The sequence below is a fragment of the Arthrobacter citreus genome, from assembly GCF_038405225.1.
Classification (GTDB): Bacteria; Actinomycetota; Actinomycetes; order Actinomycetales; family Micrococcaceae; genus Arthrobacter_B; species Arthrobacter_B citreus_A.
The window spans coordinates 3,420,877-3,478,547 of record NZ_CP151657.1; the positions used below are offsets into that span (position 1 = coordinate 3,420,877).

Consider the following 57,671-nt stretch of genomic DNA (forward strand, 5'->3'; position numbering starts at 1 on the left):
CCGCGGCGTAGGTCCAGCGGGATTTCAGCGCCGAGCCCAGGATCCGGTCGGATTCTTCCGAGAGGGAATCCGAAGTATTCTTGCCGTACACCTCGGAGGTGGAGGCGAGCAGCAGGACGGCGCCGGCGGCAAGCGTGGCGTCCAGGACCACTTCGGTGCCGTGAATATTGGTCCGCAGGCTGGTGAGCGGGTCTTCAACGATGAGCTTTACGCCAACCGCGGCTGCCAGGTGAAAAACCCGGTCCGCGCCGGCGATCACGCTGTCGACGGCGCTGCGGTCCAGGATGGTGCCCTCGACAAAGCGGAAACGGGGGTGGTCCATCACTCCGCAAAGGTTTTCGAGAGAACCGGTGGAGAGGTCGTCCAGGACGGCCACTTCGTCGCCCGCGGCGAGAAGATACTCGGTGAGATGGCTGCCAATGAATCCGGCGCCGCCGGTTATAGCTGTTTTCATGTGTGGTTTTCCCCTATGAAGAAACGGTTTGGTGGAGGTTAGAGCGGCTGTGTGTTGGCCGCGGCCGGAAGTTTGTAGGTGGTGTCGAGCACGACCGGAACAGAGGCAAGCCAGCCCAGGTCGAAGCCGGTGTGGCCGGTGTGCATAATGACGAGATCGGGTGCGAAGGCCGCGGGGTCGGAGACTGATTCCAGCACGGTGTTTCCGCTGTGGATCCGACGGATCAGGGGATCGGTGTAGGCCACCGTTGCGCCCTCGTGCCTGAGTTCGGCCAGGATTTCCAGCGCCGGGGATTCACGCACGTCCTCCACGTCGGGCTTGTATGCGACGCCGGCAACCAGGACCCGGGCTCCCGAGAGTCCCTGCTGGCGGTCCGAAAGAATCTTCCGGGTCCGGTCCACCACATGCCGGGGCCGTGCCGCAATGTCCTGCATGGCCTGTTCGATGACAGGTGCATGCAGCCGGTTGCTGCGCAGCTGCCAGAGCAGGTAATGCGGATCGCAGGGAATGCAGTGGCCGCCCACACCGGGGCCAGGAGTGAAGCGCATGAAGCCAAACGGTTTCGTGTCCGCGGCATCGATGACGTCCATGACGGAAATGCCCAGGGCACCGCAGATGTCAGCAAACTCATTGGCCAGCGCGATGTTCACGGCCCGGAAGGTGTTCTCCAGCAGTTTGGTCATTTCCGCTGCCTCCGCGGTGGGAACCAAATGAACCTTGGGAACGTACTTGCCCAGCAGCAGTTCGGCGCGGTGGCCGCAGGCTGCAGTAATACCGCCCACCACCCGGGGAACCTCCTCCTGACTGAAGTCGCTGACGCCGGGGTTGATGCGCTCGGGGCTGAAGGCCACATGCACGTCGGTTCCCGTGCGCAGCCCCCGTTCCTCCAGGGGCTGTGCCAGGAGGTCCCGGGTACTGCCCACGTAGCTCGTGGACGTCAGCACCAGGAGCTGGCCCGGCACGGCATGGGCTACGACGCTGGCGCAGGCGCTGCGCAGGATGGAAAGGTCCGGCACCAGGTAGCTGTCCACTGGGGTGGGCACGGCGATGACGACGGCGGCGGCGGAGGCAAGGAGGGTGGAATCGGACGTCAGCGCGAATGCGGGGTCCTCAAGCGCACGTTCCAGCCGGTCGCGGTCGCCCTCCAGGAGGTCCGCCCGGCGGTCCCTGATGATCTGCAGCCGCTGTTCGCTGACATCGAGTCCAAGGACCCGGTACCCGGCTTCCCGGAATGCCAGGGACGTCGGAAGCCCGACGTACCCCATGCCGACAACGGCTACGTCGAAGTTGAAGCCGGGAGCAGCCGGCGGTGCGGCTTCAGCGGCGTCCAGGCCCTTCAGGCGGGAAATGGTGTTAACGGCAGTTTCCGGCAAATGGAAAGGTGCTTCTTGCAGAGTCACAGCCGGACCCCCCTTGTCTGGTCAAAGAAAAAATGGTCATCCATCGTGTGGATGACCCACACGAAGGTGCCGACCGGGGCCCTGCCGGTGGGCAGGGGCATATGCCGCTGGTTAGGGCAGTGGCAGGAAATTCAAACCTGGGCCCGGAGCACGGCAGATGATTGCTGCCCTGATGCTCCGCAGCCTCTGGCTAGACTTTGGTGTCCGAATCGACCAGTTCAGGCTAGGAAAGTGCCTGCTCAGGGGCACGCGTAACAGCTACTGGTTCTACTGCCGGTAACTCTCGGCAGGACACCTAGCGCGGTCCTTGGGTGCTGGAAAAGACAAGTAGTGCGGAGCTGCGCGCGAATGCCTAATTGGTGTTCCCGGGAACAAATACGGTGCACGTGAAACAGCGGCGGCGGCACCTCCCGTAGGAGATGCCGCCGCCGCTGTTGTTGGTTGGGGTATGGCTAGAGTCCGGCTACGCGCCGTTCCTCCGGCTCCTCCACGGGGTTGAAACGAATGACGTCGTCCAGGGCAAGAGTGCCCGTTGGCTGGTCTTCTTCCTCGAGCAGGTAGAGGCGCTGGATGCCGATGACGATCGCATCGGCCACAGTCTGCCGAAACACCGGATCAGCGAGCCGCTCCGCGTCGCCGCGGTTACTCAGGTATCCCAGGTCCAAGCCCACTGAGGGGATGCCGGGCAGCTTCAAGGTGTCCCAGGTCCGTCCGTGGACGCCCAGGCTGTCCAATCCCGTGCGCGCAGCCAGTTCCTTCATCAGGAGAATGGCGGCACGGTGGCCAATGGGGGAACGTGCCTCGCCGGTGCCCGGCAGGCCCCAGTAAAACGCTGCGATGCCGGAGGCTGCTTCCTGGTTGAGCCAGTCACAGTGGAGATCCAGGTTAAGGCTGGGGACCCGTTCGCCGTCGCGCTCCATCCCGTGGGACGTCTCTGCGTTGAACACGGAGGAACGCCTGACCACCCGGGCGCCGAATTCGTGCAGGATCCGTTCCACCCGCCGGCCGATGTCCGCTGCGACGAGGGCCTCCGTCAGCGGCTCCGACGTCAGGCGTTCGACGGCGTGGGGAGAGGCCAGTTCCGACATCCCGGTGCCGAGCGCGATCAAGCGTCCGCGCAGCGCCGCGGTGGAGCGGTCCAACCGCTCGTAATCACGCAGGGCAAAGGCCTGGCTCGGCGTGATGGCGCGGTTGACGCGGGACATGGCCCGCATGGTTGCCTCGTCACAGACTCCGGTGCCCGGGATTCCCAGATTCTGCTGCAGTTCGGCCACGGCATACCGGGTGCGCACGCTGAATTCGCCGTCGATGTGGCCATAGTAAAAACCCAGGTGGGAGAGGTGGCGCTGGAGCTCGGCAACATCATCACCGTGCGCCGGAGGTTCGCCTTCAACGAACGCCAGCGTGCGGTCCCCAAACCGGAACTGTGCGTCCGCCAGGGCGCGCTGAGTGTCCGGTCCGGCAACGCCGTCGACAATCAGTCCGCGGCTCTGTTGGAAGGAGCGCACGGCGGCGTCGACGTGGTCGTCAAAAAGGGTTGGGTTGTTAACGGAGTCCGGAGCCAGGTAAGACATGGAGATGCCGGCACGCAGCAACGCTTCGCGAAGCGATACGACGTGCCGGCCGGCATCCATCCTCCGCAGGGTTTCTCCTGCCGAGTGCATGGTGTGTGTCTCTACTTCAGGAACGCCGCGAATTCCTGCTCCAGGACCTGCTTGGGCTTGGCGCCGATGGACGTTGCGGCCACCTCACCGCCCTGGAAGACATAAACGGCGGGAATGGACGTGATGCCGTACTTGGCGGCGATGGCCGGGTTGTCATCAACGTTGACCTTCACCACGTCGACCTTGTCGGCGTACTGCGCCGCGATGTCGTCGAGGATGGGGGACAGCATGCGGCAGGGGCCGCACCATTCCGCCCAGAAATCCACGATGACCGGCTTGTCGGCGGTGAGGACATCGGCGCCAAAGGAAGCGTCGGTTACATCTTTTGCGTTGCTCATGTTGTGCTCCTAACAGGTTCTGGAATTAGAGGGCTGCGTGTTCGGAAACGGCTTCGGCCGGCGGCGTGGGAACTTCCGCGGCGGTCTCGACGGCATCGCCGAGATCGGCCAGATAGTGCTCGACGTCGATGGCCGCCACACATCCCGAACCCGAGGCGGTGATCGCCTGGCGGTAGGTGGGGTCGATAACGTCGCCGGCGGCAAAGACGCCGGGCAGCGATGTCTTGGACGTGCGGCCGGCGACGGCGATGGTGCCTTCGCTGGTCAGTTCCAGCTGGTCCTTGACGAGGTCGGTGCGCGGGTCGTTGCCGATGGCGACAAAGACGCCCGTGACCGCGAGGTCGGACTCGGCGCCGTCAACGGTGCTGCGCAGGCGCAGGCCCGTCACCTTGTCCTCGCCGTGGATCCCCACGACCTCGGAATCCCAGACAAAGCGGATCTTTTCGTGGGACAGGGCACGGTCCTGCATGATTTTGGACGCGCGCAGCGTGTTGCGGCGGTGGACCACGGTCACCGTGGAGGCGAACTTCGTCAGGAACAGGGCCTCCTCGAGGGCGGAATCGCCACCGCCGATGACGGCGATGTCTTGTCCCTTGAAGAAGAAGCCGTCGCAGGTGGCACACCAGCTGACGCCGCGGCCGGACAGACGCTTTTCGTCCTCCAGGCCCAGCTCACGGTAGGCCGAACCGGTGGAGATGATGACGGACCGGGCCAGGAAGGTTTCACCGGTGCCGATGGTCACCTTCTTGATGTCGCCTTCGAGCTCAAGGGCGGTTACATCCTCGAACAGGATTTCGGTGCCGAAGCGGGCAGCCTGCTTCTCGAACTGGGCCATGAGGTCCGGGCCCATGACGCCTTCGGGGAAGCCGGGGAAGTTCTCCACATCGGTGGTGTTCATCAGCTCACCGCCGGCCGTGACGGAGCTGGCGATCAGCAGCGGCTTGAGGTTGGCGCGGGCGGTGTACACAGCCGCGGTGTAACCGGACGGACCGGAACCGACAATGATGACGTCGCGGACGCCGTCGGCGGCTGCTGGGGTTTCGATGCTCACGGTTAGGTGTTCCTCTTCCTGTTGAAAACTCTCTCGATCCGGCGGTAATCCTGGTGAATCCCGCTCAACCGGGATTCCGTTTGGTTACTCCGGGATCAGTGGGCACAACCGTTACGGGCTCCAGCTTATTCCGCACGGTGCCGTGCCGGACACGGCAGGGCACCGCTCCGGGGAGCCGGAGACCGTAATCCTATGAGACTGCGATTTCCGCGATGCGCAGGCCCCACGGGTACTGGGCCTGAAGGCCACCGGTCAGGCGCGGCAGCTGCGTGAAGTTCACGATCACGTATTTGGCCGTTGCCGCTTCGCCGTCCACCTTGGGGACCTGGATGCTGGTGGTGGGACCGGTGAAACCGCTCTCGGCCACGGGGGTGGCCCCGTCCAGGCTTGGGGAATCGCTCAGGAGGACCGAGAAACTGCCGCCGGTTCCGTTGAGCTGGCTGATGTCGATCTTGTTGATGGCTGATTCCTCCTCCAGCTCGACCACGAGCGCCAGGTTCGGCGCAAGGCCGCCGAAAGCGTCGTTGGCGTACACGTAGCTGGACCAATAGGTAGCCGGGTTGCCGTCCAGGATCTGGGGCAGCGCCCCGTCGTTTTCCGCGTCGAGCCCGGGATTTTCCGGAACCAGGCGGCTGACCCCGATGGGCGCCGCTGCGGGCGCTGCCGGCGCGGGAGCGTCTGAAGAGGGAGCCTCCGCGGGGGCGCTGACCGTTGGCGTGGGCTCGGCGACCGGCGCAGCAGTTTCCCCGCCAAGCTTGCCCAGGGTGTTGGCGGCGACGACGACGGCGGCCACCAGGACCACGGTCAGCACCGCGCCCACCAGGACGCGGCCCATGGTGCGGCGCCCGCCGCCGGCCTCGTCGTCGTCGTCGTAATCCTCGTAGGTCTCGTAATCTTCGTCATTGCCGCTGCCGGCGTCACCGGTGGCGGCACTTGAGGCAAGGGCGGATTTGGGAAAGTTTGAGGGCCGGCGCTCGGGGGCTTCTTCCTGGGCGCTGCGGGAGGGCGGAACGGATTCCCCGGTGTTTGTGCCGGCGGGTGCGTCCGAAACATAGTCGTCTTCGGTCCAGCGTGACACTTTGGGGGTTTGGCCGGTGGCCGGCGCCTTTGCCTGGCCTGAGAGGGGCCTGGCGGTGGGGGGCGGCGGCATGTTGGCGGCCCCCGTGGCTGCTTCGGCAGGTGCGTCCGCTGCGTCTCCGAACTCCAGGTCGCGGGCTGCGGCCGCTTCCTCGGCACCGGTGAGGGTCCCGCCGGCGCCGGCGGCGGCACCTGCACGGCCGAACTTGGGCAGTTTGGGGAGCGGGCGGCCGGAGATCAGCGGTTTCCGGGGAGCGCGTTCCACGGGCTCGTCAACGTACCGGTCCTCATCCTGGGTTTCCGGCTCGCGGGAGCGGGGCATCCCGAAAATTTCGGAGCCGAGCGTATCGGTGAAAAAGGGCTCGACAAAGGGCGCATCGCGTTCAATGACCAGGTCAAGCAGGTCCGCTGCGTTGGCATTGTTGGTCACGAGGTAGGTGCGGCCGTCGCTGACGCCGAGATCCAGGATCTGCACGTTGCTGGCCCGCTCGCCGGTGGCAATCTCGCGGGCGCTGGCACTGACCTGGGCGGTGTTTTCGGGTGCTGCGAGGAGGATACTCACGGCACGGTTCAGTACCTGGTCCACTCCGTCGAGGACCAGATCATTCTCCGCTGAGGCCAAAACCTGTGCGGTCACTTTGTAGCGGCCCCCAAGGGTTGAGCCTGCGTCTACCGGCTGTGGCACGTGTTCCTCCCATGGAAACGGCAATTGGTGCGTTAAATGTGCTGCGGACTGACTTGCTGCTGGTCTGATGGCTGCTGCTAATTAAACGACGAGACTCCATAGCATGCCTTATTACCCATGCTACCTGCGCCCAATGCCAAACCCTGAGTCGGCGCCCGCGTGCCTGTTACGCAGAAACCGCAGCTTGCCCGGTTCTGGTTCCGGTGACGCGGTTAGCTGCCCTGGCGGCGGACCTTGGCGAGGATCGGAGCGAGGAACGCATCCAGTTCCCGGACTTTCAGGGCGCGCAGCATGAAGTAGTACGACACGGCCATCAGCGAGCCGCAGATCAGCAGGGTGACCAGCGAGCCGAGCAGCGACTGCCAGGCGAATCCGTCAGCGGAGTAACCGCCCAGCAGCCCCAGCGCCGCGGATCCGGCGACGGCGCAGCCCAGGGCGGCAACCGTGATGCGAACATGCACATCGAAGATTCTGCCCGCACCGTAATGACCCAGTTTCCGGGTCAGGAAGATGTGGCTGATCAACACGCCCGCCACGTTGCCCAGGGAATAGGCGACGGCCAGGCCGAAAATAATGCGGTTGGGCGGCAGGGCTGCGGCACCCAGCGCCAGGGCAACGCCGAAGACGGAGAGGATGATCTGCATGATCATGGGCGTTTTTCCGTCTTCATCCGCGTAAAAGGCGCGGTTCATCAGGAAGGTGGCGCTGAGGAAGGGAGCACTGACCGACAGCAGCACCAGGACCTGGCCCTGGACGGCGGCGGAGGCCGTGGAACCGCCGCTGAGCCACATGCTGATGGGCCCGGCCAGCACCACAAGGACCGCGGAGCAGAAAACCGTCGCCACCCCGATGGCGCGCAGGCCGGAAGAGACGGCAGCCCGTACGGCGTCCAGGTTTTTCTCCGTGAAGGCCTGGGACATCTGGTTGAACAGCACCGTGGCCAGTGACAGCGTGATGACGGAGTGCGGAATCATGTAGAACATGGACGCCGTCTCAAGGTTCAGCTGCCCCGCAATGACTTCGGGCGGATTCATTGCGGCATAAGCGGGGCGGGCGGCCGAGGCAATGGTGGCCACGTTCGTGTAGACAATGTAGGCGCCGTTGCCCACCAGCATGGTGATGATGGTCCACTTGGCCACTTTGCCGGTCTGCCGCAGGCCGATCCCGCGCATCCGCAGCGTGGGCCGCAGCCCCAGGTTGAGCTTCCGCAGGGGGATGAGCAGCACGGCGGCCTGCAGCACAATGCCCAGCGTGGTGCTTCCGGCCAACAGGACGGTGGCGGACGTGGTCCAGTTATCCGGCGAGAAGCTGTTCGTTTCCTGGCGGCCGATCAGCACGATGAACAGCACAATGCCGGCAATGGCAACAATGTTATTGACCACCGGCGCCCACATGTACGCCCCGAAGCGGCCGTTGGCGTTGAGCGTCTGGCCGATCACGGCGTACGCGCCGTAGAAGAAGATCTGCGGGAACAACCAATAGGCAAACGTTGTGGCCAGCGGGAGCTGGTCCTCCGTCAGCTGTGTCACCACCGGCAGGATCCAGGGCGCGGCAAGGGTTGCCGCCAGCGCCACGACGGCCAGCCCCAGCAGGCTCAGGGTCATGATGGCGGAGACGAACTCCCGCCCGCGGTCCGGCCGCTTGCTGGCCTTAATAATCTGCGGGACCAGCACGGCATTGAAGATGCCGCCGGCGAGGAGCAGATAGATGAAGTTCGGCAGCACGTTCGAGGAACTGAAGATGTCCGACACCAAGCCGGTGTTGCCAATGGCAACAGCCAACAGTGCGGTCCGGACAAGGCCAAGGACACGGGAAAGGAGGGTTCCGGCTGCCATGACGGCGCTTGAGCGCGCAGTGCTGGGAGCAATAGTGTTTTCGGCCATCGTGTCCCTATGCTCTCACTTCAACCGGGCAGTGATTAAACCGGCTGGCTCCGCGGGGAGGCGGAAGCTAGAGGTAACGGGGAAGGATTTCCCGGGCGAGATCGGCAATCCGCCGCTCGTTCGGAAAGGAGAGCCGTTTGCCCAGTTCCGCGAGGGGAACCCAGGCAACGTCCACAGCCTCGTGGTCCGGATCGTTCTCGATGGTGAGGTGCCCGCCGGTGGCTGCCAAGAGGAAATGGTGCACCGTCTTGTGCACGCGGTGGCCGCTGACGGTGAACCAATAGTCAATGCTTCCCAGTGCGGTCAGGATCCGGCCGTCAATGCCGGTTTCCTCGGCGATCTCCCGGATGGCTGCTTCCCGGCTGTCTTCCTCATTCTCGGGATGGCCCTTGGGCAGGCACCATTCAAGCCTGCCGCCGCGGTTGAGCCGGGCAATGATCGCCACCGGCAGGTCCGGAGAAGAGGAATCCACCACAATGCCGCCCGCGGAAACCTCTTCCACAGTGGGAAGCGAGGCATGCACCGGATGCGCGCCGGCGCCGCCCATTGACGCCGTCAATGGGGTTCGCTTGGGTGCGCTCGGTACGGGATGGGCCATAGGACCACTCTAACGATCTTTGTCCGGGGATGATGACTGTCACGGGGCGGGCCGGAGAGGACGCGGCAAAGCCCGGCGTGTCCGGACCCCGGCGGGGGTCCGCTGTGCGTGCCGGGACCTTTTATCTGGCAGGCTTAAAGCACTATGGCGCACCTTTTTGATAGTTCGGCCCTGAAGACCCCCCTGCCCCCCGTCGTCGCTGACCTCGGAGCCCTGTTCCGGGACGCCGGCTTCGAGCTCTCCCTTGTTGGCGGTCCCGTGCGCGATCTTTTCCTTGGCCGGGTGTCGCCGGACCTGGACTTCACCACGAATGCCCGCCCGGATGACATCATCAGCATCATCCGCCGCTGGTGCGACACGTACTGGGAAATCGGCCGCGCCTTCGGCACCATCGGCATGCGCAAGGACGGCTTCCAGATTGAGGTCACCACGTACCGCGCGGACGCGTACGACCCGGAGTCCCGGAAGCCCGAGGTGGCGTTCGGGGACAAGCTCGAAGATGATCTCTTCCGCCGTGACTTCACCATGAACGCGATGGCGCTGCGGCTGCCTTCCCTTGAACTGGTGGATCCCTTCGGAGGCCTGAAGGACCTTCAGGCTGGACTTGTCCGCACCCCCGGGGCGCCGTCGACATCCTTTTCCGACGATCCGCTGCGCATGATGCGCGCCGCCCGCTTCGCATCCCAGCTGGAAGTGGATGTGGCACCGGAGGTCTTCGACGCCATGAAGGACATGGCCGGGCGGATCACGATCATTTCCGCCGAGCGGGTGCGCGATGAACTCGTGAAGCTGATCAACGGCAAGGCGCCCTGGACCGGCATTGACCTGCTGGTGGAAAGCGGCATCGCGGAGCACGTCCTTCCCGAGGTGTCCGCGCTGAAACTCGAAATAGATGAGCACCACCGGCATAAGGACGTGTACCAGCACTCGCTGACGGTGCTGCGGCAGGCCTGCGGCCATGAGACCGGAGCCGACGGCGATGTCCCGGCTCCGGACTTTGTCCTGCGGTTCGCTGCGCTGATGCACGACGTCGGAAAGCCCGCCACCCGCCGTTTTGAAGCCAACGGGTCCGTGAGCTTCCTGCACCACGACGCCGTCGGGTCCAAGCTCACGGCCAAACGGATGAAGGCCCTGCGCTTTGACAATGACACGGTCAAAGCGGTGTCCCGCCTGGTGGAGCTGCACATGCGCTTCTACGGCTACGGAGACGCCGGCTGGACGGATTCCGCCGTCCGCCGCTACGTCAACGACGCCGGACCCCTGCTGCAGCGGCTGCACCGGCTGACCCGCTCCGACGTCACCACCCGGAACCGCCGCAAGGCCGAACGCCTGGCCTTCGCCTATGACGACCTCGAGGCGCGGATCACCGCACTGGCCGAGCAGGAGGAGCTGGCCGCCATCCGCCCGGACCTGGACGGAGAAGCCATCATGGCGCTGCTGGATATCCGCCCGGGCCCGGTGGTTGGCCGCGCGTACCGGTTCCTGCTGGAGGAACGCATGGAAAACGGTCCATCCACCGAAGCCGAAGCGGCGGCCCTGCTGCACAGCTGGTGGGCCGACCAGCCCGAAAGCCGGGAGAAATCCGGCAGCGCGGACATCCCCGCCAACCCTGCAGATGAAGCCATCCCTCACCGCGGTGACAAAATGGAGGCGGACGACAACCCGTCCACACCACCGGAAGGAAGTAAATGAGTGACGCTGAGGACTTCGGTCCGGCGGTTCCCGATACAACGCCGGCAGGAACCCGGCTCCCTCGTCTGTGGCTGCTGCGCCACGGCGAAACGGAATGGTCCCGCGAGGGAAACTACACCGGCCTGACGGACATTCCGCTCACCGCCGAAGGTGAAGCCCAGGCCATCGCAGCGAAGGAAAAAATTGGACAGGTCGATTTCGACCTGGTGCTGTCCTCACCGCTGATCCGTGCGCGGCGAACGGCCGAGTTGGTGGGCCACCCCAACCCGCGGATCCTTCCGCACGCCCATGAGTGGGACTACGGAGACAACGAGGGCCGCAAGAGCACCCAGGTCCGCGCGGAAAACCCCGGCTACATCATCTGGAACGACGGCGTCCCCAACGGAGAGACCCTTGACCAGGTGGCCGAGCGCGCTGACCGCATTGTCTCCCTGGTGCAGGCCGGCTGCGGAACTCCGATGGACCGCGATCCGGAGGCCGTCCCCGTGGAAAAAGTCCTCCTCGTGGCGCACGGCCACTTCCTGCGGATCCTGGCCGCCCGCTGGCTTGGGCTCCCCGCCGATCAGGGACGGCACTTTGTCCTCGGCACGGCTGCAGTCTGCACACTGGGCTGGGATAAGCACACGCCGGCGATAGTGCGCTGGAACTATTAGTAGAAAAGTATTTTAAATAGTTTCACCGAAATGCTTGGCATGGAGGTGATTCCTGTTGTATCTTTTTCCTGTGGCCGGGTTTCATCCGGGCTAGTTTCCAGTCGGCAGGGCCACACCAGCCAATGAAAAACCTCCGGGCATCACAGTCCGGACATTCTTAGCCGGACCTGCGTCCCGCACGCCGGCTTGTCCGCAAGTCCACGCACTCTGGAAAGGGAGGTGGGGTTTTGAACAACCACGTATTCCTCACTGCCGCGACGGTTGCCTGCCCGCAGGCCGGCACGTCCATCCCTTCGACTGCACGGCCGGTTCTCCGGTCCGGACTGCGGATGACGGGCATGGCCCGACGGCCGGATGCAGCAGGTTGGCGTTCCGGGATTGCCCGCGGCCTTGGCGGCCGCGGGTAGCCTCGCCCGGCGCCGCTTCGCGGCCCACATCCGGTGACTGACGCCGTTCCGCGCTGCCCCACCGTTCCCCGACACCCCTGAAGCACTCCGGAATCACACAGCGGTTCTCCGGCAGTCTTCAGTGCACCGGCTTCCTGGCCGGGCGGGAACCGGGCCACGGCGGCAGGGGCCATCCGGCATACCCTCGGCATTCCTTTTCAAGTCCGGCACGCTTCGGCAATTACCCGCTTAAATTTCACCGCGGGTAATTACAGCCTTATTTGCCGCGCCTAAAGGGACAATTCAGCCGTAATTCCTGCCGGTTCCCCCTCCGCTTTTCCCGGGATTGTTTACTATTCCCTTCTCTTACTTTCGTGCACCCAAAAACAGGTGCGCCCCTTTCTTTCGGAGTTTATCGTGCGCTCTTTTAACCTGCCCCTGTCACCTCCCCGTGAAGCATCCGGACTGCCGCAGACCCCAGCGCCAGCGCTGGCTTCCGCTCAGCCGGACCACCCGCCGTCGCCCCGTCCCGTCCCGGTGAAACCACCCTCATCCTGGCGGAAGCTGGCGGCCGGCCTCAACCGCCTGCGTGCATCCTTCGCCCGCGCCGACGCCGTTCACCAGGCCCGGCTGGACAGTGCCTTGAACGGACCGGAACGTCACCTGCTGGTCCGCTACACCTCGTCCATCAAGTAAGACGGGAAGCACGACGGCAAGTCAGAGGGCTGTGTCCGGGAACAAAACCGGGGGAGTTCGCGCTGTACTGCGCGAACTCCCTTTGGCGTGCCGCCGCAGAGGTGATCAGGGCAACCGGCCCCGGAAACCATGCTCTGCCCCGAGGCGTTATAAAGTCGTAAGGGATCCAAACTGCAGCCGGCCAAGAAGGGAGTGCTGTTGCTTCAGGTAAAGCGCGTGGCCATGCTCTCGCTGCATACGTCACCCCTGGAGCAGCCGGGCTCCGGCGATGCCGGCGGAATGAACGTCTACGTCCGCTCGGTGGCCGTTGAACTGGCCCGGTCCGGAGTGGAAGTGGAAATTTTCACGCGTGCCTCCGACCCGCATCAGAAGCCCGTGGTGGAGCTTGCCCCCGGCGTGACCGTCCGGCATGTCAGTGCCGGGCCGCGCCGCAGGATTGCCAAGGAGGCGCTGCCCGGACTCGCCGCGGATCTGGCCTCCGGCGTCACTGACGTCCACCCCTTGTCCGGCGGCCGCCGCTTCGACGTTATCCATTCGCACTACTGGGTGTCCGGAATGGCCGGACTGGCCGTTGCCCGGGCCTGGGACCTGCCCCTGGTCCACACCATGCACACCATGGCGCGGGTGAAGAACCTGCGGCTCCAGCCCGGGGAGACGCCAGAACCCGGGGTGCGGATTGACGGGGAACAGGAGATTGTGGACGGTGCCACCCGGCTCATCGCCAATACCAGCACCGAGGCAGACGAGCTGGAAACCCTGTACGGAGCCGATCCCCTCGAGGTTGACGTTGTGGCTCCGGGCGTGGACCTGCAGATTTTCTCCAGCCGGAATCCCGATGCCGCCCGTGCCCGCCTTGGCGTGCCCCCGGAGGTTTTCCACGTGGTCTTCGCCGGGCGCATCCAGCGTATGAAGGGACCGCAGGTGCTGGTCCGGGCTGCGGCTGAACTGCATGCGCGCCGTCCGGATATTCCGCTGAAGATCAGCATCCTTGGCGCCGGCAGCGGGTCCGAGGTCCTTGACCTGCAGCCGCTGGTCGATTCCCTGGGCCTGCACGCCCAGGTGTCGCTGCATCCGCCGGTGGATGCCCCCGGGCTGGCTGAATGGTTCCGTGCAGCCGACGTGGTGGCGGTGCCGTCCTTCAGCGAGTCCTTCGGACTGGTCGCCCTGGAAGCGCAGGCCTGCGGAACACCCGTCCTGGCGGCTAACGTCGGTGGGCTGCCCAAGGCTGTTGGGCACGGCCGGACCGGGCTGCTGGTGGACGGGCACGACGCCGGCCGGTGGTCCGCCGAACTGGAAAAACTGTACGACGACGCCGGGCTGCGGCGGGCGCTGGGCTACGGCGCCGCCGAACACGCCGCGGCCTTCGGCTGGAAGCGCACCGCATCGCTTACCGCCCGAAGCTACCTGCAGGCCGCACGACAGTTCTCCGCGCAGTCCGTCCGCTGATAGCTTGGACGGTATTCCACCAGTGCCGGTGGAGCACCGTAGGACGGGTACCGGAAGGACCGCATAGATGCGCGCTGCCGCTGACATCTCCAGTGACTTGGAAATCTCCCGCCGGGCGGTGATGAAGCCCGTGACCGATGTTGCCCGGGCCGCCGGCATTCCCGAAGCGGCCCTGGAACTGTACGGCCGTTACAAAGCCAAGATCGACCCGCTGCTGGTGCCGCCCCGGAGCACCCTCGGGCAGGTGGTGCTGGTAACCGCCATGAGCCCCACCCCGGCCGGTGAGGGGAAGTCCACCGTCACCGTGGGGCTGGGGGATGCGCTGGCAAAGGCGGGAGCCAGCACGGTCATCGCCCTGCGCGAGCCGTCACTGGGTCCGGTCCTGGGCCTGAAGGGCGGAGCCACCGGCGGCGGCTACTCCCAAGTGGTGCCGATGGAAGACATCAACCTGCACTTCACCGGGGACTTTCACGCCATTACCACGGCCAACAACGCCCTGACTGCCCTGCTGGACAACCACATCCACCAGGGCAACGAACTGGGCATCGACCCGCGCCGGATCATCTTCCGGCGGGTGATGGACATGAATGACCGATCGCTGCGCAACATCGTGATCGGCCTGGGCGGACCCGCGGAGGGCACCCCGCGCCAGGACGGCTTTGACATCACGGTGGCATCGGAAATCATGGCCGTGTTCTGCCTGGCCCGGGATCTGGCCGACCTGAAGGAACGGCTGGCCCGGATCACCGTGGGGTACACCTACAACCGCAAGCCCGTGACGGTGCGGGACCTCGGCGTGGAGGGTGCCCTGGCGCTGCTGCTGAAGGATGCGGTCAAGCCGAACCTGGTGCAGACCCTTGCCGGCACGCCGGCCCTGATCCACGGTGGCCCGTTCGCCAACATTGCCCACGGCTGCAACTCAGTCATCGCCACGGAGCTGGCGCGCACCGTTGCCGACGTGGTGGTCACCGAGGCGGGTTTTGGTGCTGACCTGGGAGCCGAAAAGTACATGGACATCACGTCGCGGGCAGCTGACGTGGCGCCTGACGCCGTCGTGCTGGTGGCCACCATCAGGGCGCTGAAGATGCACGGCGGCGTGCCCAGGGATGAGCTGGGCAAGGCCAATCCGGAAGCGCTGGAGGCGGGCACCGCCAACCTGCGCCGGCATATTGCGAACATCCGCAAATTTGGCCTCGAGCCGGTGGTGGCCGTGAACGTCTTCAGCACCGACACTCCCGGGGAGATTGAGTGGCTGCTGGACTGGTGCGCCGCCGGGGGCGTGGCGGCAGCCGCCGCTGATGTGTGGGCCGCGGGCGGCGGCGGGGATGGCGGAGACGCCCTGGCCGCTCTGGTCCTGGCCGCCCTGGAAAAACCCGGAGACTTCCGGTACCTGTATCCGCTGGATCTGCCGGTGGAGGAAAAAATCCGCACCGTGGCCAGGGAAATTTACGGGGCCGACGACGTCGAATTCTCCCTCCCGGCGCTGCGCCGGTTGGAGGAGATCAAGGCCGGGGGATGGGACGGGCTGCCGGTCTGCATGGCAAAGACCCAGTACTCGTTCTCGGATGACGCCTCCCTGCTTGGCGCTCCGACCGGATTCACGCTGCACGTGCGGGACCTGATCCTCAAGACCGGGGCCGGCTTCGTGGTCGCGCTCACCGGAGCGGTGATGACCATGCCCGGGTTGCCCAAGGTGCCGGCGGCCCTGCGGATGGACGTCACGGCGGACGGCACGCCGCAGGGGCTCTCTTAGGCACGCCTCTCCGCCGCACCCGAACGAACCGCACGCGAAATGGCAGCAGGTGTCCTTCCCGGCACTGGGAAGGACACCTGCTGCCATCTCGGCGGGCCCGAAGGCCCCGGAGGGGGCGGAGGGGCGGGAGCGGTTAGCGCTCGACCTCGCCGCGGATGAACTGCTCCACCTTTTCCTTGGCAATGTCATCGTTGTACTGCTCCGGCGGGCTCTTCATGAAATAGCTCGACGCCGAGAGGATGGGACCGCCGATGCCGCGGTCCAGCGCGATTTTGGCGGCACGGATGGCGTCGATAATGACGCCTGCGGAGTTGGGGGAGTCCCAGACCTCGAGCTTGTATTCCAGCGACACCGGAGCATCGCCGAAGTTGCGGCCCTCCAACCGGACAAAGGCCCACTTGCGGTCATCCAGCCACGCCACGTAGTCCGAGGGACCGATGTGGACGTCGTCGGCCTTCAGGTCAGCTGACGTGTTGGAGGTGACGGCCTGGGTTTTGGAAATCTTCTTGGACTCCAGCCGCTCGCGCTCGAGCATGTTCTTGAAGTCCATGTTTCCGCCGACATTGAGCTGATAGGTGCGGTCCAGGATGACACCGCGGTCCTCGAACAGCTTGGCCATCACCCGGTGCGTGATGGTGGCGCCGATCTGGCTCTTGATGTCGTCGCCGATGATGGGAACTCCGGCGGCCGTGAACTTGTCCGCCCATTCCTTGGTGCCGGCAATGAACACCGGCAGGGCGTTGACAAAACCGACCCCGGCGTCGATGGCGCACTGGGCATAGAACTTGGCTGCCTGCTCGGAGCCGACGGGCAGGTAGCAGACCATGACGTCAACTTTGTTGTCCCGCAGTGCGGCGACCATGTCCACCGGTTCGGCATCGGATTCCACGATGGTTTCCCGGTAGTACTTGCCCAGGCCGTCGAGGGTATGGCCGCGCTGCACCAGGACACCCGTTTCCGGGACGTCGGCAATTTTGATGGTGTTGTTCTCGCTGGCGCCAATCGCCTCGGCCAGATCGAGTCCAACCTTTTTGCCGTCGACGTCGAAGGCCGCCACGAACTGCACGTCATTGACGTGGTAGTCGCCGAACTTGACGTGCATGAGGCCGGGAACGGTCAACTCCGGGTCGGCGTCCCGGTAGTACTGGACGCCCTGGACCAGGGAAGCTGCACAGTTTCCGACACCGACGATTGCGACCCGAATGGGGTTCTTTGCCACGGTTCTCCTTTGAAGACAAAAATTTTCCCGTGCCGCTCCGGACGCGGCAGGACCGGCCCAGTCTACGGCCTCAAACCCGCGGTTATGTGTGTGGCATCACAAGCCCGGAAGGACGGGGGCCTGAGGTCCCATCCCCGGATGGTCCCGAACCCCGGGATCACGGTGAACCAAAAGGCGGAATAATGCCCGTGTTAGTTTCGAGGTATGAAACGCAAACCCGGAATGACGGTAATCCTGGTTGCCGCGCTGCTGATCCTCGCGTGGAATACGCCCATCCCGCCGGCTGTCGGCGTTCCTGCCGCAGTGGCCCTTTTCCTGGGAGTTTTCATCCTCGTCGTGGTCCGGTCGGTTCAGCGCGTCCGGAGGGACCAGGCCCGCTAGCCGCGCGGCTCGGCAGCGCGCGGCAGGCACCGGCGGCATACTGGTAGTCATGGAGCCCAAGCCCAGGCGCCGGCCGCTGCGAATAGTGGTGCCCAGCCGCAACGATCCGCTGCTCAAGACCCTGACCGAGGGCATCGGCGGTCCCCTGGGACGGCACACGTCGCCGGGAATTGTCACCCCCGGGTTCTTCACCGTGGAACGGGTGCTGATTCTGCTCACCACCGTGGCCGCCCTGCTGGCGGTGCTGGTGAAAAATCCGTGCCGGGCCAATGGCTGGAGCACACCGGGCCACTTCTATCAGGCCTGCTATTCGGACTGGCCCGTGCTGTTCGACGAGCGGGGGCTGGCAGACGGCGTGTTTCCCTTCCTGACGCCGGGCTACGCGTTTGAGTACCCGGTGCTGCTGGGACTGCTCGCCGGAGCCGTTGCCCTGTTCGTTCCGGGCGATGGTGTCACGCCGGAGCGTGCGCTGGCCTATTTCGACATTAACGCCGCCCTCGCGGTGCTGGCCTGGATCGCAACCGTCACCGCAACGCTGCGGATGACCAACCGGCGGCCGTGGGACGCCGCCATGGTGGCGCTGGCCCCGGCCATGATCCTTTCCGTGTTCATCAACTGGGACGTCTGGGCCGTGCTCCTGGCTGCGCTGGGCATGCTGGCCTTTGCCCGCAGCAGGCCCGTCCTGGCCGGAGTCTGCCTGGGCCTTGGCACGGCGCTGAAGCTGTACCCGGTGCTGATCCTGGGAGCGGTGCTGGTCCTCGCCCTCCGCACGATGCGCCTGCGCCCGGCGTTCCAGGCGTTCGGCGGGGCGGCCGCGGCGTGGCTGGCGGTGAACGTTCCGTTCATGATCTTCGATTTCACCGGCTGGAAGTTCTTCCTGGACTTCACCGGGGACCGTCCGGCGGGGTTCTCTTCGGGATGGTACGTCTGGAACATCATGGCCGGACGGATCGGCCGTGCGGAGGCCGGACCGGAGTTCATCAATTTCTGGGCCTACTTCCTGTTTGCCGCGGCGTGCGCCGGCATCGCCGTGCTGGCACTTGCGGCACCCCGCCGGCCCCGGCTGGCGCAGCTGGCGTTCCTGATCGTGGCGGCCTTCGTGCTCACCAACAAGGTCTATTCACCCCAGTTTGTCCTGTGGCTTATCCCGCTCGTGGCCCTCGCCCGGCCCCGGTGGACCGACTTCCTGGTGTGGCAGTTCTTTGAGGTGATGCACTGGTGGGCGGTATGGATGTACCTGGGGGCGGTGACCTCCGGGGGAGAACCCCGGAACAACATTGACGCGGCGTACTATGCCTGGGCGGTGGCCGGACACATGGCGGCCACCGCCTGGCTCATGAGCCGGGTCATCAGCGACATTCTTTTCCCCGCCGGAGATCCGGTCCGCCGGCTTGATGTCGACGACCCGCAGGGCGGCCCCTTTGACCATGCACCGGACCGGTTCCGGCTCGGGCACAGGATGCGGGCGGGCGGTTTCCGCTCCGCCCGCATCCGCTCGGGCGGCAACAAAAGCGCGGCACAGAAAGCAGGAAACCCATGACTGACGTTTCAGTGGTCGGAGCCGGGCCCAACGGGCTGGCCGCGGCGGTGATCATGGCCCGCGCCGGGCTGTCGGTGCGGGTGTTCGAAGCAGGACCCACGGCAGGCGGCGGGAGCCGGACCAAGGAACTGCTTGAACCGGGCCACCGGTACGACGTCTGTTCAGCGGTTCACCCCATGGCCCTGGCCTCGCCCTTTTTCCGCGAATTTGGCTTGGCGGACCGGATCCGGCTCACCGTTCCGGACATTTCCTACGCCCATCCCCTCGACGGCGGGGACGCCGGCCTGGCCTACCGGGATTTGGACCGCACGGCCGCGGAGCTGGGGGCCGACGGCGGGGCCTTCCGCCGCCTGATGCTGCCCCTGACGGAGCGCAGCGAAGACATCACAAAGCTGCTCATGTCGCCGCTGGTGCGCGGGTACCGCGAGCCGGCGGCAGCGCTCGCCTTTGGCCGCGCCGCCCTGGAGCAGGGCACCCGGCTGTGGAACCGGCGGTTCAGCGGAGAAAAGGCCCCGGCGCTCCTGACCGGAGTGGCCGCGCACCCCGTGGGCCGCATGCCGTCGCTGCCTTCGGCCGGCGGCGGCCTGCTGCTGTCACTGCTGGCGCACACCGTGGGCTGGCCCATCCCGGAGGGCGGCTCGCAGGCCATCGCGGATGCCATGGTTCTGGACCTGCAGGCACATGGCGGGGAACTTGTGACCGGACACCGGGTGGCATCGCTGAAGGAAGTGCGCGATTCCAGGACCGTGCTGCTCGACGTTTCCCCGGCCACCCTCCTGGATCTGGCCGGTCCGGACCTGCCGCGCCCCTATGCTCGGGCGCTGGAGCACTTCCGTTACGGCAATGCCGCCTGCAAAGTGGACTTCATCCTTTCCGGTCCGGTGCCGTGGGCCAATGCTGAAGTCCACCGGGCGGGCACCGTGCACCTGGGCGGCACCCGCGCCGAGCTGGCCCGGGCGGAGGCACAGGTGGCCGCCGGGCGGCACCCGGACCGGCCCTACGTCCTGCTGTCCCAGCCCAGCAGTTTTGATTCCTCCCGCGCACCGGCGGGCCGCCACGTCCTGTGGACCTACTGTCACGTTCCGGCCGGATCAACCCGGGATATGACCGAAGCGGTCACCGCACAAATCGAGCGTTTTGCACCCGGCTTCCGGGACGTCGTCGTACGCTCCCAGGGAACGACGGCGGCGGACCTGGAGCGCTACAACGAAAATTATGTGGGCGGAGACTTCGGGGGAGGGGCAGTAAACCTGTGGCAGATGGCGGCGCGGCCCATACCCGCGCTGAATCCCTGGCGGACGCCGCTGCCGGGGGTGTACCTGTGCTCGGCCTCCACTCCGCCCGGCCCCGGCGTTCATGGCATGGGAGGGCGCCACGCGGCGGAACTGGCACTGCGGCGTGACCACGGACTGGCAGTTCCGGATCTCGGCCCGGGAACTTAACCGCGGCCACAGCCGTGGACCCTCGCAGGGGATGGAGCGCGGGAGCTTGTATCTTTAAGTCCGACGCAAGGCGCTCAGGCTCTGCAGGGGGAATGGACAACATGGAAAACCAGGACAACGGGTTTTCGGGGAACCCGGAGACCCTTGATCTGCCTGCCGAGCCCGGCCGCCGGCACCCGCAGTGGTGGCTGGCGCTGCAGTCGGCGCTGATTGCCTATGGCTTGACCCTGGGGGCCGCGCTGGTGACCATGGCTCTCCTGGTCCTGGGGTTCTTCCTGGGCGGCACCGGAGCGCTGAACGGCATGAATGATTCCGCCGGAACCATGGGCGCCAGGCTTGACGGCCCCTCGGCGCTGCTGATCTATCCGTTTTTCCTCGCCGCCATGGCCCTGGGCGGAACACCTGTTTTGACGATATCCGCCGCCGGGTATGCCAACCTTCCGGCCCCGCTGGTCAGCATCTGGGTCGGTGCCCTTCCCCTGCTCCTGACAGCGGTTGCGCTCACTGCACTGTGGCGGCGGGGCCGCCGGGCCGAACGCAGGGAAGGGTTGGCTTCGGAGTGGCACCGCTGGCTGTATTCGGCGCTGACCGGTCTGGGCCTGGCCGCGGTGTCCGTGCTCATGAGCCTGCTGATGTCACTGCGCGAGGACACCGAGGCCGGCGCCATGTTCCTGACCGCGGCTTCACCGGGCCTGGTGGCCGGTGCCGTGCTGATGGGCACCCTGGCCACCTGGGCGGGGCGGAAAAACGGAACCGGAACCGCGCCGCGCTGGATAACGCGGATCGAACAGTTCCTGCCGGGAATCCGCACCGGGCTGCGGGTTGCGGGCGGCCATTACCTGGCTTATACGGCCGTGGCCGGAACCGCTCTGCTGGTCACAGGGCTGGTGAAGGGCGGCGTGGCCGTGGCCTTTGCTTCGCCGCTGTGGCTGCCCACCGCGGCGGGCTGGGCGTACGGGCTGGGTCATCTGTCCGCCGTGAGTGAGCACGGGCTGCCCGCTGCCGCGAACCTTCCGGGTTCCATCGGGGACCTGCCGGCGTGGGCCAGCGCTGCGGCCGGGGTCCTGAGCCTCCTGCTGGCGGCGGCGGCATCCGTGGCGTGGTACCTGGCGCGGAACCGCCAGCCCCAGGTTCTTGCCCGGTTTTCCTCCTGGCTGACCCTGCCGGCGGCCTTTGGGCTTGCCGGGGCGGCCGTGTCCATTCTCAGCGTCCTCGTTACCGGCCAGACGTTTGCCGGCGGCGGGCGGGGAGTGGATCTTGGCGCCGCCGGACCGGTTCCCTGGACCTTCCTCGTGATGGCGGCGTGGGGTTTGGTGATCGAGGCCGGTGCCCGCACGATGGCAGGCCACGTGGCGCATCTCGTGCCGGCGCGGGTGTCCGCACGGCTGACCCGTTCCGCCGGCAACTGAGCACCCGGGCAGGGGAGGCACGGCTCAATCCCTTGCGCTCCCGGCCGGGCCGTGGGGAACTGGGAACAGGAGGTTTGCCATGACCGAGCACCTGAACAATCACCACCGGGACACCCTGGACCGGATCCTGCGGCATCCCACGAGCTCAAACATTGAGTGGAAGGACGTGGTGTCCCTGCTGGATGCGGTGGCCGACACGACCCGGGAGCACAACGGCAAATACGAGGTCACCCTCGCCGGCCAGACGGATTTTCTGGAGCCGCCCCGGGGGAAAGACATAGACGAGCAGACGGTGGTGGATCTGCGGCGAATCCTGACCCGCGCCGGGTACACCCCGGACACCAAGTAGGAGCTGCCCGGAAACCCGGACAGCCGGGGCAACCCGGACAGCCGGGGCAGCCCGGACAGCCGGGGCAGCCCGGCGGCAGGCTGCCCCGGCTCGTGTCCGTGTAGACCGGCGTGCGGACTATTCGACGGTGAGTTCACCCATCCGAGACCAGTCCTCACCGTCGATCGTCGTGTTGATGATCTTGGGCGTCTCCACCAGTGCCTGCACCATGTCCTTCATGGCCTGCTGGAAGTGGTCGCTCTGGACATGGGCGGCAGCGGCGTCGTCCTTGAAGGCCTCAACCAGGACAAACTCGTTGGGGTTTTCCAGGCTGCGGGACCAGTCGAACCACAGGTTGCCGGGCTCGGCACGGGTTGCGGCGGTGAAATCGGCGGTCAGCTCGGGCCAGCGGTCTGTCCATTCCGGCTTGACGTTGAATTTGACGGTTATGAAGATCACGGGTGCTCCTGATGGTTGGACCTAGTGCGGATCTTCATCGTAGGCAGATGGCGGCGGCCCCTGTCCATGCGGGCCCGGCATGCGGCGGCAGGCCACCGGATGGGAGGATGGGAGCGTGGCTCACCTCGACGTATCCAACATTGACTACTTCCTCTCCGACGGCCGGCAGCTGCTCAACGGCGTCAGCTTCAAGGTGGGGGACGGGCACAAGACTGCCCTGATCGGCCCCAACGGCACCGGAAAGACCACGCTGCTGCGGATTATCGCGGAGGACATCAAGGCCGATGAAGGCACGGTGTCCAAGTCCGGAACCATGGGCATCATGCGGCAGTTTGTGGGCCAGGTCCGCGATGACAGCACTGTCCGTGACCTCCTGGTTTCGGCTGCTCCGCCCGCGCTCGCGGCCGCCGCCAAGGCCGTGGACGAGGCTGAACTGGCCATGATGGAGCACGACGACGAACCCACCCAGATGCGCTACGCCACGGCCATCGCGGACTGGGGCGATGCCGGCGGCTACGAGCAGGAGACAGTCTGGGACGAAGTCACCATGGCCGCGCTCGGCATGCCCTTTGACCGGGCCCAGTACCGCAGGGCCTCCACCCTTTCCGGCGGAGAGCAGAAGCGCCTGGTCCTGGAGGCACTGTTCTCCGGCCCCGACGAGCTGCTGCTGCTCGATGAACCGGACAACTACCTGGACGTTCCCGGAAAGCGCTGGCTGGAAGCCAAACTGGCCGAATCCAAGAAGTCGGTGCTGTTCGTCAGCCACGACCGGGAGCTGCTGGATAACGCCGCCACCCGCATCGTCACCCTGGAGCCGGGCATCAACGGCGCCTCCGCCTGGATCCACGGCGGGGGTTTCAGCAGCTACGTCACGGCACGCGAGGACCGCAATGCCCGGTTCGAGGAACTGCGCCGCCGCTGGGACGAGGAGCACCTGAAGCTCAAGGAACTCGTCAACATGTACAAGAACAAGGCGGCCTTCCGCTCCGACATGGCCAACCGCTACCAGGCCGCCCAGACCCGGCTGGCGAAGTTCCTCGAGGCGGGCCCGCCCGAAGCGCTGCCCATCGAACAGAACGTGAAGATGCGGCTGCGCGGCGGACGGACAGCCAAGCGCGCCGTCGTCGCGCAGAAGCTGGAACTGACCGGCCTCATGAAGCCCTTTAGCACCGAAATCTGGTTCGGCGACCGGGTGGGTGTGCTCGGCTCCAACGGTTCCGGCAAGTCCCACTTCCTGCGGCTGCTGGCAGCCGGCGGCACCGATCCGGAGAAGGAACACGAACCGGTGTCCGAGGTGGAGATCGTGCCGGTCCCGCACGAGGGATCGGTGAAGCTCGGCGCCAGGATCCGGCCCGGCTTCTTCGCGCAGACCATGATGCGCCCGGACCTGCTGGGCAAAACCCTGCTGGACATCCTGCACCGCGGTGATGACCACCGCTCAGGCCTTGGCCGCGAGGCCGCGGCCGGAGCCCTGGACCGTTACGGGCTGGCGGCCTCCTCGGAGCAGAAATACGATTCGTTGTCCGGCGGGCAGCAGGCCCGGCTGCAGATCCTGCTCCTGGAACTCTCCGGCGCCACGCTGCTGCTGCTCGATGAACCGACCGACAACCTGGACCTGCACTCGGCCGAGGCCCTGGAAAAGGCCATCGACGCCTTTGAAGGCACCGTGCTGGCCGTGACCCACGACCGCTGGTTCGCCCGCAGCTTCGACCGGTTCCTGGTGTTCGGCTCGGACGGAAAGGTCTACGAATCCGAGACCCCGGTCTGGGATGAAAAGCGTGTGGTCCGCGCCCGGTAGACCCCGGGTTGTTTCGCCCTGCGGGGCTGTATGAGAAGACCCGGTTTCCCTTTGCGGCGCCAACCCCTGCACACTATAGGCGTGAAGACCTCCCTGGACCGTGCCCTGATATCCGTCTTCGTGGTTTTTGGCCTCAACGGCCTCATTTTCGCCAGTTGGGCCGCCCGGATCCCGGCGGCCGCCGAATCCCTCGGCATTGGTGCCGCCGGGGTCGGGATCCTGCTGCTGTTTTCGGCCGTCGGATCCGTGTGTTCGCTGCCGCTGGCCGGATCCATCGCCCTGCGGATCGGCACCGCCGGTGCCGTGCGCGCCGGCGGGCTGGCGGCGTCGGCCGCATCGCTGATCATTGCCGCATCCCTGTTCTGGCCCAACATCCCGCTGGCAGCCGGCGGCCTGCTGCTGTTCGGCGCCGGCATTGGCCTCTGGGACGTGGCCATGAACCTGGAAGGCGCGGAAGTGGAACGGCACCTCGGACGCACCGTGATGCCCAAGTTCCACGCGGCCTTCAGCGGTGGCGCCTTTGTGGGCGCCATGCTCGGCGCGGTGCTCTCCGCGCTGGGAATCTCCCTGTCCCTGCACCTGCTGGGCATCGTGGTGGTCGCCGCGGGGCTGGTGCTGGCAGTGCCGCGCAATTTCCTGCCCGACCCGGTCCCGGTGCACGGCGACGGCGCAGCCGCCACCGCTCCCCGGTCGCGGTTCGCCGCGTGGAAGGAGGGACGCACGCTGCTGATCGGCGTCGTGGTCCTGGGCGCGGCCCTGACCGAGGGCGCAGCCAATGACTGGGTGGCAAAGGCCACCGTTGACGGGCTGGGAGCCAGCGAATCCGCGGGCGCCATCATGTTCGGCGTCTTCGTCGCGGCCATGACCGCCACCCGCTGGATGGGAGGCCGTTTGATCGACCGGCTGGGACGGGTCCCGGCCCTGCGGATCTGCATGAGCGCCTCACTGGTGGGGCTGCTCCTCTTTGTCCTGGCGCCCAATCTGGTGCTGGCCGGCATTGGAGCGGTCCTGTGGGGGATCGGTGCGGCCCTGGGGTTCCCCATGGGAATGTCCGCCGCAGGCGAGGACCCGGCCCACGCGGCCAGCCGCGTCTCGGTGGTGTCAACCATTGGCTACACGGCGTTCTTTGTGGGTCCGCCGGTGCTGGGTTTCGTGGGCGAACTCTGGGGTGTCCGCAACGCGCTCCTGCTCGTGGGAGCGGCCATGCTGCTGTCCATCCTGGTGGCCCCTGCCGCAGCCGAACAGAAAAAGGTCTCCGAGGCGGCTTCCTAGCCGCCGGAGTTCCGGGCCGCTTCCTGGGTGCCGCTTCGCCGCCGGGCAGCGGGGCCGCCGGGGCAGCGGGAGGCGGGCACGGCCGCGCGCTGGCGGTGGATGAAAAACCAGCGGACCGGATGTGTCCGCAATGGGGCTACCGGGGCGGCGGTGGCGGGTCTATCTTCGACCAATGTTTAATTCACCAAGCCCTCCTGCCCAAAACCGCGGTTCCGGCTCGCCGCTGATCGAGGCGCGCGGAGTCAGCAAAGTCTACAAATCCAAGTCCGGGCCGGTTCACGCACTGGACGGCCTGAATATTTCTGTTCCCGAAGGCACCGTCATGGCCCTGCTGGGTCCGAACGGGGCCGGAAAAACCACGGCCGTGAAGGTCCTGACCACCCTCATCAAGCCCGACGCCGGTGTCCTGACCATTGACGGCATCGACGTGCTGGACAGCCCCAAGGAAGTCCGCCGGATCATTGGTGTTTCCGGCCAGTATGCTGCGGTGGACGAGAACCTGACCGGTACTGAAAACCTGCGGATGGTGGGCCGGCTGTACCACCTCCCGGACCGGCAGGCCCGTGCCCGGGCCGCCGAGCTCATTGACATGTTTGAGCTGACCGAGGCCGGAAACCGGCCGGTCAAGGGATATTCCGGCGGCATGCGCCGGCGCCTGGACCTGGCCGGTGCGCTGGTTAACAGCCCCCGGGTACTGTTCCTCGACGAGCCGACCACCGGCCTTGACCCGCGCAGCCGACTCGCCCTGTGGCAGGTGATCAAGGGCCTGGTGGCCGGAGGCACCACGCTGCTGCTGACCACGCAGTACCTGGAGGAAGCCGACCAGCTGGCGGACACCGTGGCGGTCATCGACCGCGGGGCCGTCATCGCCGAAGGCACCTCGGACCAGCTGAAGTCCCTGATTGGCGGCCACAGCGTGGCCGTGGCCCTGGTGGACGGAAACGACGCCGGGGCGGCGCAGGAGATCCTTGCCCGCCACGGTTCGGGCGAGCCGCACACCGCGGATGACGGCCGCACGCTGGAAGTCACCGTCCAGAACGGACCGGCCTCGCTGCAGCTCGTCCTGGCGGACCTGCAGGCGCGCGGGATAGAGCTGCACGACGCCGGCATCCGCCGTCCAACCCTCGATGACGTGTTCCTGCAGCTGACCGGCCGCCCCGCCGAGGAGGATCCGGCAACCGGAGCCACCGAAGGCGCAGAAGACAAGGAAGGAGTCCGCCGATGACCGCCGCAACCACCCGGCTGCCCGCTGCGGGGACCGGAGGAAAGTCAGCCGCAGCCAACTGGGCCGGGGACGGCTGGACCGTTACCTGGCGAAACCTGATCAAGATCAAGCGGTCTCCGGACATGATTATCTTCGCGGTCTTGCAGCCCATCATGTTTGTGCTGCTGTTCAGCCAGGTTTACGGAGGATCGATCTCCGTGGCCGGGACAGACTACACGCAGTACCTCATGGCCGGCATCTTTGCCCAGACAGTGGTCTTCGGATCCACGTTTTCCGGCGCAGCCATGGCGCAGGACCTCAAGGAAGGCATTGTGGACCGGTTCCGAACCCTGCCGATGAGTCCGTCCGCGGTGCTGATCGGGCGGACCAACTCCGACCTGGTGCTCAACGCCATCTCCATGCTCATCATGATGGCAACGGGACTGCTGGTGGGCTGGCGGGTCAACACCTCCTTCTCCTCCTTCCTGGCGGCGGTTGGACTGCTGCTGCTTTTCTCCTACGCCTTCAGCTGGGTCATGGCCCTGCTCGGCATGACGGTCCGGACACCGGAAACGATCAACAATGCCTCCTTCATGATCCTGTTTCCCATCACCTTCATTTCCAATGCGTTTGTGCAGAGCTCCACCCTGCCAACCCCGCTGCGGATCTTCGCTGAATGGAACCCGGTTTCCGCGCTGGTCCAGGCGGCCCGGGAGTTGTTCGGCAACCTTGGCAACACACCGGTTCCCGACACCTGGCCCATGCAGCATGCGGTGGCCACCGTGCTGATCGGATCGGTGGTGATGCTGCTCATTTTTGTTCCGCTTGCCGTGCGGAAGTTTGAGTCGGTGAGTTCCCGCTAGGAACCCCAGGCCCCAAGATGGAGACACCAAGTGTGAGGACACACCATGATTGAGGCACGCGAACTCACCAAGCGCTTTGGCGAGAAGACCGCCGTCGACGGCGTTACCTTTTCGGTCCCGCCGGGCAAGGTCACCGGATTCCTTGGACCGAACGGTGCCGGAAAATCAACGACCATGAGGATGATTGTTGGGCTGGACCATCCCACCGGCGGAACGGTGACGGTCAACGGTAAGCCGTATGCCGGGCACCGGTCCCCCCTGCACGAGGTGGGTGCCCTGCTGGAGGCGAAGGCAGTCCACCCCAAACGCACTGCCTACAACCATCTACGGGCTCTCGCCGCCACCGAAGGCATTTCCTCCGCCCGCGTCAACGAGGTCATCGAACTCACGGGCCTTGGATCGGCGGCGCGGAAACGGGTCGGCGGGTATTCGCTGGGCATGGGGCAGCGGCTGGGCATCGCCGTCGCACTGCTGGGGGACCCGCACACCCTGATCCTGGATGAGCCCGTCAATGGACTGGATCCGGAAGGCGTGAAATGGGTACGCTTCCTGGTCCGGGGACTGGCAGCTGAAGGCCGTACCGTCTTCATCTCCTCCCACCTGATGAGCGAGATGGCGGTGACCGCCGATCACCTGATCGTGATCGGCCGCGGCCGGATCCTGGCCGATGCCCCCATCGGGGATGTGCTGGCCGGGAGCCAGCAGGAGCGTGTCCTGGTGCGCACCGACGACGCTGCCGGCTTGGCTGCCGCCGTCGGCTCGCCCGGAGTGGAAGTGCGCCGACCGGCGGCGGATCAGCTGGAGATTCTGGGCCTGACGTCCAGGAGCATTGCGGAAACAGCAAGTTCCCGTGGAATCCTCCTGACGGAACTCACCCCGCAGCAGGTCTCCTTGGAGGACGCCTACATGGAGTTGACCGGCGGAGAGGTCGAGTACCAGTCACGCCACATCAACCCGTCATCCGATTCCCTCCCGGCCGAGGAAGGACAACAGGCATGAGTGCAGCAGCAGCCCCCGCCGCGCAGGAGCCCCGCACTTCCGGATCCCGCCGGATCACCTTTCCGCGCGTGCTGCGCTCCGAATTGATCAAGACCGCCACCGTGCCCTCCACCGTCATCCTGCTGGCAGTGAGCTTCGCGGTGATGGTTGGGCTCGGCGCCCTGGTTGCCTGGGGAACGGTACAGCTGGTGAATGACCCGGCGGCTGGCCCGCCCGGAGGTTTCGGCACATCAGCGCAGAGCCTGGCCCACGACATCCCGGCATCCGGGCTGCCCTTCGGCCAGCTGCTGATCGCCTCGCTGGCGGTGGTGCTGATTGGATCCGAGTACACCACCGGCATGATCCGCTCCACCATGGTGGCCGTACCCACCCGCACGCCGGCGCTGCTGGCCAAGACCCTCGTGATTGCGGTCATTTCCTTCATCCTGGGCGTCCTGGCAGCCTTCGTCACTTATTTGGTGGCGCAGCCGATACTGTCCGGGTCCGGTCTGGATTTCGGGCTGGATGCGGAGGGGGTGCTGCCCTCCATCATCAATACCGGCACGGTGCTGGCACTGATCGCGGTCATGGGCGTGGCCATCGGTGCCCTGCTGCGCAGCACGGCCGGGGGAGTGGTGACCCTGGTGGGAGCGCTTTTTGTGCTGCCAATTATTACCGGGCTGCTTTCAGGCCTGGCGGATTGGGTGGTGGACGCCGAACGCTTCCTGCCCAGCAGTGCCTCTTCGGCACTGGTGGCCACCCGGGTTGCCCCGGAGGCATTCAACCAGGCCGAAGGTGGTCTCATTCTTGCGGGCTGGGCCGTGGTGCTGCTGGCAGGCGCCGTCGTCGTTCTTAAGAAGCGGGACATCTGACTACGTCGGACCGTGGCGGCGCACGCCTGGATAGAGACCGTGGCGGCGCACGCCTGAACAGAGTCAGGGTCCTCCCTGAGTCATCCTGGGGGAGGACCCGGAAAAGTACCGAACTCATCCTCTGGGACGGTGTCTTCGATCGTGCTCTCCCCTAGGGTGGAGGAAGTCCCCCAGCTTTTACGTCCGCCCAAATGTAAGGATCACCATGATCGAGGCACACGGCCTCTCGAAACGCTACGGCGCCAAAATTGCCGTTGACGACGTTTCCTTTACTGTCCAGCCGGGCAAGGTCACCGGCTTTCTTGGCCCAAACGGCGCCGGCAAATCAACCACCATGCGCATGATCGTGGGCCTGGACCGGCCCACAGGCGGTGCCGTCACTGTCAACGGAAAACCCTACAAACAGCACAAGGCACCCCTGCATGAAGTCGGTGCACTGCTCGATGCAAAGGCCGTGCACACCAAGCGCTCTGCGTACAACCACCTGCGCGCGCTCGCCGCCACCCACGGCATCTCCAACAAGCGGGTCAACGAGGTCATCGAACTGACCGGGCTGGGTCCCGTGGCGAAGCGGCGGGTCGGCGGATTCTCCCTGGGCATGGGGCAGCGGCTGGGTATCGCCGTCGCACTTCTGGGGGACCCTCAGACGCTGATTTTCGACGAACCGGTTAACGGACTGGATCCGGAGGGGGTCCTCTGGGTCCGCAATCTGGCCAAGGGCCTGGCATCGGAGGGACGCACCGTTTTCCTCTCCTCGCACCTGATGAGCGAAATGGCCGTCACTGCGGACCACCTGATCGTGATTGGGCGGGGCCGGATCATTGCAGACGCACCGATCAGAGAGATTATTGCCGGGCAGGACAAGATCCGCACGCTTGTGCGCACGGACCAGCCGGAGGAACTGCGCCGGGCACTCGAGAACCGGGAAACCTCGTTTACACAGCTGGAACCGGACCTGCTGGAAATTACCGGCCGGGAACCACGCAGCATTGCCGAGGCCGCCCTGGCCCGGCAGATCCTGATCTATGAACTGACTCCCCGCCAGTCCTCGCTTGAAGAGGCGTACATGGAGCTGACCCGGGACCAGGTCGAATACCAGTCACAGGCCATCGAACAGCCCCAGGCACCGGCCCCCGCAGCCGAGGCCACCTTGACCAGCGGCGGAGGAAAGTCAGCATGAGCATCCAGACAGCACCAACACCGGCTCCCACCCGGAGCCGGGACGGCTCGGGCCTGAGTTTCGGACGAATTCTGCGTTCGGAATGGATCAAGGTCACCACCGTTCCCTCCACCGTGATCCTCCTGGCCATCACCCTCATTGTCATGGTGGGGCTCAGCGCCCTCTATGCCTGGCAGATAGCAGTGTCGGTCGACTTCATGGCGGATGCTTCTCCTGAGATGCAGGCCCAGATGGGCGGCGGCATGGAGATGCTTCGTGAACAGGCGCTGATGGCACCTGCCAGTGGATACATCTTCGGCCAGCTGCTCATCGCCTCGCTGGCGGTTGTCCTGATCGCCTCGGAGTGGGGCACCGGCATGATCCGGTCCACCATGGTTGCCGTGCCCACCCGGATCCCTGCCCTGCTGGCCAAGAACCTGGTCATTGCCCTGATCGCGTTTATCCTCGGTGCCGGCGCGGCGTTCATCTCCTACTTCATTGCTCAGCCAATCCTCGGTGCCGAAGATCTGGACTTTGCGCTGACTGACGAGGGCGTACTGCGCTCCATCCTGAACACCGGAACCTATCTGGCGTTCATTGCCGTGATCTCCATGGCCATCGGCACGCTCCTGCGCAACACCGCCGGTGGCGTCGTGACGGCCATCGGACTGTTCTTCGTCTTTCCCGTCATTATCGTGAACCTCATTCAGGGGCTCGCTGACTGGATTCCTGATGCCGCCCGCTTCCTGCCCACCAACGCCGGGGATCGAATGCTGATGTTCCCGGCCGAGACCGCCGGGCAGCTCAATCCGCTGGAAGGCGGCCTTGTCATGGCGGCCTGGGCCGTGGCGCTGCTCATCATCTCCCTGCTCGTGGCCAAACGCCGCGACGTCTAGGGGCACACTCTTCGGGGACGGAGGCGGCGGAAGAACGGCCGCCGCGTCTGTCTCCGGATTCCTTTCAGGGCACGGAACTCCTCCACAGCGGGGAGTTCTTGTGTTTAATCCGTTGGCGCTCCACGGTTTCGGGCAGCCATTACGCGCGCAGAGCAGGCTCTGGTTGAATCGGAGTATGCCTGATGCAATGGATCACATTCACGACCTCGGCGCCTTCGTCAGCGCCTCACCCTCCAGCTTCCACGCGGCCCGCGAGGGCGCGCGCCGCCTCGCCGCCGCCGGATTCACCGAACTCGACGAAAGCCTGGACTGGCCGGCGGAGCCCGGAAAATACCTCGTCGTCCGGGACGGAGCCCTGATTGCGTGGATTGTTCCGCAGGGAGCCGGATCCGGAACAGGGTTCTCAATCCTGGGCACGCACACCGACTCGCCGTCCTTCAAACTCAAGCCGCGCCCCACCACCGGCCGGCTGGGCTGGCTCCAGGCCGGCGTCGAGGTTTACGGCGGGCCCCTGCTCAACTCCTGGCTGGACCGCGAGCTGCAGCTTGCCGGGCGTCTTGTCACACTGGACGGCGAGGAACACCTGGTGGAAACCGGGCCGCTGATGCGTTTTCCGCAGCTGGCCATCCATCTGGACCGGTCCGTCAATGAAGGACTAAAACTCGACAAGCAGCAGCACATGAACCCGGTGTGGGGGCTCGGGGATCCCTCCGCCGCTGACCTGCTGGAGCTGCTGGCCGCACGTGCCGGTCTGTCAGCGGACCAGGTCGGCGGATATGACATCGTGGCGGCGGATACGCAGGAACCCCGCACCTTCGGCGCCGACAGCGAATTTTTCGCGTCCGGCCGGCTGGATAACCTGTCCTCGGTGCATGCCGGTCTCACGGCGCTGATTGCCGCAGCCCAAACCAAGACGGACGGGTCGATCGCGGTGCTGGCTGCCTTCGACCACGAGGAGGTGGGCAGCGGCAGCCGCTCCGGCGCCGCCGGGCCGTTCCTCGAGGATGTGCTGAACCGGATTTCCGGCGGGCTGGGCGGATCCGCGCTGGACCGGCAGCGGGCCTTCGCGGGTTCGTTCTGCATTTCCGCCGACGCCGGCCACGCCGTGCACCCGAACTACGCCGAGCGCCACGACCCCGCCAACCATCCCGTGCTCAACGGTGGGCCGCTGCTCAAGATCAACGCCAATCAGCGGTACACCACAGACGCTCCCGGCGCGGCGCGCTGGGCCGGGTTGTGCCGGCAGGCCGGCATTCCGTACCAGGAGTTCGTTTCGCACAACTCCATGCCCTGCGGCTCCACCATTGGGCCGCTGACCGCCACCCGGCTGGGGATCCGGACAGTCGACGTCGGCATTCCGCTGCTGTCCATGCATTCGGCCCGCGAAATGGCCGGCGTGCAGGACCCCTTCCACCTGTCCCGGGTGAGCGAAGTGTTCTTTACCGGGTGATGCCCGGCCGGAAACCTGCCGATGTCCGGGACTACCACGTCCCGAGCACCTTCCGGCGTCCGGTAGACTAGCTAAGTCTGTGCTGTCGGCAATGCTGACGGCTTTCCCGCTGCCTGGTCACCCAGATCCGGCGGGATGACAACGCAAAAGAACCTCCTGTTACGGAAATGCCGTGACCGTATAGCCCAAAGGAGGTGGGTTCACAAATGCGTGCTTATGAACTGATGGTTATCATCGACCCCGAGGTAGAAGAGCGTACAGTCGAGCCTTCGCTCGACAAGTTCCTCAATGTTGTCCGCAACGATGGTGGAACCATCGACAAGGTCGACATCTGGGGCCGTCGCCGCCTCGCCTACGAAATCCAGAAGAAGGCTGAAGGCATCTACGCAGTGGTTAACTTCACCGCGACGCCTGCAGCTGCCGCTGAGCTTGACCGCCAGCTGAGCCTCAACGAGACCATCATGCGCACCAAGATCATCCGCCCGGAAGAGCAGAAGATCTCGAAGAAGGATGCCAAGAAGGCCGCTAAGGCTGAAGCTGCAAAGGTTTCCGCAGAGTAATTTCTGCAAACCAAACCGAAATCAGGAGGCAACATGGCAGGCGAGACAACTATTACCGTCGTCGGCAACCTAACGAATGATCCGGAACTCCGGTTCACGCCGTCAGGTTCGGCAGTGGCTAACTTCACCATTGCCTCGACTCCGCGGACCTTCGACCGCACGTCAAATGACTGGAAGGACGGCGAAACGCTGTTCCTCCGTGCATCTGTCTGGCGCGAAGCCGCTGAGAACGTGGCCGAATCCCTGACCAAGGGGACGCGTGTTGTTTGCCAGGGCCGCCTGAAGTCGCGTTCGTATGAAACCAAAGAAGGCGAAAAGCGCACCGTTATGGAGCTTGAGGTCGACGAAATCGGCCCCTCGCTTCGGTACGCTTCCGCGAAGGTCACCCGCACCCAGCGCTCCGGCGGCGGTGGCGGCGGCTTTGGCGGTAACAGCGGAAACTCCGGAAACAGCGGCTTCGGCGGCAATTCCAACCCTGCATGGGGCGGAGGCCAGCAGCAGCAACAGGCTGCACCGGCCGAAGATCCCTGGGGCGCTCCCGCAGGCGGCGGCAACGCCGGCGGCTGGGGCAACGGACCGGACTCCAACGATCCGCCCTTCTAAATCTCCACCGAAGAGCGGCGCATCCCCTTTCGGGGAACGTGCCTCCCTTCACTCCTGCGCCCCCGGGCGCAACCTCAGACGGCATTCGCCGTCGAGCCCATCCCGTGGAATGATCCACGGGCTCCACTAGACATAAGGAGCTCCACGATGGCTAAGGCTGAACTTCGCAAGCCCAAACCAAAGTCCAATCCCTTGAAGGCCGCTGACATCACTGTCATCGACTACAAGGACGTAGCATTGCTGCGCAAGTTCATTTCCGACCGCGGAAAGATCCGCGCCCGTCGCGTAACTGGCGTAACCGTGCAGGAACAGCGCAAAATTGCACAGGCAATCAAGAATGCCCGTGAAGTTGCTCTCCTGCCGTACTCCGGCGCTGGCCGCGGCTAAGGAAAGGAACCTAACTCATGGCAAAGCTCATTCTGACCCACGAAGTAACCGGTCTCGGCGCTGCCGGCGACGTCATTGAGGTAAAGGATGGTTACGCACGTAACTTCCTTCTGCCCCGTGGCTTCGCTCTGACCTGGACGAAGGGTGGCGAGAAGCAGGTTGAGTCCATCAAGGCTGCCCGCGCCGCCCGCGAGCACGCTTCCTTGGAAGATGCTCAGAAGCAGGCCGCTGCACTCTCCGCCAAGCCGGTCACGCTGGCCGTCAAGGCCGGCGAGTCCGGTCGCCTCTTCGGTACGGTCAAGGCCGCCGATGTTGCTGCTGCTGTCGAGGCTGCCGGCCTCGGCACCATCGACAAGCGCAAGGTTGAACTGCCGACTCACATCAAGTCGGTTGGTTCCTTCCAGGCCAACGTTCGTCTGCACGACGACGTAGCTGCTGTCATCGACCTCAACGTCGTAGCCAGCTAGCACGGCCACCAGCACGCCGTCAGGCGTGTGCCGAGCGCCCTCCGCCCTAGTGGCGGAGGGCGCTTTTGCGTCCTGGGACCGGCTGTGGATATCAACTGTGGATATCAACTGTGGATATCGACTGTGGAAATCGGCTGAAACCGGGGATAACCACGGCCCGTATGTGCATTCCGGCCATCTGTCAACCTGCAAGTATGGGGTGAATGTTGAGAAAAAATACTCTCTATGCACAGGTGTGGACGAACGTTTCCCCTAGTCAGAGCGGTATTTGCTCAAAAATGAATAGTTTATCCACACCCTTATGCCCAACCTGTGCACAAGACACGCCCAGTTATGCACACCTTCTCCACAAGGGCTGTGGATAACTCGTTTGGGAGCAGGGGGTTTGAGGGCTACGGTTGCGGGGGAATCCCTTCTGATCGAGTCCTTGCCACCGCTGGGACGGCGCCATTCCACACCGGCGGCCGCCGCACGCCAAAGTGTCACCGCGGCGGGATAGACCTGAATCAGCTGCCACCTGGCAGGGATCGCACCACAGCAGTACCTTGGGAAAGGGTTACACAGTGTCGCTCATGCATACTGACGCACCGGCATCGAGCTCCAGCTCCGACTTCGCGCGCACACCGCCGCAGGACTTGGTTGCCGAGCAGTCGGTCCTGGGCGGCATGATGCTCTCCAAGGACGCCATCGCCGACGTAGTGGAGGTTCTCCGCGGCGTCGACTTCTACCGCCCGGCGCACGAATCGATTTTCGAAGCCATTATCGACTTGTACGGCCGCGGTGAGCCCGCTGACGCCGTCACCATCTCCGATGAGCTGACCAAGCGCGGCGAAATCAGCCGCATCGGCGGGCCCGCCTATCTCCACACGCTCATCCAATCCGTGCCCACGGCTGCCAACGCCGGCTTCTACGCCGAAATTGTCCGGGAGCGCGCCGTCCTGCGGCGCCTGGTGGACGCGGGCACCAAGATCGTGCAGCTGGGTTACTCAGGCGACGGCATGGAGGTGGACGACATTGTCAACGCCGCCCAGGCCGAGGTGTTCGCCGTCGCGGAGCGCCGCACCGCCGAGGACTATGTGCCCCTGAAGGACATCATCGAGGGCACCGTTGATGAAATCGAAGCTGCCCAGCACAAGGGCGAGGGCATGACCGGCGTGCCCACCGGATTCTACGAACTCGATGAATTGACGCAGGGGCTCCACCCCGGACAGATGATCGTGATCGCCGCGCGGCCTGCAGTTGGTAAATCAACCTTCGCCCTGGACTTCGCCCGCTCGGCCGCCATCAAGAACAACATGACCACCGTCTTCTTCTCGCTGGAAATGGGCCGCAACGAGATTGCCATGCGCCTGCTCTCCGCCGAGGCCACCATTGCGCTGCAGGACTTGCGCAAGGGAACCATCAAGGATGAGCAGTGGGGCAGGATTGCCACCACCATGGGCCGCATGAACGAGGCGCCGCTGTTCATTGATGACAGCCCCAACATGTCCCTGATGGAAATCCGGGCCAAGTGCCGGCGGCTGAAACAGCGGCACGACCTAAAACTCGTGGTCCTCGACTACCTCCAGCTGATGTCCTCCGGAAAAAAAGTGGAATCGCGCCAGCAGGAAGTCTCCGAGTTCTCCCGTGCCCTGAAACTGCTGGCCAAGGAACTTGAAGTCCCCGTTATCGCCCTGTCGCAGCTGAACCGCGGTTCGGAGCAGCGAACCGACAAGAAGCCCATGATTTCGGATCTTCGTGAATCCGGCTCCATCGAGCAGGACGCCGACATGGTGATCCTGCTCCACCGCGAGGACATCTACGACAAGGAATCCCCGCGCGCCGGCGAGGCTGACGTGATTGTGGCCAAGCACCGTAACGGTCCCACCAAGACCATCACCGTGGGCTTCCAGGGCCATTACTCCCGCTTCTCCAACATGGCCGTTGAGGGCGGCTCGGGCTTCTAGTCCGGCGTCGCGCCCCGGGTTTCCCGGCGGCGCTTCGGGCCGGATGCTCCCGCCCACTAGAATTGGTACCGCCGGTCTGCGCCCACACGTCCTTCGCCAGCCGTCCCCCGACCAGTTCTTTCCAAGGAGTATTCCGTGCCCAAGTCCAAACCCCGCAAGAAGGCGGCAGCCAAGAAGAAGCAGGCCCGCCGCAGCGAGCACGAAACGAATCTGCTCTTCGGCAACACCCCCACCTTCGTCAGCGACGAGGGCGAGGAACTGCTCACGGCCCGCGGCTGGATCAGCGAGCGAAGCCAGCCCGGCGGAGCCGACCAGGGCGATGCCTGGTACTGGATGCCGTCACAGCTTCCCGCCTACCTGGAGGAGGGTGAGCCCGTCCCCACTTCCGTATACCCCTTGGAAACCGGATTTGTCAGCCAGCTGGCGACGGCGGATGGCTCGGTTCCCCCCGAGGCGCAGACCGAATACGCATCATTGGAAGAACTTGTCGCTGACCTTGACCGGCTGGAGGGTTACCGCGTTCCCGGGGACTCCTGGACCGTGCTCGGCGGCGGACCGGGCCCAGATGAAACCCCGGACGATCTCATCGACAGCATCGCAGAGGAATGGGAACTGGTTGCCGAGCTGATCCACTTCCCCTACAGCGACGAGCCGGGACCGCGGTCCTTCGACGCCGTGGAACAGGCCTTCAGCGAGGGCAGGCTGACCGCGTACGCGTACCGCTCCGTCCTAGCCGGCCGGGGAATGCCGGTGCCGGACCCCTCAGGAGAGTGAGCCGCACCCTCCGGCGGTGGCAGCTGATCCTTGTTGCCGTGGGGACGGGAAGAAACTAGCATCGGAACCATGCTGCTTTCCTGATTGATCCGCGCCCGCCCGAGGCCGGCCCCGGACCCCCTGCGTCAGTGCAGGCCGGTCACGGTGCCCGATATGCCCGGCGGGCGGCAGTTTCCAGGACACCAGGAACCACCATGGCCGCATTCCGCCGCACCGATGTCAGCACCGCTTCTTCCCCCGCCGATTCCCCGGCAGCTTACCCCGTGCAGTCCCATTCCCCCGTACAGTCCCACACCGCCGTGCCAGCCGGCCGCGGCAGCCACCTGCGCCTTGATGGCGTCAGCTTCGGCTACCCGGGCCGCCGCGTGCTCACCGACGTTTCATTTTCCGTGTCCGGGGGCAGCCGCACCGGCCTGATCGGGGAGAACGGGTCGGGGAAATCCACGCTGTTGCTCATCGCCGCGGGACTGCTCGCCCCGGACGCCGGCTCCGTGGCCCGCCCGGCTTCCCTGGGCCTTTTGCGGCAGGAGCTGGTGCCGGCACCCGGGGCAACGTTGAACGACGTGCTGGAAGCCGCCGTCGCTCCCGTGCGCGGGCTGGAACCACTCCTGGAACAGCTGTCCGCCCAGCTCGCCACGGCGCCGTACGGCGGGGCAGTTGCCGACGCCTATGACACCACGCTTCGAGAGGCCGAAGAGTGCGGTCTGTGGTCCCTGGACGCCCGCATCAGCGAAGTCCTCGTCGGCCTGGGCCTGGGCGGGCTGGATCGGAACCGGTCCGCCCGCAGCCTGTCCGGCGGCCAGCGGCGCCGTCTGGCCATCGCGGCCCTGTTGCTGGAGCGGCCCGCTGCGCTCCTTCTGGATGAACCCACGAACCACCTGGACGACGACGCCGTCTCCTTCCTGGCAGCCGAGCTGCGCACCCTGCGGGGGCCGCTGCTGATGGCAAGCCATGACCGGTGGTTCCTGGACGCCGTGGCGACTGACCTGGTTGATCTCGACACCGCATCCGGAGCGGAAAGCCACGCAGGTCCAGCCGTGCAGGGCAGGCGCTACACCGGCGGCTACACGGACTATCTTGCAGCGCGCTCCGCCGCGCGCCGGCGCTGGCACGATGCCTGGGAGGCGCAGGAGGCGGAGCGCGCAAGGCTCACGCGCATCGCCGACGTCGACGGACGGGAGATCTTTCACACCACGGTTCCGCGGACGGAGGCACGGGGCGCGAAAAAGTTCTACAGCGACCGGGCCGCGAAGACCGTCGGAGGGCGGGTTCGATCCGCCCGGCGTGGGCTGGCGGACTTGGAGCGGTCGGCAGTTCCGGAGCCGGCGCAGCCACTGGTTTTCCGCGGAATGACCAGGGCCGGCGCCGGGGGCGGGATATCCCCGGCAGCGGAAGCGGAGATCCTGCGCCTGCAGTCCGTGGGGGTTGGCGGCAGGCTGCGTCCGGTGGACCTGGTGGTACGGGCCGGGGACCGCCTGCTCGTGGAAGGCGGCAACGGTGCGGGAAAATCCACGCTGCTCTCGGTGCTGGCAGGCTCGCTCGCCGCAGAGCACGGCGAGGTGCAGCGTGCCCCGCAGCTCAGCGCCGGCCTGCTCCTGCAGGAGGACCGGTGGCCCGATCCGTCGCTTTCGGCAGCAGTTGCCTACCGCTCCCGGCTGGACCATCCGGAGGAGGCGCCCGCGCTTGCTGACCTCGGGCTGCTGCGCCCGGGCGAGGAGCAGCAGCCGCTGGCCGAACTGTCGCCGGGCCAGCGCCGCCGCGTGGCCTTGGCTGTCCTGGCGGCCGAGCCACCGCAGCTGCTGCTGCTCGACGAGCCGACCAACCACCTCGCGCTGTCCCTTGCCGAGGAAGTGGAACAAGCCATCAGCACCTACCCCGGAACAGTTGTGGTGGCCAGTCATGACCGGTGGTTCCGGCGGCGGTGGAGCGGCCGGCGCTTTAGTCTCTAGCGGTTCATCCTGCCGGTGCGCCGTCCTCCGCTGTGCTGCAGTATCAGAGGCCGGAACCGCGCGTCGGCGTGGCGTCGTGGCTTCGGCTGGACGCAAGCTGCCAGGGCACGCTGGCGACCATGATGCCGGGTTCAAAGTGCAGCCGGGCCTTAATGCGCAGCGCTGTTTGGTTGTGCACCAGCTGCTCCCACCAGCGCCCGACGACGTACTCGGGGATGTAGACGACAAACAGTTCGCGCGGGGCGGTCCGCCGGGCCTCCCTCAGGTAATTGAGGACGGGAGAGACTGTCTCCCGGTATGGCGAGGACAGCACGGTCAGCGGCACGGGGATCTGCATCCGCTCCCACTCCTCCATGACGCGTTCGGTGTCCTCCGGGTCAATGTCGACAATGATGGCGTTCAGGCTGGATGGGCGTGACGCACGGGCATACGCCAGGGCCCGCAGGGCGGGCTTGTGGACCTTCGACACCAGGATCACGGCGTTGACCCGCGAGGGGAGGGCCAGGCCCTGGTGGTCGTCCTCCACGGAGAGCTCACGCGCCACCGAGTCATAATGCGCCCTGATGGTGAACATCATCAGGTACAGCCCGCCCATGGCCAGCAGGGCTATCCAAGCTCCATGCGTGAACTTGGTGACGAGGACAATCAGCAGCACCAGTGCCGTCATGCCGAACCCGACGGCGTTAATGGCCCGCGACCGCTGCATCCGGTGCCGCGCTTCGGGGATCCGCTCCGTCCGCAGCTTGGCGGTCCAGTGCCGGATCATGCCCAGCTGGCTGGCGGTAAAGGACACAAAAACGCCAACGATGTACAGCTGGATCAGGCGGGTGACATCGGCGTCGAAGACAAAGATCAGCACCAGGGCTCCCAGTCCCAGGGCGATGATGCCGTTGCTGAACGCCAGGCGGTCGCCGCGGGTGCGCATCTGCCGGGGGAGGAAACCGTCCTTGGCCAGGATGGAGGCGAGCACCGGGAACCCGTTGAACGCGGTGTTCGAGGCGAACACCAGGATCAGCCCGGTGGCGGCCACCACGATGTAGAAGGGGATGCTGCCGTTGCCGAAGACCGTTTCCGCCAGCTGACTGATGACCGGATGCTGCACGTACTCGGGCCCCACGGGGCTGCCGTTGAGCGTCAGCTGGGTGGCCGGGTCCTGAACCACACGGACCTCGGTGGCGCTGGCCAGGGACAGGATTCCGGCCAGCATGGAGGCGGAAACGACGCCGAGCAGCAGCAGGGTTGTGGCCGCATTGGTGCTCTTGGGCTTGCGGAACGTCGGCACGCCGTTGCTGATGGCCTCAACACCGGTCAGGGCAGCAGCGCCCGAGGAGAAGGCGCGCAGCAGCAGAAATGCTCCGGCCAGGCCCACCAGGCCGTCATCCAACCCTGACTCGGGGACCAGGTCAAAGGCCGCCGACGGCGAATCTGCGAGGTTTCCGGTAGCCGCCTGAAAGGCGCCAAAAGCGCACATGCCCAGCACTGACGCCATAAACAGGTACGTGGGGACGGCAAACAGTGCGCCGGCTTCGCGGATGCCGCGGAGATTCACCAGGACCAGGACCGCCACCCCGACGGCGGCGATCGGAGCCTGCATCCCATTGAGTCCAGGGACCGCGGTGACCAAGTAATGGGAGGCCGAGGACATGGACACCGCCACCGTGAGGACGTAATCGACCAGAAGGGCGGATGCGACGGTCAAGCCCGCCGGTTTGCCCAGATTGCTGCTGGCAATCTCGTAATCCCCGCCGCCGGACGGATAGGCGTGCACATTCTGGCGGTAGGACGCCACCACCGTCAGGAGGACCACCACGACAGCCAGGCCAACCCACGGCGAAAGGGTCACGGCGGTCACCCCGGCCAGGGCCAGAGTGAGCAGGATTTCGTCAGGAGCGTAAGCCGCTGAAGAGAGGGCATCGGACGCATATACGGGAAGGGCGATGCGCTTGGGGAGAAGTGTGCGCGAGAGCCGTTCATTGCCGTACGGACGCCCGACAAGAATGCGCTTTAACGCATTGAAGAATGTGAGCACGTGGACAAACCCTAGACCCGGCTCCCGCGGCTGTCCATAAGGCGGGGTTGTGCCGGATATGACCTTTCGCACAACCGGACGCAGGCCTTATAGCAGATTGGCTTGTTCCAGCGGATTTCGAAACGGTAACGATTGAGTGTGATTCATACCAATTTGGATTCGCTTGAGGTTCCGGTGCCATGTCCCCTACGGTGGTTAACGGTTCGGAAAAGACCGAACCCCCAGTCGGACCAAATAGATGTCCGGCGACCAGGCTGGCACCGTTCCAGGTGCAGCCGCACGCTCGGTGCCTCGAGCCACCAAATGCCGTCACTTTGCCAGGCACCGTAACCATGCCCTCGATTCATCATGGGCTGGCGGCAGCGTAGGGAAGCCCCGGGAGGGGTGGAACGCCGGTGGGCCCTGGGAGCAGCCACACTAATGACCAAGTCTAAGATCAGCCGAAACGTGCGCCGGGGACTTGCTGTTGCAGCCATCTCAGGTGCAGGCCTCGCCCTGACCGCAGTACCGTCCCAGGCTGCCGACCCGAGTACGTGGGATGCACTAGCACAGTGCGAAAGCGGTGGTAACTGGAACATCAATACCGGGAACGGGTTCTCCGGCGGATTGCAGTTCACGCCGAGCACCTGGGCTGCCTTCGGTGGCCAGGGTGATCCCACGTCCGCCAGCCGGGAACAGCAGATTGCCGTGGCCGAACAAGTTTTGGCCGGCCAGGGCTGGGGTGCCTGGCCCTCCTGCTCCGCCCAGCTGGGCCTGTCCGGCGGTGCCACCGGCTCGGTGACCCCGCAGAGCCAGACGGTGACCCCGCAGGCCGCGCAGGAATATGTCGCTCCGCAGACCACTCAGGAATACGTGGCTCCGGAAACGACGCAGCAGTACGTCCCGGAAGCACCGGTCCAGGAAACTGTCCCGGTTGAGACCTACACCGCCCCGCAGCCGGCACCGGAAGCCGCAGTGCCGCAGACCCAGGTCCTGCCCGAGGCACAGGTGACCGCACCGGCACCCGTGCAGGCTCAGGCTCCTGCGCTGAGCGGTGAAACCTACACGATCCAGTCCGGCGACACGCTGTCCATCATCGCCGAGAAGCTGGGCATCCAGGGTGGCTGGGAAGCGCTGTACAACGCTAACGCCGACTCCGTCATCCACCCCGACCTGATCTTCACGGGCCAGGTACTGCAGCTGCCGGCCTAAGCACCGGTCCTGCAACACCTCACGGACACCCGCTGAACCGCGGGTCCCGTCAACAGGAAGGCACTGCGCCACTATGGCGCAGTGCCTTCCTGCGTTTAAGGACCGTCTGCGTTGAGGGCCTGTCTTCCGGCCGGTTCCGGACCCTGGTCGGCTGCAGCGGCGGCTACCCTCCGGCGACGGATTGCAGGATCAGCACCTCTGCTCCCGGCGGAACGGTGCTGGCCAACCCGTCCAGGGTCCGCAGTTCCTCTCCGTCAATGTAAACGTTCACATAGCGGCGCAGCTGGCCGGCCTCATCCCGGATGCGGCGCTCCAACCGGGGGTAGTCCAGCGCCAGCCCGTCCAGCAGCTGGGCTGCGGTGAGTTCCGCCCCGGCGGCACGCTCCAGTTCACGGTGCCCTTCGGCGGCGGCGGAAAGCGCCGCCGGCAGCACGAGGCGCACCGGTGGGGCAGCCATCAGGCCGGATCCGCTGCAACTATTCCGGCCCGGACACAGAGCACGTCCGGCAGGTTTCCGGCCACCAGGGAGAAGGTGTCGCCCTCATCCGCGCTGCCGAACACCTGGCCTCCGCGGGTGCCAAAATAAACACCGGCCGGTTCGCCGTTGTCCACGGCGGCGGCATCGCGGAGCACGGCATTAAAGTCAGTCTCGGGCAGGCCCCGGTCCTGGCGGATCCAGGTTTCGCCGGCATCGGTGCTGCGGTACACCGCGGGATGGCCGTCCGGCGGGATCCGCTCGCCATCAGCCTTCAGAGGAATGGTCCAGATGGTTCCGGGCCGGGTGGGGTGGGCCAGCATGACAAACCCGAAATCAGCCGGCAGCCCTTCGGCAATCGAGATCCAGGAGTCCCCGCCGTCGTCGGAGCGGTACACGCCATGATGGTTCTGCACATAGAGCCGCCGCGGGTCGCCGGCGTCCCGGGCGGCTTTGTGCACGCACTGGCCGAACTCCGGGTTTGGATCCGGCAGGAAAGGTGCGGCGATGCCGTTGTTCCGGGGTGCCCAGGACGCGCCGCCGTCGTCCGTCCGGTACACGCCGGCCGTGCTGATCGCCACGTGCACGCTGTCATCGGCAGGGCTGGGCAGCACCGTGTGGGCTGCGGCGCCGCCGAAGCCGGCGCCCCATTCGCTGCGGTGCGGATGGTCCCAGAAGGGCTGGTTCATCTCAAAGTGCTCTCCGCCGTCGGTGGATTTCCACACCGAGATGGGTTCGGCGCCGGCCCACACCACCCCGGGCCGTTCCGCGCTGTCCGGCTGCAGCTGCCATACCCGGGCCAGCGCCTCGCCGGTGTCCTCCGGGAACCGCACGGCGCCGTCCTCGGGCTCGCTCCAGGTGGCGCCGAGATCATCGGAATGGACCACGCACGGCCCCCAGTGCCAACTCATGATGCCGGCGAGAATCCGCGGCGCAGCGCCGCGCGTGTCAATCGCCAGTGAGGCCACCTCTTCCATCAGGAAGTGCGGGCCGGTCACGTTCCACGTCTGTCGGTCGGTGCTGTCGGCCAGCCACAGGCCCTTCTTGGTGCCGATGGCCAGGACGGCGGTGTCCCCGTTTTTCATGCGAACATTCGACCACGCTTTGGGTACCCGGACAAGGCCCGGCCGGCGCATCCGACATGGAAATACTGGCTTCGCTCCGGTAGGTATGGGGGATGATCTTTCTGTATTCGGGCTCCCGGCATTCAGGCTGTGCCCGGTGATCTACATTGACCCGCCGCTGTGGCCGGCGCACAACACCGTGTTTTCACATCTGGTGTCCGACACGTCGGTGGCTGAGCTGCACAGCTTTGCCGCGGATGCCGGGATAGCCTTCCGCGCGTTCGACCTGGACCACTACGACGTCCCGCTCAGCCGATACCGCGATCTGGTGGAGCGGGGAGCGGTGGAGGTCGACGGCGGCACCCTGGTGCGCCTGCTGATCCGCAGCGGGCTGCGGATCAAGGCGCGGGAGCGCAATGCATCCCTGGTGCATCCCCTGCTCACCCGCTGGGATGCGCTGCTGCCGGGAAACCGGGAGCTGGGCGCGGAACTGCTGAACCGCTGGGGCGAACCGCACCGCCGCTACCATGACCGGCGCCACCTGCTGGCGGTCCTGGAAGCGGTGGAGCTGCTGTGGCCCCGTCCGCCGCGCGCGCTCCTTCTGGCGGCGTGGTTTCACGACGCCGTGTACCGGGGCGCGGCGGACGACGAGGAGCAGTCGGCGCGCCTGGCCTCCGTCCTCCTGGCCGAGGCCGGGATTCCGGTGACGGAAATCCGCGAAGTGGCGCGGCTCGTCCGGGTGACGGCGGCGCACGCCCCCGCGGCTGAGGATGCCGCAGGGCAGGTGCTGTGCGATGCGGACCTGTCCGTGCTGGCCCGGGAGCCCGCAGCCTACGCGCGCTATCTGTCCGACGTGCGGCACGAGTACCGCCAGCTGGCCGATGCCGACTTTGCCGCTGGACGGCGGCGGGTGGTCCTGGGCCTGCTCGCCCTGGAACCGATCTTCTCCACTGCCGCCGCCCGGGACCGCTGGGAAGAGCCGGCACGGCGGAACCTGGCCTCCGAGCTCGCTGCCGTCCCAGCGGCCGCCCCCTCAGCCGGTGGCGGAGGGGAGCGGACCGGCGGTGATTCGGGGGCCGGAAAAAAGTCCTAGAGTTCTACTGTGTGTATGGGACAGCAGGCGTGAGCGGCCGGCGCGAGCAGTGGACGGGACACGCCAGGGGCAGCCGCGGATACCGGGGGGTGCTCATTGGCCTGGCCGCCGCCGGCATGGCCACTTTTGCCCAGCTGTATTCGCTGCAGGGAGTGCTTCCCGGACTGGCGGCCGATCTGGACATTTCCGCATCCTCGGCGGCCCTGACCGTTTCCGCGGCCACTCTGGGGCTGGCTGCGGCCGTGATTCCGTGGTCTGCGGCCGCTGACCGGTTTGGCCGGCTTCCCATAATGCGGGTGGCGATTCTTGCCGCCGTCGTGCTGGGCCTGGCGGTTCCGTTCAGTCCCAACCTGCCCGCGCTGCTGATCCTGCGTTTTATCGAAGGCGCAGCCATGGGCGGGATCCCCGCCGTCGCCCTGGCGTACCTGAGCGAGGAAGTGTCCCGGGTGCATGCCGCTGTTGCCGCCGGCAGTTACGTGTCCGGCACCACGATCGGCGGTTTGGCGGGGCGCATCGTCGCTGCTCCGCTGAGTGACGCCGCCAACTGGCGGATCGGCGTCGGGGCTGTCAGTCTCCTGGCCGCCGTGGCCGCCGTGGTGTTTATGCTGACCGCGCCCAAACAACAGGGTTTTCTGCCGCTGCGGCGGACGGATCCCGGCCCGGGCCTGGGCGGACGGCTGCTGGCCCAGCTGCGCAATCCGCGGCAGGTGGGCCTGTACCTGCAGGCTTTTTTGCTGATGGGCGGGTTTGTGGCCGTGTACAACTACCTGGGCTTCCGGCTGGGTGCGGCACCGTTTTCGCTGCCGCAGAGCCTCGCCAGTTTCCTGTTCCTGGCCTACCTGGCCGGCACCTGGTCCTCCCGCGCCGCCGGGAGCCTCGCCGGCCGGCTCTCGGGCCGCGGCGGCCGCCGAACCGTGCTGCTGTGTTCCATCGCCGTGATGGCCGCCGGGCTGGCGCTGACGCTGGCCGCTTGGCTGCCCGCGGTCATCGCCGGACTGGTCGTGTTTACCGCCGGATTCTTTGCCGCGCACTCCATCGCCTCGGGCTGGGCCCCGTTCCTTGCCACCGAGGGGCGGGCCCAGGCCTCATCCCTGTACAACCTGTTCTACTACGCCGGTTCAAGCCTGCTCGGCTGGATCGGCGGATTTTTCTTCCAACTCTGGGGCTGGTCCGGGCTGAGCGCCTTTGTGGGAGTACTGCTTGCCGCTGCCGCAGCGGCGGCCGCCGCCGTGCTCACGCCCGAATCCGGACCGGCAGCGGCCAAGCCGGCCCTGGGAAAACCGTAGGCTGGTTCCGTGAGCACTTCTTCCTCCCAGGCCTCCACCCCGGCCCTGGGCCGGCGCATCCTGGCGCTGGCCGTTCCAGCGCTGGGCGCGCTCGTTGCCGAGCCGCTGTTCCTCATCGCCGACTCAGCCATTGTGGGGCACCTCGGCGTCAACCAGCTCGCCGGGGTGGGCCTGGCTTCCACGGTGCTGCAGACCGCCGTCGGCCTCATGGTGTTCCTGGCGTATTCCACCACCGGGACCGTGGCGCGTTACCTGGGCGGAAACCGGCACCGTGAGGCCGTGGCCGCCGGCCGGGACGGCATGGGCCTGGCACTGATCCTGGGTGTGGTGCTGTCCACCGCCGGCATTCTGGCCGCGCCGTGGCTGGCCTCGGCGCTGGGCGCAACCGGGGAGGTGCACCGGTATGCCGTGGATTATCTGCAGTATTCCATGCCGGGACTGACCGCCATGCTGGTGGTGCTGGCCGCCACCGGCGTGCTGCGCGGGCTGCAGGACACCCGCACGCCGCTGGCCGTGGCCGGTATCGGCTTCGCTGTGAACATTGGCCTGAACTATCTGCTGGTCTACGGCTTCAACCTGTCGGTGGCCGGTTCGGCGCTGGGCACGAGCATCACCCAGTGGGGCATGGCCGCGGTGTACCTGGTGCTGGTGGGCCGGATGGCGCGGCGGGCCGGCGTGTCCCTGCGGCCTTCCCCGGCGGGGATCCTCGCCACCGCACACGTGGGTTCCTGGCTGATGCTGCGGACGCTCAGCCTGCGGCTGGCCGTCCTGGCCGCGGTGCTGGTGGCGACGGCGCAGGGGCCGCAGTCCCTGGCCGCGCACCAGCTGGTGATGACCGTCTTCACCTTCCTCGCCTTCGCCCTGGACGCCCTGGCGATCGCGGCCCAGGCGCTCATCGGCAAGGAACTGGGAGCCGGGAACCGCTCGCTGGCCCGGGAGCTGACCCGGCGCATGATCCGCTGGGGTGTTGGCTTCGGCGTGATCACGGGGGTGCTGCTGGCTGCCGCAGCGCCTTTTGCCGGCTGGATTTTCACGCCCGACGCCGGGGTCCAGTCCGCGCTGACCGCCGGTTTGTGGGTGCTTGCGGTATCGCAGCCAATCTGCGGACTGGTGTTTGTGCTGGACGGCGTGCTCATTGGTGCCGGTGACGCGCGGTACCTGGCCCTGACCGGAGTGCTGAACCTGCTCGCTTACCTGCCGCTGCTGTGGTGGGTCCATGCTTCGGATCTGGAAGGGCCCGGCGGAATCGCCTGGCTGTGGGCGGCTTTTGCCCTGGGCTACATGGCGGCACGGGCAGCCACACTGACCTGGCGGATCCGGCAGGATGCCTGGATGGTCACCGGGGCGGCACCCCGGGCCGCAAGCGACTAAGCTGGTGGGTGGCCAACCGGCCATAGGACTCGTTATATGAAAGCGGAGGCTCAGCAGTGGGAGATTCGAACCACGGCACCCCGTGGGTACCCATCCTTCTGCGTTCAGCCACGGCGGCCGCATTCGGCATCCTGACCATCTTCTGGCAATCTCCGGGCGTTAACGTCCTGTCAGTCGCGGGTGGCCTGTACCTGCTGCTCACCGCCGCCGCCGTCTGGCGCATGGCCGCACTGGCCGGTGCAGGCCGGCAGGCGCAGGTCCGCGGCCTGCAGCTCCTCGAAGCCGCCGTTTACGCCGTGGCCGGCCTTGCAGTCCTGGCGCTGCGTTCCGCGGAGGCCTTCTGCGCCGCCGCCGGTGCCGCGTTTCTCGTGGGCGGTGTTGTGGAGCTTTACCTGTGGGGCAAGGCGCGGAATTCTTTCCTCCCCGCGCGGGACTGGCTGATCACCGGCGTGGTGAGCCTGGGAACGGCCGCGATCCTGGTGGCCGTCCAGGCCATGGGCCTTGGTGCGCACGCAATGCTGGGCGTCAGCGGCGGTGCGGCAATTATCGTTGCCGTTGTCCTGGCCACGTCCGGGTTGGGAGCCCGGTGGGACGCCCGGCAGCAGCCGGGATCACACCCTGCAGCGGCAGCCCGCGAAAAGCCGTAAACTGAACAACTCCGGGTTCTACGTACTGTAGAACCCGAGGACATCAACGCAGCAGGAGGAAAAGACAGTGGCGAACAGCTCATCCGGTGGGCCGCAGAAGCGGAACTCCGTGAAGGCCCCGCTCATTTTTTCAGCCGTGCTGGCGCTGATTGCGGGTGTTGCCACCTTGATCTTCGCCACCGGCGGCGCAGATAAGGAACTGCGCGTGGATCTGGCCTTGATTGCGGCCGGGATTGCCTTCATCGCTTCGCTGCTGATCTGCTCCCTGCTGCTGATGACGGAAAAGCCCAACCCGGACCACCTCAGCGAGGGGTCCGGCGTTAACCGCAGCTCAGCCAAGATTCCCGGCGGTGCGGGCAGCGTTGGAGGCGGCGCCTCGCCGCAGGCCGACAACGCCCCGCAGGCCGGCAGCGCCCCCTCACCTGCCCCGGGCAGCGCCCCGGACGCAGCCGGCGAGGGCTCCCGCCCCACGGACCCGACGGCCTGAGCAGCCGGTCCGCGGGGCAGCAGAAACCGCGGAATCAGTCGAAGATCTCCTTGCTGATATCCGTCGGGGCGTCGTACTGGCGCTCCGGCAGGTTTCCCAGCGCGTCCAACACCGACGAATCGGCCTTCGCGCCCTGGGCCTTCTGCACAATGTCTTCCTTGGACGCCGGGTAGTCCAAGCCTCCCAGCGCCTTCTGAATGTCGATCGGGCTTGGTTTGTCAGCCATAGTGCTCCTTCGATTGGTGTGATGACCGGCTGTGTTCACTGTCCGAACATTTGCTCGGCAGCGTCTGTGGAACGGTCCGGGACCGTTGTGGGTGATTCCAGGTGCACGGCGCCGGAGGGAACCAAACCCGCCCCGCCGTATTTCTCCATGACCCGCCACTGCGCGGCCACGTCTTCACCGGAGTGCCCCGGCGGCAGATCCTCCCAGAAGGTGAAGCCGCCGCAGTCCAGCAGCTTCCGGCGGTCAAAAAGCACGCATGCTCCCACCCAGGCCACTTTGTACAGCTCCCAGGAACCGGCGGGAACGTCCAGCCGTGCGGCCAGATGGGCAAGATTCGCGGCGTTGTGCAGCGGCCAGCGGTCAAATCCCGGTGATCCCCGGCGGATCCGCTCCGGCTGGACCGGCCCGGACCAGGGTTCGAAGGCCTCCTGCTCCCCGGGACGGCGGTCCTGCAGGTATGACAGGCCCTGCACCGCGGCCCCAATAAACCCGCAGCCGGCCTCCGCCAACGCCCCGGCCATCCGCCGCAGCATGTCCGGCTCCAGCCAAACGTCATTGTCCAGATAGAGCACCAGCGGGGCACGGGCCATATCCAGCAGGTGCTGGCGCTGCTGGGCCATGCCGCGCACCGGCATGTTCCGTTCCAGCCGCACCGGCCGCCCCTGGGCACGGAGAACCCGGACCATCGCAGCCGCCGCGGGATGCTGCCAGGAGGGTTCCCCGGAACTTTGGTCACTGACCACCACGCCGAATCCTGGTTCGTCCTGGGCGGCCAGCCCGGCCAGGGTTACGGCGAATTCCGCCGCGCGGTTCCGGGTGGGGATCAGGACCTGCAGGGGAACAGGCCGTCCGCCAGCGTCAGAATTGCCCGCAAGCCCCCATTCGCCGGACCACTTCCGGCTCACGGTCCCGCCCCGGCTTCCTCCCCGCCTCCGCTCCCGGCTGGAGCCGGTCCCACCGGCTGCTGGGGGGCCGTGCTCTGCCGGGGGCGGACTGGATCCGGGCGGAGTGGGGACGCCTGGATCCGCTCCACGACGGCGGTGGTGGAATGATCCGCCACGTAGTCCAGGATCCGCACCTGGCCGCCGAGGCCGCGCACCACCGGTGTTTCCTGCAGCATTTCGGGGGAGTAGTCCCCACCCTTGGCATAGATGTCCGGACGCAGCGCCTCGATCAGCGGAATCGGGGTGTCGGTGTCGAAGACCGTCACGTAGTCCACGCAGCTCAGCGCGGTAATGACTCCAGCGCGGTCGTGCACCGGATTGATGGGCCGGCCCGGCCCCTTGAGCCGGGTCACCGAGTCATCGCCGTTGAGCGCGACCACCAGGATGTCGCCCAGGGCCTTGGCCTGCTGCAGGTATCGGGTATGCCCCCGGTGCAGCACGTCGAAGCACCCGTTGGTGAGCACGATCCGCTTGCCCGCCGCCCGGTCGGCCGCCACCCGGGCTGCCAGTTCCTCCGGCGTCAGCGCAGTGTCCGCCAGTGCGGTCAGGTGCAGCGCCAGGTCCGCCGAACTGCAGACCGAGGTGCCGGCCCGTTGAACCACAATATCCGCGGCATTCTGCGCCAGGTCAGCCGCGGTACTCAGCGGCAGCCCGGCTGCGCGGGCCAGCGTCAGGCAGGCCACAAAGGTATCCCCGGCCCCCGAGGCGTGTTTCTCCGAAGCGGGCCTTGCCCAGGTCCGGTGCACTGATCCGTCGCCGGTGAACAGGACGGTGCCCTCGCTGTCCAGCGTCACGACGGCGGACCCTGCACCGGCAGCGCGCAGCAGGTCCCGCCCGTACCCGGTGATCTGCCTGGCCCGGTCCGCCTGCGGCTGCAGCGTGATGCCGAGGAGGCGGGCTGCTTCCTGCGCGTTGGGCGTGACGATGTCGGCTCCCAATCCGGCCCATAGCCCGGGATCATGGGCGTCCACCACGGTGAGCACGCCGCCGCGCACCGCTTCCAGCGCCGCACGCACCGGCCCGTGCAGGAGCCCGGTTCCGTAGTCGCACACCACCACCGCGTCCGCGTCCTGCAGCCAGGCTGCCAGTGACGCTGCCAAATGCTCCTCCGCCTCGGCCGGGACAGGATTCCCGCCGTCGTCCATGCGCAGCAGAACCTGCTCCCCGGCCTGGACACGGTATTTGGTGGCCGTGCGGGCGGCGGGGTGCGAGTGCAGCTGCCGCAGGTCGATGCCTGCCTCCGCGAGGAGGCCGCGCAGCCGCTTGCCGGGCTCGTCCTCGCCCACGAGCCCGGCAAGCCGCACCCGGGCCCCGAGGGACTGCAGGTTCATGGCGGTGTTCGCCGCACCGCCGGGAGCGTAATCACGGCGGGAAATGTCAACCACTGGCGCGGGCGCCTCGCGGCAGAACCGGTCGGAGGTGCCGGACCACCAGCCGTCCAGCATGACATCACCAATCACCGCGATCCGCGGCGCGCCCTCGGCCAGCCGGCCGGGCAGCCACGGGGTCAGGCTGCGCAGCCCGGCCAGGTCCCCGGGGATGTTCATGCGCGCCCCCGCACCCGTGGAATCCCTACGTGGACGACCTTGACCAGGCTGAACTCGTCCAGCAGTTCCGGGCCGTAGCCGAAACCGGCGCCGCTGTCCCCGCGGGGCTGGGCCGAACCGCCCGGAGCGCCGCCGAACACCGCGTTGATCTTCACGGTTCCCACCGGCAGCGCCGCCACGGCGCGGTGCGCCGAGTCAATCGACGGAGTAAGCACTGTGGCAGCCAGGCCGAACCTGTCCCGAGCCGCCAGCGCCAGTCCGTCGTCGAAGCTGTCCACCACCTGCACCGGGGCCACCGGGCCGAAGGTCTCCTCGGTGAACACCGTCATGGTCTGGGAGCAGTTCAGCAGTACGGTGGCGGGATAGTGGGCGCCTGCTCCGGGAGGGATGACCCCGCCTTCGGCGAGCACCGCTCCGTTCCGTACGGCGTCCACCACCTGCGCGTGCACCTCCGTCCGCAGCCGTTCATCAACCAGCGGCGCGAGCGGGGCGTCGCGGTTGCGGCGGCGGGCTTCGCGGACCAGGGCTTCGCAAAACGGGCCGGCCAGGTCCCGGTGCACGTAAATGCGCTCAACCGCGGTGCAGATCTGTCCGCTGTTGCTGAAGGCCCCCACGGCGGCCTGTTCGGCGGCCCACTCCGGGTCCACCCCGGCGTCGATCAGCAGCGGATCATTGCCGCCGTTTTCGCGGATGACGTGTGCGCCGGTCAGCGCCGCCGCACGGGTTATCCGGGCGCCGGAAGCGCTGGAGCCCACGTGCCCCAGCACGTCGACCCCGGTCTCCATGGTCAGCAGCATCCCGGTTTCGGCGCCTCCGGTGAGGGTTTCCAGGACTCCCGGCGGAAAGCACGGTGACAGCAGGTCCCCGAGCAGGACTCCTGTGTGCGGGGAGCGTTCGCTGGGTTTGTGGATAACGGTGTTGCCCGTCACCAGGGCGGCGCCGATCAGGCCAGCGGCCACGGCCACCGGGTCATTCCACGGCGTCAGGAGTGCCGCCACGCCGCGGGGCTCCGCGACGGTGTAGTCCGCCGCCAGGCCCGAGCCGCGCAGGCTCAAGCCGCGGTGCACCGGACCCAGCTCGGCGTACTGTTCCAGGGTTGCGACGCCGGCAGCCACGCCTTCCAGCGCCTCACCGACCGGCTTCCCGGTTTCCCGGTTGTTGATCTCAGCCACCCTGCGCGCGCCGGCGGCGAGAGCTGCGGCTGCCGCCCGCAGGGCCTTTCCCCGGACGGCGGGGTCCGTGGCGGCCCATTCCGGTTGGGCCAGGCGGGCCGTCCGGACGGCTGCCCCGACCTCTTCGCGCCCCGCCGCGGTCAGTTCTCCCACGAGTATTCCGTCGGCCGGATTCCGCACGGACAGGAGGATCGGGGTGTCCGCGCCGAACGGGGACGAGGCGGAAGCGACGCTGGTTGACATGGAACTCCTCGGTATCGGGAAGCCGGCTTCTTCGTGTGTAGGTTTCCTACCCGTTTGGCGGCCGTTTACACCGATTTGCGGCCGAAGATTTTTCTTCGCCGGCCTCGGTTGGGATAGGCCGGACGAAGCCCTAGGGTGGGGCCAGCAGAGCATCCGCAGGGAGGGGAAGCATGGTGCGGAAGACACAGGTGCAAGAAGCGGCAGGGGACGGTTCCGTGCAGGGGGAAGAGAGCGTGCGGCCCGGGGTGCCGCAGGTTCCCGAGCTGCCCGTGCGCCGCGGTGTGGGCCCGGTCCTGGACCCCTTTGAGGGGGTGCGGCGGATTGCAGTGCTGCGCGGCGGCGGCTTGGGAGACCTGATGTTCGCCATGCCGGCCCTGGACGCGCTCGCCGCAGCGTATCCGGAAGCTGAGATCACGCTGCTGGGAACGCCGCTGCATGCGGCCCTGCTGGCGGCCCGGCCCGGCCCGGTGCACCGGACTGAGGTGCTGCCCTATGCCCCGGGGATCCGGCCCGGCCACGGGGACCCGGCAGCGCGGGCCGCGTTTTTTGCTTCAATGCGCGCCCGAAGCTTCGACCTGGCCGTGCAGGTGCACGGAGGCGGCCGCAACTCCAACCCTTTCCTGCTGGAGCTCGGAGCGGCGCATACTGTTGGCACCCGGACTCCCGACGCGGTGCCGCTGGAACGCACCATTCCGTACGTGTATTACCAGCATGAGGTGATGCGGGCACTGGAGGTGGCGGGCCTGGCCGGCGCGGTGCCAATATCCCTGGAGCCGCAGCTGGAGGTTCTCCCTGTGGAGGAGGAGAAAGCGGCAGCATATTTGGCTCCCGGCCGGGACTTGGTGACGCTGCACCCCGGCGCCACGGATCCGCGGCGCCGCTGGCCGGCGTCGGCCTTCGCGGCCGTGGCTGCGCGGGCCGCGGCGGACGGCTGCCGGGTGCTGGTGGTGGGCGACGACGGTGACCGGGACGTGGCTGAACAGATCGTTGCACTGAGCCAAGCTGTGGCCGGGCCGGGGGCCGACGTCGACTCCGTGGCCGGGAAGCTGGACATCGGCACCCTGGCCGCGGTGCTCAAGGCCAGCGCGGTGATGGTGGGCAATGACAGCGGCCCGCGGCACCTGGCCCAGGCGGTGGGAACGCCCACCGTGGGCATTTACTGGTTCGGGAACGTCATCAATGCCGGCGCCCTGGGCCGCACCCGGCACCGGGTGCACATGTCCTGGGTGTCCGCCTGCCCGGTGTGCGGCGCGGACGTTACGCAGGTGGGTTGGACCGCCGAGCGCTGCCCCCATGATGATTCCTTTGTGGCCGCCGTCGACCCGGACGCCGTGTACGCGGACGTGGCCGAACTGCTGACGGCGCCGCCGGCCTAGCGGGTTCGATCAGGGCCAGGAATCCTCCTCCTCGTGGCAAATGACCATTTCCCGGATTTCGCATCCGCGTGGCTGGTGCAGGGCAAAGAGAATAGCCTCGGCCACGCGCATCGGGTCGTTGAGCCGGGAATCGTCCTGCGGTTTGTACTGCTCGGTCCGGTCATCGAAAAAGTGCGTTTTCATTCCGGACGGGATCATGGTGGTCACGCCCATGCGGCCGCGGGTCTCGGCGGCGAGGGCACGGCTGAAACCGATCACGCCGAACTTCGAGGCGCAGTATGCGGTGGCGTCGGAGACGGCTTTGATGCCAAGGCTGGAGGCCACGGTCACCGCCCGGCCGTGGCTCTCGAGCAGGTAGGGGAGGGCTGCGCGGACCACGGAAACGGTGCCGAGCAGGTTCACTCCAATCACCTTTTCCCATTCCTCGGCGGCCACGTCCTCCAGCCGGCCGCAGCGGTCAATCCCCGCCGCGGTCACCACTGCGTCCAGGCCGCCCAGGGATTCGGCGGCCTCCCGGACGGCCGCTTCAACGGACTCCCGGTCCGCCACGTCCACTTCAATGGCTTTGGCCGCGCTGACGGAGCTGATGTTCCGGTCCAGCACGACGGCGGTTCCGCCGGCGGCGGTGACTGCCTGGACCACGGCGGCGCCCAGGCCGGAGCCGCCGCCGGTCACGAGAACCCGGCCGGGGTTGGAGAGTTGCAGAGTCATGGGTTTCCTTTCGTAGATGTCCGGCTCCGGAGGGTGCCGGGGACAAACCGGATGTATGCCCGGCGGACCGGGCGGGCCGCTAGCCCACCCTCGCCAGGGCCGCTGCCAGCGCGGTGGTGGAGCGTGCTGGATGGTAGGGGACAGTCACCGTTTCTCCGCCCCAGGCTTTGATGAGCCGGGCTTCGGGCAGCTGGTCTTCGCGGTAGTCGCCGCCCTTGACCCAGATGTCCGGCCGCAGCCGTTCCAGCGCCGCTTCCGGGGTGTCCTCCTCAAAAATCAGGACTCCGTCCACACAGCCCAGGGACAGCAGCAGCTCGGCCCGGTCCTCCTGGGCGATGATGGGGCGCTGTTCGCCCTTGAGCCTGCGGACCGAGCTGTCGGAGTTCAGGACCACGATCAGGCAGTCGCCCAGGCGCCGTGCCGCGGACAGGGTCCGGGCATGTCCGGCATGCAGCAGGTCAAAGCAGCCACCGGTGGCAACCACCGTTCCGCCGCGCCCGCGCACCGTCCGGGCGGCGGACAGCGCATCCAGGCTGCCGCTGTGCAGCTGGACCGGCGGCTCATCCCGCTGCAGGGCTGAAACTCCGCCGGCGGCGAGGAATCCTGCGGCCGCCTGCACCGCCTGTCCGGCGGCCGGTTCCAGGCCGGAGCCGCGGGCCAGGGCCGTAATCAGCGTCGCGGCGAACCGGTCACCGGCGCCGCAAGTGTCTCCGGCCTGCACGTCCGGGGCTGGAATCACCTGGGGCAGGCCGGCGGCTGGAAGCACGAGTGCTCCCAGCGAGCCCAGTGTTACCACCACTGACCGGCTGTGCCAGCGGGCCAGCAGCGTTTCGGCGGCGTGCAGGGCTGCCGGAATTCCGCCGTTGGTGCTGCTCCCGGCCACGCCGGTTCCAGTGCTGCCGCCGGTGCCGGCACTGCGCAGTGCTTCGGGCAGGTTCGGGGTCACGGCTGCAACGCCGGGCACCGGCTCCGCCCCGGCCGGATGCGGATCCCAGATCACCGGCACCCGCCCGGCCAGCTCCGCGAGGGCACCGCGCAGCCGGGGATTCGAGGTCAGTCCCCGGCCGTAGTCCGCGACCACCACCGCGTCCGCAGCGGACAGGATGGACAGCATCTGTGCGGTCACCGCGGGCACCGGCGGGGTCGAGCACCCCTCATCGAAGCGCACCACCGCCTGGGCGCCGGCACGGATGCGGGTCTTAACCGGTGTCGGGGCACCGGAGGGCCCGGCGGTGACGGGAATGCCGGTGAGCGAGTCACGCAGATCGGCGGCCGCGGCGTCGTCGGACAGTACCGTCACCAGTGCCACGTCGATGCCGTCACGGGCAAGCATCCGGGCCACCAGTCCGGCTCCTCCGGCGCGCCTGTGGGTGCTGTCCACATCCACCACCGGAACGGGAGCGTCCGGTGAGAGCCGCTGGGCGTTTCCGGTGATGTCGGTGTCCAGCAGTACGTCGCCAACCACCACGATTTTCACGGCTGCTCCTTTCCGCCGCGGCGGAACACCTCGGCGTCAAAGGCCCGGCACAGGGCATGCAGGGCAATCAAATGCGCTTCCTGGGCGTTCGCGGACCGCGCATCGATGCTGACGGCGTCGTCGCAGGCATCGCTGAGGGGATTCGGTCCGCGGCCGGTCAGTGCCCACGTCGTGATGCCGGCGGTTCGGGCGGCCTCGGCGGCGCGCAGCAGGTTGGGGCTCCTGCCGCTGGTGGACAGCAGGATCAGCACATCACCGGGACGACCATGGCCCAGCACCTGCCGGGCGTAGAGCTGATCGAAGCCGTAGTCATTGGCGATGGCCGTCACCGCTGACGTCTCCGCATGCAAAGCAATGGCCGAAAACGGCCTCCGCTCGCCGTCGAACCTTCCAACCAGTTCCGCCGTCAGGTGCTGGGCCTCCGCTGCGGATCCGCCGTTGCCGGCGGCCAGCAGGCGCTGCCCGGCTAGGAGACGGACGGCGAGTTCCACACCCCACCGGGTGAGCCGGGGGGCCTGCGCTTCGACGGAGGCAACCGCCGGACGCAGATCGGCCAGGTGCTGCAGGACAGCCAGGTGAGCGCTTTCGTGAGCCGAGGGG

General features: G+C 66.6%; 53 protein-coding genes (2 of these 53 only partly in view). 33 read left to right on the forward strand and 20 right to left on the reverse strand.

Annotation, left to right across the window (positions count from 1 at the left end; all coding sequences use genetic code 11):
- The 8 genes from AAE021_RS15840 to AAE021_RS15875 all read right to left on the reverse strand — a co-directional run.
- Positions 1-454 carry the 5' portion of a GDP-mannose 4,6-dehydratase gene (locus AAE021_RS15840; protein ID WP_342023257.1) on the reverse strand. It extends 548 nt beyond the left edge of the window, so only the first 454 of its 1,002 coding nucleotides appear in the window; the start codon lies at positions 452-454; the stop codon falls past the left edge of the window.
- A gap of 38 nt (positions 455-492) precedes the next feature.
- The gene (locus AAE021_RS15845; protein WP_342023258.1) at positions 493-1,854 is read right to left on the reverse strand and encodes a nucleotide sugar dehydrogenase; all 1,362 of its coding nucleotides are present in this window, start codon (positions 1,852-1,854) and stop codon (positions 493-495) included.
- Positions 1,855-2,306: 452 nt separating this feature from the next.
- Positions 2,307-3,518, reverse strand: coding sequence for a peptidoglycan-binding protein (locus AAE021_RS15850; protein ID WP_342023259.1), 1,212 nt, complete (start codon positions 3,516-3,518; stop codon positions 2,307-2,309).
- Between the two features lie 11 nt (positions 3,519-3,529).
- Positions 3,530-3,856: a thioredoxin gene (gene trxA, locus AAE021_RS15855; RefSeq protein WP_104053463.1), complete on the reverse strand. Its 327-nt coding sequence runs from the start codon at positions 3,854-3,856 to the stop codon at positions 3,530-3,532.
- Between the two features lie 25 nt (positions 3,857-3,881).
- A complete protein-coding gene (trxB, locus tag AAE021_RS15860) occupies positions 3,882-4,907 on the reverse strand; it encodes a thioredoxin-disulfide reductase (protein ID WP_342023260.1) in 1,026 nt (341 codons plus the stop codon).
- A 190-nt stretch (positions 4,908-5,097) separates the two neighbouring features.
- A complete protein-coding gene (locus AAE021_RS15865) occupies positions 5,098-6,669 on the reverse strand; it encodes a discoidin domain-containing protein (protein ID WP_342023261.1) in 1,572 nt (523 codons plus the stop codon).
- Between the two features lie 212 nt (positions 6,670-6,881).
- Complete coding sequence (gene murJ / locus AAE021_RS15870; RefSeq protein WP_342023262.1) at positions 6,882-8,552, reverse strand: murein biosynthesis integral membrane protein MurJ; 1,671 nt, start codon at positions 8,550-8,552, stop codon at positions 6,882-6,884.
- A 67-nt stretch (positions 8,553-8,619) separates the two neighbouring features.
- Positions 8,620-9,150: an NUDIX hydrolase gene (locus AAE021_RS15875; protein WP_342023263.1), complete on the reverse strand. Its 531-nt coding sequence runs from the start codon at positions 9,148-9,150 to the stop codon at positions 8,620-8,622.
- 144 nt (positions 9,151-9,294) lie between these two features.
- On the opposite strand from AAE021_RS15875, the gene AAE021_RS15880 reads away from it, so the two are divergent.
- From AAE021_RS15880 to AAE021_RS15900, 5 genes are all read left to right on the forward strand, one after another.
- Entirely contained in the window at positions 9,295-10,842 is a 1,548-nt protein-coding gene (locus AAE021_RS15880) for a CCA tRNA nucleotidyltransferase (protein ID WP_342023264.1), read from the forward strand.
- Positions 10,839-11,495: a histidine phosphatase family protein gene (locus AAE021_RS15885; protein WP_342023265.1), complete on the forward strand. Its 657-nt coding sequence runs from the start codon at positions 10,839-10,841 to the stop codon at positions 11,493-11,495. Before AAE021_RS15880 ends, AAE021_RS15885 begins: the two co-directional genes overlap by 4 nt.
- An 803-nt stretch (positions 11,496-12,298) precedes the next feature.
- Positions 12,299-12,577: a hypothetical protein gene (locus AAE021_RS15890; protein ID WP_342023266.1), complete on the forward strand. Its 279-nt coding sequence runs from the start codon at positions 12,299-12,301 to the stop codon at positions 12,575-12,577.
- Positions 12,578-12,775: 198 nt separating this feature from the next.
- On the forward strand, positions 12,776-14,023 hold the full coding sequence (gene mshA / locus AAE021_RS15895; protein WP_342023267.1) for a D-inositol-3-phosphate glycosyltransferase: 1,248 nt from the start codon (positions 12,776-12,778) through the stop codon (positions 14,021-14,023).
- A 67-nt stretch (positions 14,024-14,090) separates the two neighbouring features.
- On the forward strand, positions 14,091-15,776 hold the full coding sequence (locus AAE021_RS15900; protein ID WP_342023268.1) for a formate--tetrahydrofolate ligase: 1,686 nt from the start codon (positions 14,091-14,093) through the stop codon (positions 15,774-15,776).
- A gap of 133 nt (positions 15,777-15,909) precedes the next feature.
- Here AAE021_RS15900 and AAE021_RS15905 read toward each other — a convergent pair whose 3' ends face one another.
- Entirely contained in the window at positions 15,910-16,995 is a 1,086-nt protein-coding gene (locus AAE021_RS15905; RefSeq protein ID WP_342023269.1) for an inositol-3-phosphate synthase, read from the reverse strand.
- 204 nt (positions 16,996-17,199) lie between these two features.
- Between AAE021_RS15905 and AAE021_RS15910 the strand changes: the two genes are divergently transcribed.
- The 5 genes from AAE021_RS15910 (at position 17,200) to AAE021_RS15930 (ending at position 22,116) form a co-directional block, all read left to right on the forward strand.
- Positions 17,200-17,376: a hypothetical protein gene (locus tag AAE021_RS15910; RefSeq protein ID WP_342023271.1), complete on the forward strand. Its 177-nt coding sequence runs from the start codon at positions 17,200-17,202 to the stop codon at positions 17,374-17,376.
- A gap of 49 nt (positions 17,377-17,425) precedes the next feature.
- Positions 17,426-18,916, forward strand: coding sequence for a glycosyltransferase family 87 protein (locus AAE021_RS15915; RefSeq protein WP_342023272.1), 1,491 nt, complete (start codon positions 17,426-17,428; stop codon positions 18,914-18,916).
- Positions 18,913-20,358 (forward strand): NAD(P)/FAD-dependent oxidoreductase, encoded by a 1,446-nt coding sequence (locus AAE021_RS15920; RefSeq protein WP_342023273.1) that lies wholly within the window; start codon positions 18,913-18,915, stop codon positions 20,356-20,358. Before AAE021_RS15915 ends, AAE021_RS15920 begins: the two co-directional genes overlap by 4 nt.
- 101 nt (positions 20,359-20,459) lie before the next feature.
- Positions 20,460-21,767, forward strand: coding sequence for a hypothetical protein (locus tag AAE021_RS15925; protein WP_342023274.1), 1,308 nt, complete (start codon positions 20,460-20,462; stop codon positions 21,765-21,767).
- A gap of 79 nt (positions 21,768-21,846) precedes the next feature.
- Positions 21,847-22,116, forward strand: coding sequence for a hypothetical protein (locus AAE021_RS15930; RefSeq protein WP_342023275.1), 270 nt, complete (start codon positions 21,847-21,849; stop codon positions 22,114-22,116).
- A 117-nt stretch (positions 22,117-22,233) separates the two neighbouring features.
- On the opposite strand, the gene AAE021_RS15935 is transcribed toward AAE021_RS15930, so the two are convergent.
- Entirely contained in the window at positions 22,234-22,554 is a 321-nt protein-coding gene (locus AAE021_RS15935) for a putative quinol monooxygenase (protein WP_342023276.1), read from the reverse strand.
- Between the two features lie 115 nt (positions 22,555-22,669).
- Here AAE021_RS15935 and AAE021_RS15940 point away from each other — a divergent pair, with 115 nt between their 5' ends.
- From AAE021_RS15940 to AAE021_RS16015, 16 genes are all read left to right on the forward strand, one after another.
- On the forward strand, positions 22,670-24,352 hold the full coding sequence (locus AAE021_RS15940) for an ABC-F family ATP-binding cassette domain-containing protein (RefSeq protein ID WP_342023277.1): 1,683 nt from the start codon (positions 22,670-22,672) through the stop codon (positions 24,350-24,352).
- Between the two features lie 81 nt (positions 24,353-24,433).
- Positions 24,434-25,624, forward strand: a complete 1,191-nt coding sequence (locus tag AAE021_RS15945; protein WP_342023278.1) for an MFS transporter — start codon at positions 24,434-24,436, stop codon at positions 25,622-25,624.
- A 172-nt stretch (positions 25,625-25,796) separates the two neighbouring features.
- The gene (locus AAE021_RS15950) at positions 25,797-26,849 is read left to right on the forward strand and encodes an ATP-binding cassette domain-containing protein (protein WP_342023279.1); all 1,053 of its coding nucleotides are present in this window, start codon (positions 25,797-25,799) and stop codon (positions 26,847-26,849) included.
- Positions 26,846-27,691: an ABC transporter permease gene (locus AAE021_RS15955; protein WP_342023280.1), complete on the forward strand. Its 846-nt coding sequence runs from the start codon at positions 26,846-26,848 to the stop codon at positions 27,689-27,691. The genes AAE021_RS15950 and AAE021_RS15955 overlap by 4 nt, the downstream gene beginning before the upstream one ends.
- Before the next feature lie 45 nt (positions 27,692-27,736).
- Positions 27,737-28,690, forward strand: a complete 954-nt coding sequence (locus AAE021_RS15960; RefSeq protein ID WP_342023281.1) for an ABC transporter ATP-binding protein — start codon at positions 27,737-27,739, stop codon at positions 28,688-28,690.
- Positions 28,687-29,541: an ABC transporter permease gene (locus tag AAE021_RS15965; RefSeq protein ID WP_342023282.1), complete on the forward strand. Its 855-nt coding sequence runs from the start codon at positions 28,687-28,689 to the stop codon at positions 29,539-29,541. Before AAE021_RS15960 ends, AAE021_RS15965 begins: the two co-directional genes overlap by 4 nt.
- Before the next feature lie 205 nt (positions 29,542-29,746).
- The gene (locus tag AAE021_RS15970; protein ID WP_342023283.1) at positions 29,747-30,721 is read left to right on the forward strand and encodes an ABC transporter ATP-binding protein; all 975 of its coding nucleotides are present in this window, start codon (positions 29,747-29,749) and stop codon (positions 30,719-30,721) included.
- Positions 30,718-31,596, forward strand: coding sequence for an ABC transporter permease (locus AAE021_RS15975; RefSeq protein ID WP_341394511.1), 879 nt, complete (start codon positions 30,718-30,720; stop codon positions 31,594-31,596). Before AAE021_RS15970 ends, AAE021_RS15975 begins: the two co-directional genes overlap by 4 nt.
- 175 nt (positions 31,597-31,771) lie before the next feature.
- Positions 31,772-33,046 carry a M18 family aminopeptidase gene (locus AAE021_RS15980; protein WP_342023284.1) on the forward strand — a complete coding sequence of 425 codons (1,275 nt, stop codon included), beginning with the start codon at positions 31,772-31,774 and terminating at the stop codon, positions 33,044-33,046.
- A 206-nt stretch (positions 33,047-33,252) separates the two neighbouring features.
- Positions 33,253-33,606 carry a 30S ribosomal protein S6 gene (gene rpsF / locus AAE021_RS15985; protein ID WP_152220935.1) on the forward strand — a complete coding sequence of 118 codons (354 nt, stop codon included), beginning with the start codon at positions 33,253-33,255 and terminating at the stop codon, positions 33,604-33,606.
- Between the two features lie 33 nt (positions 33,607-33,639).
- On the forward strand, positions 33,640-34,209 hold the full coding sequence (locus AAE021_RS15990; protein WP_342023285.1) for a single-stranded DNA-binding protein: 570 nt from the start codon (positions 33,640-33,642) through the stop codon (positions 34,207-34,209).
- A gap of 147 nt (positions 34,210-34,356) precedes the next feature.
- Positions 34,357-34,596, forward strand: a complete 240-nt coding sequence (rpsR, locus tag AAE021_RS15995) for a 30S ribosomal protein S18 (RefSeq protein ID WP_003800144.1) — start codon at positions 34,357-34,359, stop codon at positions 34,594-34,596.
- A 17-nt stretch (positions 34,597-34,613) separates the two neighbouring features.
- Positions 34,614-35,063: a 50S ribosomal protein L9 gene (gene rplI, locus AAE021_RS16000; protein ID WP_152220939.1), complete on the forward strand. Its 450-nt coding sequence runs from the start codon at positions 34,614-34,616 to the stop codon at positions 35,061-35,063.
- Between the two features lie 572 nt (positions 35,064-35,635).
- The gene (gene dnaB / locus AAE021_RS16005) at positions 35,636-37,009 is read left to right on the forward strand and encodes a replicative DNA helicase (RefSeq protein WP_342023286.1); all 1,374 of its coding nucleotides are present in this window, start codon (positions 35,636-35,638) and stop codon (positions 37,007-37,009) included.
- Between the two features lie 135 nt (positions 37,010-37,144).
- On the forward strand, positions 37,145-37,783 hold the full coding sequence (locus AAE021_RS16010) for a hypothetical protein (protein WP_342023287.1): 639 nt from the start codon (positions 37,145-37,147) through the stop codon (positions 37,781-37,783).
- 194 nt (positions 37,784-37,977) lie between these two features.
- On the forward strand, positions 37,978-39,732 hold the full coding sequence (locus AAE021_RS16015) for an ABC-F family ATP-binding cassette domain-containing protein (RefSeq protein ID WP_342023288.1): 1,755 nt from the start codon (positions 37,978-37,980) through the stop codon (positions 39,730-39,732).
- Positions 39,733-39,775: 43 nt separating this feature from the next.
- Here AAE021_RS16015 and AAE021_RS16020 read toward each other — a convergent pair whose 3' ends face one another.
- Positions 39,776-41,761, reverse strand: a complete 1,986-nt coding sequence (locus AAE021_RS16020) for an APC family permease (protein ID WP_342023289.1) — start codon at positions 41,759-41,761, stop codon at positions 39,776-39,778.
- Between the two features lie 420 nt (positions 41,762-42,181).
- Between AAE021_RS16020 and AAE021_RS16025 the strand changes: the two genes are divergently transcribed.
- On the forward strand, positions 42,182-42,952 hold the full coding sequence (locus tag AAE021_RS16025) for a transglycosylase family protein (protein ID WP_342023290.1): 771 nt from the start codon (positions 42,182-42,184) through the stop codon (positions 42,950-42,952).
- Positions 42,953-43,115: 163 nt separating this feature from the next.
- Here AAE021_RS16025 and AAE021_RS16030 read toward each other — a convergent pair whose 3' ends face one another.
- Both AAE021_RS16030 and AAE021_RS16035 read right to left on the reverse strand, forming a co-directional pair.
- The gene (locus AAE021_RS16030; RefSeq protein ID WP_342023291.1) at positions 43,116-43,409 is read right to left on the reverse strand and encodes a MoaD/ThiS family protein; all 294 of its coding nucleotides are present in this window, start codon (positions 43,407-43,409) and stop codon (positions 43,116-43,118) included.
- Positions 43,409-44,512 carry an exo-alpha-sialidase gene (locus AAE021_RS16035; RefSeq protein WP_342023292.1) on the reverse strand — a complete coding sequence of 368 codons (1,104 nt, stop codon included), beginning with the start codon at positions 44,510-44,512 and terminating at the stop codon, positions 43,409-43,411. Before AAE021_RS16035 ends, AAE021_RS16030 begins: the two co-directional genes overlap by 1 nt.
- 85 nt (positions 44,513-44,597) lie before the next feature.
- Here AAE021_RS16035 and AAE021_RS16040 point away from each other — a divergent pair, with 85 nt between their 5' ends.
- The 5 genes from AAE021_RS16040 (at position 44,598) to AAE021_RS16060 (ending at position 49,375) form a co-directional block, all read left to right on the forward strand.
- Entirely contained in the window at positions 44,598-45,584 is a 987-nt protein-coding gene (locus AAE021_RS16040) for a DUF4031 domain-containing protein (protein ID WP_342023293.1), read from the forward strand.
- Between the two features lie 11 nt (positions 45,585-45,595).
- Positions 45,596-46,870 carry an MFS transporter gene (locus AAE021_RS16045; RefSeq protein ID WP_342023294.1) on the forward strand — a complete coding sequence of 425 codons (1,275 nt, stop codon included), beginning with the start codon at positions 45,596-45,598 and terminating at the stop codon, positions 46,868-46,870.
- 9 nt (positions 46,871-46,879) lie between these two features.
- The gene (locus AAE021_RS16050) at positions 46,880-48,241 is read left to right on the forward strand and encodes an MATE family efflux transporter (protein WP_342023295.1); all 1,362 of its coding nucleotides are present in this window, start codon (positions 46,880-46,882) and stop codon (positions 48,239-48,241) included.
- Between the two features lie 56 nt (positions 48,242-48,297).
- On the forward strand, positions 48,298-48,888 hold the full coding sequence (locus AAE021_RS16055; protein WP_342023296.1) for a hypothetical protein: 591 nt from the start codon (positions 48,298-48,300) through the stop codon (positions 48,886-48,888).
- 67 nt (positions 48,889-48,955) lie between these two features.
- Positions 48,956-49,375: a hypothetical protein gene (locus tag AAE021_RS16060; RefSeq protein ID WP_342023297.1), complete on the forward strand. Its 420-nt coding sequence runs from the start codon at positions 48,956-48,958 to the stop codon at positions 49,373-49,375.
- Positions 49,376-49,409: 34 nt separating this feature from the next.
- Here the strand turns inward: AAE021_RS16060 and AAE021_RS16065 are convergent, their stop codons facing one another.
- From AAE021_RS16065 to AAE021_RS16080, 4 genes are read right to left on the reverse strand one after another with little or no spacing between them, the layout of a single operon-like run.
- Positions 49,410-49,601: a DUF2795 domain-containing protein gene (locus tag AAE021_RS16065; protein ID WP_342023298.1), complete on the reverse strand. Its 192-nt coding sequence runs from the start codon at positions 49,599-49,601 to the stop codon at positions 49,410-49,412.
- Positions 49,602-49,636: 35 nt separating this feature from the next.
- Positions 49,637-50,506, reverse strand: coding sequence for a glycosyltransferase family 2 protein (locus AAE021_RS16070; protein WP_342023299.1), 870 nt, complete (start codon positions 50,504-50,506; stop codon positions 49,637-49,639).
- The gene (rfaE2, locus tag AAE021_RS16075) at positions 50,503-52,092 is read right to left on the reverse strand and encodes a D-glycero-beta-D-manno-heptose 1-phosphate adenylyltransferase (RefSeq protein WP_342023300.1); all 1,590 of its coding nucleotides are present in this window, start codon (positions 52,090-52,092) and stop codon (positions 50,503-50,505) included. The genes AAE021_RS16070 and rfaE2 overlap by 4 nt, the downstream gene beginning before the upstream one ends.
- A complete protein-coding gene (locus tag AAE021_RS16080) occupies positions 52,089-53,507 on the reverse strand; it encodes an aldehyde dehydrogenase family protein (RefSeq protein ID WP_342023301.1) in 1,419 nt (472 codons plus the stop codon). The genes rfaE2 and AAE021_RS16080 overlap by 4 nt, the downstream gene beginning before the upstream one ends.
- Positions 53,508-53,770: 263 nt before the next feature.
- Between AAE021_RS16080 and AAE021_RS16085 the strand changes: the two genes are divergently transcribed.
- On the forward strand, positions 53,771-54,883 hold the full coding sequence (locus AAE021_RS16085) for a glycosyltransferase family 9 protein (RefSeq protein WP_342025441.1): 1,113 nt from the start codon (positions 53,771-53,773) through the stop codon (positions 54,881-54,883).
- 9 nt (positions 54,884-54,892) lie between these two features.
- On the opposite strand, the gene AAE021_RS16090 is transcribed toward AAE021_RS16085, so the two are convergent.
- The 3 genes from AAE021_RS16090 to AAE021_RS16100 all read right to left on the reverse strand — a co-directional run.
- Entirely contained in the window at positions 54,893-55,594 is a 702-nt protein-coding gene (locus AAE021_RS16090; RefSeq protein WP_342023302.1) for an SDR family oxidoreductase, read from the reverse strand.
- A 79-nt stretch (positions 55,595-55,673) separates the two neighbouring features.
- Complete coding sequence (locus tag AAE021_RS16095; RefSeq protein ID WP_342023303.1) at positions 55,674-57,071, reverse strand: PfkB family carbohydrate kinase; 1,398 nt, start codon at positions 57,069-57,071, stop codon at positions 55,674-55,676.
- On the reverse strand, positions 57,068-57,671 hold the 3' portion of the coding sequence (locus AAE021_RS16100; RefSeq protein WP_425362412.1) for a D-sedoheptulose-7-phosphate isomerase. It continues 68 nt past the right edge of the window; only the last 604 of its 672 coding nucleotides appear in the window; the start codon falls outside the window, past its right edge; it ends in the stop codon at positions 57,068-57,070. Before AAE021_RS16100 ends, AAE021_RS16095 begins: the two co-directional genes overlap by 4 nt.

Coding starts and splice junctions, on each gene's coding strand:
- AAE021_RS16025 (WP_342023290.1), top strand. CDS start 42,182: ATGACCAAGTCTAAGATCAGCCGAAACGTGCGCCGGGGACTTGCTGTT.
- AAE021_RS16080 (WP_342023301.1), bottom strand. CDS start 53,507: ATGTCAACCAGCGTCGCTTCCGCCTCGTCCCCGTTCGGCGCGGACACC.
- AAE021_RS15960 (WP_342023281.1), top strand. CDS start 27,737: ATGATTGAGGCACGCGAACTCACCAAGCGCTTTGGCGAGAAGACCGCC.
- AAE021_RS16015 (WP_342023288.1), top strand. CDS start 37,978: ATGGCCGCATTCCGCCGCACCGATGTCAGCACCGCTTCTTCCCCCGCC.
- AAE021_RS15850 (WP_342023259.1), bottom strand. CDS start 3,518: ATGCACTCGGCAGGAGAAACCCTGCGGAGGATGGATGCCGGCCGGCAC.
- murJ (WP_342023262.1), bottom strand. CDS start 8,552: ATGGCCGAAAACACTATTGCTCCCAGCACTGCGCGCTCAAGCGCCGTC.
- AAE021_RS15955 (WP_342023280.1), top strand. CDS start 26,846: ATGACCGCCGCAACCACCCGGCTGCCCGCTGCGGGGACCGGAGGAAAG.
- AAE021_RS16090 (WP_342023302.1), bottom strand. CDS start 55,594: ATGACTCTGCAACTCTCCAACCCCGGCCGGGTTCTCGTGACCGGCGGC.
- AAE021_RS15875 (WP_342023263.1), bottom strand. CDS start 9,150: ATGGCCCATCCCGTACCGAGCGCACCCAAGCGAACCCCATTGACGGCG.
- AAE021_RS16030 (WP_342023291.1), bottom strand. CDS start 43,409: ATGGCTGCCCCACCGGTGCGCCTCGTGCTGCCGGCGGCGCTTTCCGCC.
- AAE021_RS15885 (WP_342023265.1), top strand. CDS start 10,839: ATGAGTGACGCTGAGGACTTCGGTCCGGCGGTTCCCGATACAACGCCG.
- rpsF (WP_152220935.1), top strand. CDS start 33,253: ATGCGTGCTTATGAACTGATGGTTATCATCGACCCCGAGGTAGAAGAG.
- AAE021_RS16040 (WP_342023293.1), top strand. CDS start 44,598: ATGGGGGATGATCTTTCTGTATTCGGGCTCCCGGCATTCAGGCTGTGC.
- rfaE2 (WP_342023300.1), bottom strand. CDS start 52,092: ATGAACATCCCCGGGGACCTGGCCGGGCTGCGCAGCCTGACCCCGTGG.
- AAE021_RS15990 (WP_342023285.1), top strand. CDS start 33,640: ATGGCAGGCGAGACAACTATTACCGTCGTCGGCAACCTAACGAATGAT.
- AAE021_RS15980 (WP_342023284.1), top strand. CDS start 31,772: ATGCCTGATGCAATGGATCACATTCACGACCTCGGCGCCTTCGTCAGC.
- AAE021_RS15880 (WP_342023264.1), top strand. CDS start 9,295: ATGGCGCACCTTTTTGATAGTTCGGCCCTGAAGACCCCCCTGCCCCCC.
- AAE021_RS15970 (WP_342023283.1), top strand. CDS start 29,747: ATGATCGAGGCACACGGCCTCTCGAAACGCTACGGCGCCAAAATTGCC.
- AAE021_RS15925 (WP_342023274.1), top strand. CDS start 20,460: ATGGAAAACCAGGACAACGGGTTTTCGGGGAACCCGGAGACCCTTGAT.
- AAE021_RS15900 (WP_342023268.1), top strand. CDS start 14,091: ATGCGCGCTGCCGCTGACATCTCCAGTGACTTGGAAATCTCCCGCCGG.
- AAE021_RS15930 (WP_342023275.1), top strand. CDS start 21,847: ATGACCGAGCACCTGAACAATCACCACCGGGACACCCTGGACCGGATC.
- rpsR (WP_003800144.1), top strand. CDS start 34,357: ATGGCTAAGGCTGAACTTCGCAAGCCCAAACCAAAGTCCAATCCCTTG.
- AAE021_RS15975 (WP_341394511.1), top strand. CDS start 30,718: ATGAGCATCCAGACAGCACCAACACCGGCTCCCACCCGGAGCCGGGAC.
- AAE021_RS15910 (WP_342023271.1), top strand. CDS start 17,200: ATGAAACGCAAACCCGGAATGACGGTAATCCTGGTTGCCGCGCTGCTG.
- AAE021_RS15950 (WP_342023279.1), top strand. CDS start 25,797: ATGTTTAATTCACCAAGCCCTCCTGCCCAAAACCGCGGTTCCGGCTCG.
- dnaB (WP_342023286.1), top strand. CDS start 35,636: ATGCATACTGACGCACCGGCATCGAGCTCCAGCTCCGACTTCGCGCGC.
- rplI (WP_152220939.1), top strand. CDS start 34,614: ATGGCAAAGCTCATTCTGACCCACGAAGTAACCGGTCTCGGCGCTGCC.
- AAE021_RS16065 (WP_342023298.1), bottom strand. CDS start 49,601: ATGGCTGACAAACCAAGCCCGATCGACATTCAGAAGGCGCTGGGAGGC.
- trxA (WP_104053463.1), bottom strand. CDS start 3,856: ATGAGCAACGCAAAAGATGTAACCGACGCTTCCTTTGGCGCCGATGTC.
- AAE021_RS15915 (WP_342023272.1), top strand. CDS start 17,426: ATGGAGCCCAAGCCCAGGCGCCGGCCGCTGCGAATAGTGGTGCCCAGC.
- AAE021_RS16035 (WP_342023292.1), bottom strand. CDS start 44,512: ATGAAAAACGGGGACACCGCCGTCCTGGCCATCGGCACCAAGAAGGGC.
- AAE021_RS15920 (WP_342023273.1), top strand. CDS start 18,913: ATGACTGACGTTTCAGTGGTCGGAGCCGGGCCCAACGGGCTGGCCGCG.
- AAE021_RS15965 (WP_342023282.1), top strand. CDS start 28,687: ATGAGTGCAGCAGCAGCCCCCGCCGCGCAGGAGCCCCGCACTTCCGGA.